The following is a 57,671-nucleotide window of genomic DNA, read 5'->3' as shown; positions in this document are numbered from 1 at the left end:
CGCGCAGCGACCGGCCACCGCCGCGGACGACCCCGGCCAGGCGCCGGCCCGCCCGATCGACTACCACTCCTGGACCACGTACCGCGAGTGGCGCCTCGGCGTCGCCCAGGGTGCCCGGGCCGTCGCCGGCGCCCGCCCCGGCGTCCTGATCGGCGCCCCGGCCGGTCGCACCGACTACACCGACCCGCACACCGGCACGACCGCCACCTGGGAGTACGCCACCTGGACCTCCCCGGTCCACCGGCTCACCGTCCCCGCCACCGAGGTCGTCTCCTCCTGGAACGCCCACACCCCCGAGGGCACCTGGCTCCAGGTGGAACTCCAGGGCACCTACTCCGACGGCACCGAGACCCCCTGGTATGTGATGGGCCGCTGGGCGGCCGGTGACCAGGACATCAAGCGGACCTCGGTGGACGGCCAGGCCGACGGCAAGAGCAGCATCTGGACCGACACCTTCGCCATCGACGACGCGAGCACCGGCCTGCGCCTGACGTCGTACCGGCTGCGCCTCACCCTGTACCGCAGGCCGGGGACGCAGCTGACGCCGACCGTGTGGCGGCTGGGCGCCATGGGGTCCGACGTCCCCGACCGCTTCACCGTCCCCGCCTCCACCCCCGGCCTCGCCCAGGAGCTGGACGTCCCGCGCTACTCGCAGGAGATCCACAAGGGTCAGTACCCGCAGTACGACGGCGGTGGCGAGGCCTGGTGCAGCCCCACCTCCTCGCAGATGATCGTCGAGTACTGGGGCGGCCGGCTCACCCCCGAGCAGCTGTCCTGGGTCGACCCGACGTACGCCGACCCGCAGGTGGACCACGCCGCCCGCTTCACCTACGACGCCCAGTACGAGGGCTGCGGCAACTGGCCGTTCAACGCCGCGTACGCGGCCACGTTCGAGGGACTGCAGGGTGTGGTCACGCGGCTCGCCTCGCTCACCGACCTGGAGACCCTGATCGCGGCCGGCATCCCGGCCATAACGTCCCAGTCGTTCCTGAAGACCGAGCTGACCGGCGCCGGCTACGGCACCTCGGGCCATCTGATGACCGTGATCGGCTTCACCGCGGACGGCGACGTGATCGCCAACGACCCGGCCTCGCCGAGCGACGACGCGGTACGGCGGGTCTATCTGCGCCGGGAGTTCGAGAACATCTGGCTCAGGACCAAGCGGTACAACGCCTCCGGCAAGGTCGTCTCCGGCACCGGGGGAGTCTGCTACCTCTACTTCCCGGCCCACCCGAGCCCGCGCCAGCGCATGGCGCTCGCGGCGGTGGGTGTGCACTGACCGTGTGAGCAAGCTCATCGCCGAGAACGCCGTCGCGGGTGGCAAGGTGGACAAATGGATATGACCACGCACCCGGCCACCGCCACCCGCGCCCGCACCGGCGGCCCCCGGGAGGAGGGCCCGAAGATCCTCGAGCACGTCATGGGCTGGGTCCTCGTGGTGGTCGTCGCGATGTTCGTGACCCAGCTCGGCCTGCTCTGACGCCCGGGCTCTGCCCGCTCTGAATCGACCCGCTCACGTGTGCGGCATGTTCTGACATACTGCGGAGGTCCCGCCGACCGCCTGGAACAGGGTCGAGATTGAATATGCCGCATCAGCGTGCCGCCGTCCGTCCCCGGATGCGCGGCACCGAGCGCTCGACGGCCCGTCGCGCCGAACTCATCGCCATCGGGCGGAAGTTGTTCGCCGACACGTCCTACGACGCGCTGTCCATGGACGACATCGCCCGCCAGGCGCATGTCGCCAAAGGGCTGATCTACTACTACTTCCAGTCCAAGCGCGGCTATTACCTGGCGATCATCCAGGACTCCGTCGCCGACCTGGTCACCTTCGCCGCGAACGGCCTCGAGTTGCCCGCCGTGGACCGGGTCCACCGCACCATCGACAGCTATCTGCGCTACGCCGAGCACCACCAGGCCGCCTACCGCACCATCGTCAGCGGCGGCGTCGGCTTCGACGCCGAGGTCCACGCCATCCGGGACGGCGTCCGCGAGGCGATCATCGCCACCATCGCCGAAGGGGCCTACGGCCGCAGCGACATCGCCCCGCTCGCCCGGATGGGCCTGCTCTCCTGGGTGTGCAGCGTCGAGGGCGCGACCCTGGACTGGATCGACCGCCCCGAGCTGTCCCGCGACACCATGCGCGAGCTGCTGGTGAAGACGCTGGGGGGAGCCCTGCGCGCCGTCGAGGAGCTGGACCCGGCCTACCCGGCGCCGCAGCCGGCCCGCCGCGACACCTGACACACCGGGAGCGGAGGCTCGTGGTCCTCCGCTCCCGAGTCCCCCTGGTGCGGGGCTAGTCGATGGCCTTGATCAGCTCACCGTTCGCGGTGTCGCCGCTCAGTTCCCAGAAGAAGGTGCCGCCGAGGCCCTGCTGGTTCTTGTACGTCATCTTCGTGGCGATGGTCGCCGGGGTGTCGTAACTCCACCAGTCACTGCCGCACTTGGCGTAGGCCGTGCCGCCCACGGTGCCGGTCGCCGGGCACTTGGTCTTGAGCACCTTGTAGTCGTCGATGCCCTGCTCGTACGTCCCCGCCGCCGGTCCGGTGGCCGTCCCGCCGGGCGCCGCCTGTGTGACCCCGGTCCAGCCGCGGCCGTAGAAGCCGATACCGAGCAGGAGCTTGGACGCCGGGATGCCGATGCCCTTGAGCTTGGCGATGGTCGCGGAGGTGTTGTAGCCCGCCTTCGGGATGCCCGAGTAGGAGGTCAGCGGGGAGTGCGGGGCGGTCGGGCCGCTCGCGTCCCAGGCGCCGAAGTAGTCGTATGTCATCGGGTTGTACCAGTTCACGTACTGCGCGGCGCCCGCGTAGTCCGCCGCGTCGATCTTGCCGCCGCCGGAGGCGTCCGCGGTGATCGCCGCCGTGACCAGCGCGCTGCTGCCGAACTTCGACCGCAGGGCCGCCATGACGTTCCTGAACGCCTCCCGGCCGCTGGTGTCGCAGGTGTTGCCGCAGGTGTTGGGGTACTCCCAGTCGATGTCGATGCCGTCGAACAGCCCGGCCCACTTGGAGTTCTTCACCAGGTCGTAGCAGGACTGGGCGAAGGTGGCGGGGTTCTTCGCGGCCTCGCCGAAGCCGCTCGACCAGGTCCAGCCGCCGAAGGACCACAGGATCTTCAGGTCAGGGTGCTTCTTCTTCAGCTTCAGCAGCTGGTTGAAGTTGCCGCGCAGCGGCTGGTCCCAGGTGTCGGCGACGCCGTCCACCGACTCGGCGGCGGTGTAGGCGCGGTCGGTGGCCGCGTAGGAGTCGCCCATGGCGCACTTGCCGCCGGTGACGTTGCCGAAGGCGTAGTTGATGTGGGTCAGTCTGGCCGCCGACCCCGAGGTCTCGACGTTCCTGACGTAGTACTTGCGGTCGTAGGTGCCCCATTCCGTGAAGTAGCCGACGACCTTCGAGCCGGCCTTGACCTGCGGTGCGGCCGGGGCCGCCGCGGTGGCGGTGCCCGCGCCGGCGAGCAGTCCGGCGCCGAGGACGGCGGTACACGCGGTCGCGACGAACGCCCGCGGCCGCGAGCGGTGGGGAATGTGCATCGGGTGTCTCCTCGTGGGGGGAGGGGAACGCGCGCCGATTGGCATGAACGCGGTAAAGCGTTGGTCATGCACATTAGAAGGACTAGACCACTGAGTCAATGGTTCGGACCAATTTCGAGGCGCTGGGGCGGCCCGACTGGATTCTTGAAGTAAGCGGTCGTTAACTGGTGACTGGAGGTCGCTGATCGGGCATACTCACAGCGCACAGCCGCTGGTCAGCCGCTTCCGAGACCCGGGAGAGGGCGCCTTCGGCCATCCGGAAAGACCAGGCGGAGCCGCCCCCACCCCCAGGGCCAGACCGCCGGTGCCCGACCAGGGAGGAGACCGACGCCATGTCCGACCGCGACCCGCAGCCGGTGGAGCGTCAGCTGCCGACGGAGGAGGCGCGGGATCTGCTCGCTCTCGTCCGTGACATCGCCCAGCGTGAGATCGCGCCGAAGGCGGCCGAGGAGGAGGACGCGGGGCGCTTCCCGCGCGAGGTCTTCACCCTGCTGTCCGAATCGGGCCTGCTCGGCCTGCCGTACGACTCCGAGTACGGCGGCGGCGACCAGCCCTACGAGGTCTACCTCCAAGTCCTGGAGGAGCTGGCCGCGGCCCGGCTCACCGTGGGCCTCGGTGTCAGCGTGCACACGCTCGCCTCCTACGCGCTCGCCACCTACGGCACCAAGCAGCAGCAGGTCGAGCATCTGCCCGCCATGCTCGGCGGCGGCCTGCTCGGCGCGTACTGCCTCTCCGAGCCGTCCTCCGGCTCCGACGCCGCCTCGCTTCGTACGAAGGCCGTCCGTGACGGCGGCCAGTGGGTGATCAACGGGACCAAGGCCTGGATCACGCACGGCGGCATCGCCGACTTCTACACCGTGATGGCCCGCACCGGCGAGGAGGGGCCGCGCGGGATCACCGCCTTCCTGGTCCCCGGGGACGCGCCGGGCCTGAGCGGGGCGGTGCCCGAGAAGAAGATGGGCATGAAGGGCTCGCCCACCGCGCAGGTCCACCTCGACGGCGTCCGCGTCGGCGACGACCGGCGGGTCGGTGAGGAGGGCCAGGGCTTCTTCATCGCCCTGTCCGCCCTGGACTCCGGGCGGCTCGGCATCGCCGCGTGCGCGATCGGCCTCGCCCAGGCCGCCCTGGACGAGGCGGTCGCCTATGCCACGCAGCGCCGGCAGTTCGCCCGCCCCATCGCCGACTTCCAGGGCCTGCGCTTCATGCTCGCCGACATGGCCACCCAGATCGAGGCCGGCCGCGCGCTCTACCTCGCGGCGGCCCGGCTGCGCGACGCCGGCAAGCCGTTCGCCAAGCAGGCCGCCATGGCGAAGCTGCACTGCACCGACACGGCCATGAAGGTGACCACGGACGCCGTGCAGATACTCGGCGGGTACGGCTACACCGCCGACTTCCCGGCCGAGCGCTACATGCGCGAGGCCAAGGTCCTGCAGATCGTCGAGGGCACCAACCAGATCCAGCGGATGGTCATCGCCCGTCACGTGGCGGGACCCGAAGCTCGCTGAACTGCCCCGTGCGGACCGTCGGGGCCGCCAGCCTGATCCACTCCGGATCGTGGCGGCCCGGCAGGGTCCGGCCCCCGTCGGCCCAGGTCCGCATGAGGTCGCGGTAGATGGGTGGGTCCTGCGGGGCAGGCGGCGGCGGAACCGATTCTGCGGGGCGGGGGACGAGAATGCGGCGCTGACGCCCGGTGACCGAGTGCATGGGGGTCATGCCCGAACAACGCGGCAGTGCCCGGACAGGTCACCGCCCGGCGGAATCGAGCGTCAGTTCAGACCCGTCCCGTCCCCGCTCTGGCCTCCTCCGGAAATCTGACGTACCGTCAGCCGACCGACGCTCAGGGGGTGCCCGTGGCCGACGACCGTCCCGTACCGCTCGACGAGTACCCGGTGCACCAGGTACCGCTGTCCATGAAGCACGTGGCGACCGGCGACCGGAACGCCTACGACCGCTGCATCTTCCACGTCTTCGACCACGCCGGCCGCGCCCTGCTCATCCTCGGCCTCGGCGTCTACCCCAACCTCGGCGTGATCGACGCCTACGCCACCCTGCGCACCGGGGACACCCTGCACGCCGTCCGGGCCTCGGACGCCCTGGGCGAGGACCGGATGCGGCTCGCCGTCGGCCCGCTGCGCGTCGAGGTGCCGCGGCCGCTGGAGGAACTGCGCCTGATCTGCGCGGACGAGCAGCTGTCGTACGACCTCACCTGGACGGCCGCCTTCCCCGCCCTCTGGGAGCCGCACCACCTCCAGCGCCGGGGCGACCGGCTCACCCTGGAGGGCCGCCGCTTCGTCCAGGCGGGCACGGCGGAGGGCGTGATCCGGGCCGGGGGAGAGGAGTTCCGGGTCGCCGCGGACGGCTGGACCGGCACCCGGGACCGCAGCTGGGGCGTGCGGCCCGTCCCGGGCGAGGACGGCGGGCGGCTCGCCGCGGACCACCCCACCGAGGGCTTCCACTGGATCTGGTGCCCGGTCCGCTTCGACGACCGCTTCCTGATGGTCATCACCGAGGAGGACGCCGACGGCCACCGCTCCCTGAACGACGCGACCCTGGTCCGCCCCGGCCGGCGCGACCGCCAGCTGGGCTGGCCGCAGGCGGAGATCGGCTACCGCTCCGGCACCCGCCATCCGGAACGGGCGGTCATCCATCTGGGGGACGTACGGGAGTCGCGGAAGCTGGACGTCGAGATCCTGGCCTCCTCGCCGCTCGCCCTCGGCGCGGGCTATCCGCCGGCGGACGACTGGCAGCACGGCGCCTGGCGGGGGCCGGGCTGGACCGACCGGCGCACCTACGACATGACCCTGCCCCACCCGCTGGCCGGTTACGGCGTCACCGACCACTCCGCCCGCTTCCGGCTCGACGGGCAGACCGGTCACGGCATCTTCGAGCACAGCTCGTTCGGCCGGCACGACCCGAGCGGCTTCACCGGCTTCGACTCGGTTGCGCCCTGAGACATCGGTCGTGCCCTGAGACATCGGTCGTGCCCTGAGAAGTCGGTCGCGCCCGAGACATCGATCGCGCCCTGAGACGTCAGTCGCACCTGAGGGAGGAGCCCCCATGGCCACGGCACCGCGTCCCCGTACCAGCACCCGCGACCCCGAGGAGCTCGCCCGGCGCCTCACTGTCTGGCTCGGCACCCGGCTGCCCGGCGCCAAGGCGACCGGCGTCACCGTCCCCGCCTCCAACGGCATGTCCAGCGAGACCCTGCTGTTCGACCTCGAGCACCCCGAAGCGCCTTTCGCGGCCTGCGCGTTGCGGCTGGCGGCGGATCCGGCGGCGTACACCGTCTTCCCCGAGTACGACATGGCCCGCCAGTACCGCACCCTGCGCCTGGTGGCCGAGCGCACCGACGTGCCCGTGCCCCGGGTGCTGTGGCTGGAGGAGGACCCCGGCCCGCTCGAGGCGCCGTTCTTCGTCATGGAGAGGGTCGCCGGCCGGGTGCCGCCGGACGTCATGCCGTACACCTACGAGGGCAGTTGGCTGCACGCGGCGAGCGACGCCGAACGCGAGCACCTGGAGGCGGAGACCGTCGGACTGCTGGCCCGCCTGCACGACCAAGTACCCGTAGCCGAGGCCCTGTTCCTCAGCTCACCCGGCCCGGAAGACGCGTTGCGCCGCCATGTGACGGACCAACGGGCCTACTACGCCTGGGTGATCGACGGCCTGCCCCGCTCACCCCTCATCGAGGCGGCCTTCGACCGGCTGGCGGAGCTGTGGCCGCGCGAGGTGGGCGAATCCGTCCTCAGCTGGGGCGACGCACGCGTCGGAAACATCGTCTACGACGGTTTCGACCCCGTGGCCGTCCTGGACTGGGAGATGGCGGCACTCGCCCCGCGCGAGGTCGACCTCGGCTGGCTCATCTATCTGCACCGCTTCTTCCACGACCTCACGGTCACCTCCGGGCAGCGCGGACTGCCGGACTTCCTGCGCCGGGACCGCGTGGAGGCCCGCTACGCCCGCCTGACCGGCCACACCCCGCGGGACATGGACTTCCACACCCTCTACGCCGCCCTGCGGCACGCGATCGTCATGCTGCGCATCGCCTACCGGCAGGCGTACTTCGGGGAGGTCGCCGTCCCGGCGGACCCGGACACACTGATCCTGCACCACGACAGCCTGCGCGCCATGGTGCAGGGCACGTACTGGATGCGGTGAGGCGGCTCAGGCGGCCTGGCCGCGCATCGCCGGCACACGCATCGGGCGCGAACCCGGGCCGCCGACGTGCGAGAAGGGCTGCGTGCGCCAGTCCAGACCCTGGGGGAGCGTCAGCAGCAGGGCGGTGTCCTGCTCCTGCGGCTCGAAGGACTCGTCCGCGGGGCGGGCGTCGGCGGCCGAACGGCCCGTGCCCGCACAGACCGTGAGACCGAACGGGTTCCACGGCGAGGCGCACAGCGCGTGTTCGGGCAGCACCTGCTCGTCCGCCAGCAGCGCGATCGGCTGGGCGCAGTCCGGGCAGATCACCCGGTACATCTCGAAGGTGTCGTAGGCGTCCAGTTCGTCGTCGAAGGCGTCGGGTTCGACGCCCTCCGGCTCGGACTCGACGACCGGCTGCTGCCGCTTGGACGCGGATCGACCAGGGCGATGGACACTCTGCATGGGATTCTCCCCCTAAGGCTGGGCCGTTACGGCGCTGCGGCCTCGACCACAGCAAGCACTTCCCGTCCGCCCTCGGCGGTAATCACGAGAACATCACGGAGCCTGTTCGGGACGTGTGGTGTTCGTCACATGCCGTGTGCAGGTGCGCCCTGCGGCCCTTATGCGTCGCTTTTTGTATCGAACCGGCTATGACCTGCGCTCTCGGCTATCCCAGGAGATCAAGCGCACTGTAGGTTTTGGCGCCATGGAGGAGCTGGACCGACAGATCGTGCAGCTGCTCGTCAAGGACGGGCGGATGAGCTACACCGACTTGGGCAAGGCCACGGGCCTGTCCACGTCCGCCGTGCACCAGCGGGTGCGGCGGCTGGAACAGCGTGGCGTCATCCGCGGCTACGCCGCGGTGGTCGACCCCGAGGCCGTCGGGCTGCCGCTCACCGCGTTCATCTCGGTGAAACCGTTCGACCCCAGCGCCCCCGACGACATCTCGGACCGCCTCGCCGGCGTCCCCGAGATCGAGGCCTGCCACAGCGTCGCGGGCGACGAGAACTACATCCTCAAGGTGCGGGTGGCGACACCGCACGAGCTGGAGGAGCTGCTGGCGAGGCTGCGGAGCCTGGCGGGCGTCTCGACGCGGACGACGGTGGTCCTGTCCACGCCGTACGAGGCACGGCCGCCCCGGATCTGATCACTGCCTCTCGGCCCGCCCCAGGTGCGGCGCCTTCCCGGCGGCAGGAGAAACTGTCCGCTATGAGCGACCGCACCGGCGACCCCCAGCCCCCCAAGACCGTCCTGCTGCGCCGAGGAGAGGTGCACAGCCCCGCGGATCCCTTCGCCACGGCGATGGTGGTGGAGCGCGGCCAAGTCGCCTGGGTCGGTTCGGAGGGCGCCGCCGACGCCTTCGCCGGCGGCGTGGACGAGGTGATCGACCTCGACGGCGCCCTGGTGACCCCGGCCTTCACCGACGCCCATGTGCACACCACCGCCACCGGCCTCGCCCTGACCGGCCTGGACCTGTCCGGCACGCCCACCCTGGAGGCGGCCCTCGCCCTGGTGCGCGACTTCGCCGCCGCCCGCCCGGACGACCGCGTCCTGCTGGGCCACGGCTGGGACGCCGCCCGCTGGCCCGGCGGCCGCCCGCCGACCCGCGCCGAACTCGACGAGGCCACCGGCGGCCGCCCGCTGTACCTCTCCCGCATCGACGTTCACTCGGCGGTCGTGACCACCGCCCTGCTGGACCTGATCCGCGGCGACATCACCCGCGAGGACGCCCCGTTCACCGCCGACGCCCACCACACCGTCCGCGAGGCCGCCCTCGCCGCCGTCACCCCGGCCCAGCGCGCCGAGGCCCAGCGCACCGCGCTCGCCCACGCGGCCTCCCTCGGCATCGGCTCGGTGCACGAGTGCGGCGGGCCGCGGATCTCCTCCGAGGACGACTTCACCGGCCTGCTGAAGCTGGCCGCCGAGGTGCCCGGCCCCCGGGTCGTCGGCTACTGGGCCGAGCGGACCGGTGAAGGCGTGGCGAGGGCCCGGGACCTGGGTGCCGTGGGGGCGGCCGGCGACCTCTTCGCCGACGGCTCGATCGGCTCGCACACCGCCTGTCTGCACGAGCCGTACGCCGACGCCGGCCACCACGGCACCGCCTACCTGGACGCCGAGGCCGTCGCCGCCCATGTCGTCTCCTGCACCGAGGCGGGCCTGCAGGCCGGCTTCCACGCCATCGGCGACGCCGCCGTGACCGCCGTCGTGGAGGGCGTGCGCGCCGCGGCGGAGAAGCTCGGCCTCGCCCGGATCCGCGCCGCCCGGCATCGCGTCGAGCACGCCGAGATGTTCACCCCCGAGACCGTCGCCGGCTTCGCCGAGCTGGGCCTGATCGCCTCCGTGCAGCCCGCCTTCGACGCGTTGTGGGGCGGCGAGGACGGCATGTACGCCCGGCGGCTGGGCGCCGAACGGGCCCGCACCCTCAACCCCTTCGCGGCCCTGTTGCGCGCCGGTGTGCCCCTCGCCTTCGGCTCCGACAGCCCGGTCACCCCGCTCGACCCGTGGGGCACCGTCCGCGCCGCAGCGTTCCACCACACGCCCGAGCACCGGGTCTCCGTCCGGGCCGCCTTCACCGCGCACACGCGCGGCGGCTGGCGGGCCGTGGGCCGGGACGACGCCGGCGTCCTGGTGCCCGGCGCGCCCGCCGACTACGCGGTCTGGCGCACCGACGAGCTGGTCGTCCAGGCCCCCGACGACCGGGTGGCCCGCTGGTCGACGGATCCGCGCTCCGGCACGCCCGGCCTTCCGGACCTCACCCCGGGCCGTGACCTGCCGGTCTGCCTGCGCACCGTGGTGGGCGGACGGACCGTGTTCGTACGGCCGGGCGAGTGATCTACGGGGGTGGCGCGGCGGCGATCGCTCGCCGCCGCCCCGCCGCCCGACCTGCGCATCCTCCCCCGAGACCGCCCGATTCGGGCCGTCGTCGCAGGCCAGAGGGCTGTTGACAGTCGACGGCCGAGGGCCGGTAGGTTCGTCCGAGTCCACCACCGGACGCCCGACCGGGGAATGTTCGCGAACTCGTCGCAGCGCTGCTGGGTCAGGGACGGTGTGCCGCACTCGGGCACCGTCGCTTGGGAGCCAGGCTCAGCGCCCGCGCCGCCGAGGGAACGTTCCGGCCGGTCGGCAAGGTGTGACCCGGGTGGGGCCCGTGCGCTCAGTAGACAACGGCTTTCGGTCGATCCGCAGCCAGCGGGTCCCAGGTCGGCCCGAAGGGCGCCGGGCCCCCATCCGCCGTGGCGGGGAAGCGGTCCCGGTGCGCCGTGAAAGGTGCCGAAAAACGCATTCTTACCCCACTCTTGTGGAATCGACACCACCAAAGGCACGAGTCGACACGTCATACCAGGCGGCGGCCACTATGGTGGACCCCTGCGTACGACCAGAAGGGGCAGCAGTGAACGACGGCGACGGGACCCTCGCGGCCACGGCCCAGGGGAGGCAGTTCGGCCCGCTCGGCACGGCCTTGGTGATCATTCCGACCTACAACGAGGCGGAGAACATCAAGACCATCGTCGGTCGGGTACGCAAGGCCGTTCCCGAGGCGCACGTGCTGATCGCGGACGACAACAGCCCGGACGGCACCGGCAAGCTCGCCGACGAGCTGGCCGCCGAGGACGAGAACGTCCAGGTGATGCACCGCAAGGGCAAGGAGGGCCTGGGCGCCGCCTACCTCGCGGGCTTCCGCTGGGGCCTGGAGCGCGGCTACGGCGTGCTGATCGAGATGGACGCCGACGGATCCCATCAGCCCGAGGAGCTGCCCCGGCTGCTCACCGCGCTCAAGGGCGCCGACCTGGTGCTCGGCTCCCGCTGGGTGCCCGGCGGCCGCGTGGTGAACTGGCCCAAGTCCCGTGAGTTCATCTCCCGTGGCGGCAGCCTCTACTCCCGGCTCGCCCTCGACCTGCCCCTGCGCGACATCACCGGCGGCTACCGCGCGTTCCGCCGCGAGACCCTGCAGGGCCTGGGCCTGGAGGAGGTCGCCTCGCAGGGCTACTGCTTCCAGGTCGACCTTGCCCGCCGCGCGGTCAAGGCCGGCTACCACGTGGTCGAGGTGCCGATCACCTTCGTCGAGCGCGAACTCGGCGACTCCAAGATGAGCAAGGACATCCTCGTCGAGGCGCTGTGGCGGGTCACCGCCTGGGGCGCGAGCGACCGGGTCGCCAGGCTCACCGGCAAGAACAAGCGGGCCAGGTAGTCCCGCGTCGGCCCTGGGCGAACAGCCCCTTATCCCGCGCTGAGCCGCCGCCAGGCACACTGGGGGTATGACGACTGGCGCTCCGACCTCTCCGTACACCGCCCGGCCCCGGCGTTCCCGGCTGCGCAGGTATCTGCCGCTGGGCATCGCCGCCTGGCTGGTGCTGGAGATCTGGCTGCTGACCCTGGTCGCGGGGGCGGCCGGGGGGTTCGCCGTGTTCCTGCTGCTCGTGGCCGGTTTCGTGGCCGGCTCCTTGGTCATCAAGCGGGCCGGCCGCCGTGCCTTCCAGAGCCTGAACGAGGCGCTGCAGCGGGGCGGCTCGCCGGAGCGCGGTGGCGGCAACGGCCTGATGATGCTGGGCGGCCTGCTGCTGATGATCCCGGGCCTGGTCTCCGACGCGGCCGGCCTGCTCCTGCTGCTGCCGCCGGTGCAGCAGGCCGTGAGCCGGTATGCGGAGAACGCCCTGGACAAGAGGCTGCGCACGGCGGCCCCGGGCGGCTTCGGCGACGCCTTCCAGCAGGCCCGCATCCATCGTCCCGACGGCAAGGTGGTGCAGGGCGAGGTCATCCGGGAGGACCGGCCCGAGCCGGGGGAGCAGGAGCGTCCGCCGCTGACCCGCTGAGCACGCTCCTGGACATGCGAAACCGCGGGCGCCGTACGTGCATCACGTACGGCGCCCGCGGTCTTGTGCAGCTGTGTCTTCGCCCAGCCCGCAGGGACTAGGCCGACTTACGGCTGTCCCGAGGGTGAACCGCGATGTTCATCGCCCCCGAGCGCAGAACCGCCAGGCGCTCCTCGAGGACCTCTTCGAGCTCCTCACGGGTGCGCCGCTCCATCAGCATGTCCCAGTGGGTACGCGCGGGCTTGGCCTTCTTCTCCTCAGGGCCGTCACCGTCGACGAGGAGTGCCTGGGCCCCGCAGACCTTGCACTCCCACTCCGGCGGGATCTCCGCCTCGACCGAGAAGGGCATCTCGAAGCGGTGCCCCTTCTCGCATGCGTACTCCACGGCCTGGCGCGGAGCCAGGTCGATACCGCGGTCCGTCTCGTAGCTGGTCACCACGAGGCGCGTACCGCGAAGAGCTCGCTCACTCATGAATCGTGCCTCCCGGGCTTGTCGCCCACAGGACAGGTGTCGCTGTCGTCGTCATCCGGTCAACGTCCGGTCGGCGGTAAAGATTCCCGTTCCGTGTCCCGTTCCGGGTCGTGCGTCGCCCGTCGTAGCCGCCCCTTGTTCTACCCACCGGCGCCCGGTTTGTCACATCTGCTAGCAGATGTCACCCAGCGTTTCGGCATCTTTGACGCGCAGTAACGGTACGCCTGGCAGGCCAAAGGCGTACACTACCGCCCTTTCGCCTTGAGCGCTAAATCAGTCCTAAATCTTCTTCGGAAGGGGATTGCCCGCCTCGCCGATCGCCCGCCGCACCGGGACGCGCGCCAGCAGTACGAAGCCGATCACGAAGAAGGCCACCAGCGAGATGATCGCGGACCGATAGCTTCCGGTCAGCTGGTAGGTCACGCCGAACAGCAGCGGCCCGAGCCAGCTCATCCCGCGGTCGCTCAGCTCGTACGCCGAGAAGTACTCGGCCTCCTTGCCGGGCGGCACCAGATGGGAGAACAGCGACCGGGACAGCGCCTGGCTGCCACCGAGGACCAGGCCGATACCGGCGGCCAGCACGAAGAAGAACACCGGTGCCTTCGCGGGCAGGAAATAACCGGCCGCCAGGGTCACCGTCCACGCCACCAGCGAACCGAGGATCGTCCGCTGGGCGCCGTACGTCCGGGCCAGCCGCCCCATCGCCAGCGCCCCGGCAACGGCCAGCACCTGCACCAGCAGCACCGCCATGATGAGCGTCGACTGGCCGAGCCCCAGTTCCTGCGAGCCGTAGACGGAGGCCTGGGTGATCACCGTCTGGATGCCGTCGTTGTAGATGAGGTACGCCAGCAGGAAGGCGAGCGTCAGCGGGTGCCGGCGCATGTCCCGGACCGTCGCCGCCAGCTGCCTGAGCCCGGCTGCCGAGGCACGCTCCACGCGCGCGTGCCGGTCGCGCAGCCTGCGCAGCGGTACGAGCGTGAAGGCACCCCACCACAGGCCCGCCGAGGCCAGGCAGACGCGCACGGCGGCCGTCTCGGTCAGGCCGAAGGAGTCGTGCGCCGAGTACAGGACCAGGTTGGCGACCAGGACCGTGGAACCCGCGGCGTAGCCGAGGGCCCAGCCGCGTGAGGAGACGGCGTCGCGTTCCTCGGGCGGGGCGATCTGCGGCAGATAGGAGTTGTAGAGCATCATCCCGACCGACTGCGCCGCGTTGGCCACCACCAGCAGCGCCCCGCCGAGCAGATACCGGTCGCCGTCCAGGAAGAACATGCCCGTGGTCGCGGCGGCCCCGGTGTACGCCGCCGCCGCGAGCAGCGGCTTCTTGCGGCCGGTGCGGTCGGCCACGCCGCCCACGATCGGCATCACCACGACCGCCAGAATCACCGACAGGGACACCGAGTAGGCGAAGAAGGAGCCCGCCCGGACCGGGACGCCCAGCGGATGCACATAGCCGTCGGCGTCCGCGGCCCGCTCGGCGACGGCGGTGAGGTAGGGCCCGAGGAAGACCGTCACCACGGTCGTCGAATAGACCGAGCAGGCCCAGTCGTAGAAGTACCAGCCGCGCTGCTCGCGCCGGAGGCCGGCTGTGTCGTCCGCCGCGTCCGTCCGCAGGGTGTCCGTGCCCACCCGTGCCCTCGCTTCCCCGCTCAAGTGCTCAAGCGCGAAGGCTCGGGCCGGGCGACCGGGCGGTCAGACCCAGACGCCGCGGTCCTCCATGACCTTGCGCAACGTGTCGATGTGATCGGTCATGATGCCATCGACTCCCAGGTCCAGGAGCCGGTGCATGCGCTCGGGTTCGTTGATCGTCCACACGTGCACCTGCAGCCCGTAGGCGTGGGCGACGCGGACGAAGCGCTGGTCGACCACCGGGACGCCCGACTGGGCCTCCGGTACCTGCGCGGCGACGGCGGACCGGCGGACGGCGGCCGGCAGGCCCCAGGAGCGCAACCGCAGGTTCAGCACCCCGCGGGTGCCGAACGAGGTGGCCAGCTTCGGCCCGGCCAGCCGCTGGGCGCGCAGCACGCGCGCCTCGGAGAACGAACCGACGCAGACCCGGTCCCAGGCGTTTGTGCGCTCGATCAGGTCGAGGAAGGGGCGCAGGGCGGGCTCCGCCTTGATGTCGACGTTCCAGCGGACCTGGGGGAAGGTCTCCAGCAGCTCCTCGAACAGCGGCACCGGCTCACGGCCGGCCACGCGCGCCTGCCGTACGTCCTCCCACGGCAGGTCCGCGATGCGGCCCGCGCCGTCGGTGACCCGGTCCAGCGTCGAGTCGTGGAAGGCGACGAGCCGGCCGTCGGCCGTGGCGTGCACGTCGGTCTCGATGTAGCGGTAGCCCAGCTCGACCGCGCGCCGGAACTGCGCCACGGTGTTCTCCAGCCCGTCGGCGGCCCCGCCGCGGTGGGCGAAGGCGATCGGGCCGGGATGGTCGAGGTAGGGGTGGCGTATGGGCGGTGTCGCGAGGGTCACGGACGCAGTATCGCTCGCTCCGGTGTCACGGCGGCAACGAGGGTGCTGCGACTCGATGCCGACGGAACGGCGAACACTCGCAGGAACAGCTGCGCCAGCGGTCCGATGGACACCGCGTACAGCACGGTGCCGATGCCGATCGTGCCGCCCAGCAGGAACCCGGTGACCACCACCGCCACCTCGATCCCCGTCCGCATCAGCCGGATCGAGCGGCCGGTGCGCCGGTGCAGCCCGGTCATCAGGCCGTCGCGGGGACCCGGACCGAAGCGTGCCGCTATGTAGAGGCCGGTCGCCGCGCCGTTCAGCACGATCCCCGCGAGCAACAACGGAACGCGTACGGCGAAGGTGTGCGCGTCCGGGACGAGCGCGAGCGTGCCGTCCATGGCGAGGCCGACGACGAAGACGTTGGAGACGGTGCCGAGCCCGGGGCGCTGGCGCAGCGGGATCCACAGCAGCAGCACCGCCACTCCCACGATGATCGACACCACCCCGATGGTCAGCCCGGTGAGCTCGGCGAGGCCCTGGTGCAGCACGTTCCAGGGCTCCAGGCCGAGGCCTGCCTCGACGAGCAGCGCGGAACTCGCGCCGTAGAGCGCGAGCCCGGCGTACAGCTGGGTCAATCGCCGTCCGAGACGGCGCCGAGTGGACACGAAGTACCCCCTGAGTGGTGGCGGTGGCCTGACGCATGACACTCTGTGGCTTGGGAAGAATAGCCATCCATGGCCAATTCGGGGAAGGTGGACTGATCGTCATGGCGCAGTGGACCTCTGCCATGGGGGCCGCGCAGCTCGCCCGGCTCCTCAAGTCCCAGCAGGACCGCCCGGCCGGCCCCGGCACACGCCGTCCGCCCGCCTACCGCGCCCTCGCCGACGGCATCCGGCTGCTGGTGCTCGAAGGGCGCGTCCCGGTGGCCGCCCGCCTGCCCGCCGAACGCGAACTCGCCCTCGCCCTGTCCGTGAGCCGTACGACCGTCGCGGCCGCGTACGAGGCGCTGCGCGGCGAGGGCTTCCTGGAGTCCCGGCGCGGAGCCGGCAGCTGGACCGCCGTACCGGCCGGCAACCCGCTGCCCGCCCGGGGCCTGGAGCCGCTGCCCCCCGAGGCCCTGGGCTCGATGATCGACCTCGGCTGTGCCTCGCTCCCGGCCCCCGAACCATGGCTGACCCGCGCCGTGCAGGGTGCCCTGGAGGAACTGCCGCCGTACGCGCACACGCACGGCGACTACCCGGCCGGCCTGCCCGCGCTGCGCTCGATGATCGCCGAGCGCTACACCGCGGGCGGGATCCCCACCATGCCCGAGCAGATCATGGTGACGACCGGTGCGATGGGCGCCATCGACGCGATCTGTCATCTCTTCGCCGGCCGTGGCGAGCGGATCGCGGTGGAGTCCCCGTCGTATGCCAACATCCTGCAGCTGATGCGCGAGGCGGGCGCCCGTCTGGTTCCCGTCGCGATGGCCGAGGGGCTGTCCGGCTGGGACGTGGACCGCTGGCGCCAGGTCCTGCGCGAGGCCGCGCCCCGTCTCGCGTACGTCGTCGCCGACTTCCACAACCCCACCGGAGCGCTCGCCGACGAGGACCAGCGGCGCCGGCTGGTGGACGCGGCACGTTCGGCCGGCACGGTGCTCGTCGCCGACGAGACGATGACCGAGCTGTGGCTGGACGAGGAGCTCGCGGACGGCAGGATGCCGCGCCGGGTCTGCGCCTTCGACCCGGCCGGCTCGACCGTCATCACGGTCGGCTCGGCGAGCAAGGCGTTCTGGGCGGGCATGCGGATCGGCTGGGTCCGGGCGGCTCCGGACGTCATCCGCAGCCTGGTCGCCGCGCGGGCGTACGCCGATCTCGGTACGCCGGTGCTGGAACAGCTCGCCGTCAACTGGCTGTTCAGCACCGGGGGTTGGGAGCAGGCGGTGGAGCTGCGCCGGGCGCAGGCCCGGGAGAACCGGGACGCGTTGGTGGCGGCGCTCCGGCGTGAGCTGCCCACGTGGGAGTTCGACCTCCCGAACGGCGGTCTGACCCTGTGGGTCCGCGCCGGCGGCCTGTCCGGCTCCCGGCTCGCCGAAGCGGGCGAGCGGACCGGCGTCCGCGTCCCCTCCGGTCCCCGCTTCGGCGTGGACGGCGCGTTCGAGGGCTACCTCCGGCTGCCGTTCACCGTCGGGGGAGCGGTGGCGGACGAGGCGGCGGTCCGCCTGGCCGCGGCGGCCCGACTGGTGGAGACGGGCGCCACGGGGGGTGTGGAGGCGCCGGGCACGTTTGTGGCTTAAGGCCGAGAGCCTGACAACTCGGGGCTCGCTGTGCATCGGCGGCTGCAGGGCCGTCGTGGCTCGTCGGCCACGACGGACCCGCACTCGGCAGACGGTGCGAACCCCAGCCGCTACCCGGCCGCCTCCGCAGCCACCGTCGGCTTCGTGAGATCCGCCGGCGTCGAAGCCTCCGTCGGCTCAGCCTCCACCGCGGTGGCCCGCTCAGTCCCCACCGCAGTGGCCCGCGCGGGCAGCAACTCCAAGACCGCCTGCCGGTCGGCGTCGCTGGTCGCGTCGTCGTACGGATCCGGCGTTCGCGGCACCTGAAGCCGGTGCACAGGACCCGATCCCAGCCGCGCATAGCCCCGCCCCGGAGGCACATGCCCGAGCGGTGTCGTGTGCGGTGGAGCGCCCAGCGCCGCCTCCACCTGCCGAGGCGTGGCGGATCCGAGGACGACACGCGCGCGTGTGTGCTGCCGTACCGCGTTGCTCAAGGCCTCCGCGCTGTCGAACTGCTCGGCCACGACGACGGTCACGTTCGCCGCACGGCCGTGCCGCAGCGGCACCTGGAGCAGCGCCTGCGGGTCCTTGCGACCGTCCGTCGCGGCGAGATGAGCGAAGACGGAGGGGCGGTCCAGCATGATCCACAGCGGCCTGCGGGCGTGGCCCGGCGGCGGGTCGCCCGCCTGCCGGGCCAGGTTGATGGCGATGAGCCGCCGCTCGGTCTCCTGCGCCGCCCACTCCAGGCTCGCCAGCGCTCCGGGCAGCGCGCACTCCACGGAGAGGACGCCGTCCCGGCCGGTCAGGCACGCGTACTCGCCGGTGCCGCCGCCGTCGACGATGAGGACGTCGCCGTACTGGAGGGCCTGCAGGGCGATGGAGCGCAGCAGGGTCGAGGTCCCGCTGCCGGGGTGGCCCATGGCCAGCAGGTGCGGCTCGGTGGAGCGGATGCCGGTGCGCCAGACGACCGGCGGCACGTCGATCTGTTCCTCTCCGTAGGAGAGGGGAAGCGTGCGCTGGACCTCGCTTGGGTCGGTGAAGCCGAGGACGGTCTCGCCGGGCGCGGTGACGAAGTGCTGGGCCGGGATGTCGGCGGGCAGCGGAGGCAGGACGGTGACGGTGAGCTGGTTGCCCTCCTCGTCCCAGAGGAAGCGGTACTCGCGGCCCCGGCCGGCCTTCGCGGTGAGCAGCTGCTCGATCCGCATGCGGGCCTCGGACTCGCCGTCCGGGAAGTACGCGGGGTAACGGATCACGAGCTGGCCGACGCGCCCGTCGCCGTCGAACTCGTGGGCGGTGAAGGCCTTCTCCCACTCCCCGCCGTGTGCGTACAGCGGCGCCGGGTCCTCGGGGGTGGAGAAGTAGGGCACCAGAGCCTCGTACAGGGACTGGAGCCGTTCGGTCTGGGACTCGTCGGGGCCCTCGGGGGCCGGCGGGATGCGGTCGCGGCCCTGCCAGGCTGCCGCCGCCATCACGGTGATGACGGCGAGCAGCGGCCCGTACGGCATCAGTGCCACGGCCAGGATCACGGAGGCCGTCAGGAACAGCAGCGGCCCACGCTTGTCCTGGGGTGTGGCGGCCCATCGGCGCCGCCCGGCCGAGGCCAGCCGGCGCAGCCCGCGCGTGACGGTGATCAGCGGGTGGAGGACGTCGGTGGCGTTGTCGGCCGCCGTCCGGGCCAGCTCCCGGCTCCGGGCGAGCTGCGTCCGGGCGATCTGGGCGCTGTCCTTGCTCAGGATGCGGGGGAGAGGGCGGCGGGCCACTGCTGTCTCCTGAGGGTGCGTGCGTGCATGCGGGCGGGACGGGCGGGGTCAGAACTTGATGCCGCCGAGGAGGCTCGCCAGGCTCTCTCCGCCGGCCCTGATGCTCGGGGCGATGCCCGTGTTGGCCAGGTAGAACCCGAACAGGGCCGAGGTGCAGGCATGTGAGCCCTTGAGGCCGTCCTTGCGGAAGAAGAGGAAGACGACGGTGCCGAGCAGCATGACGCCCGAGATGGAGAGGATCATTTGAGACCTCCTGGTGTCGAGGTGGGGACAGTCACCATGAGTTCTTCCAGGATCACAGGATGTATCCATATGATTAAAGGTGCAACTGGGTGAAATTCACCAGATTTCACCTAGTCGGCGGCGCGATTGGAGCCCGGTCGAGCTGAGCGGTTGCCTCCGACGGGGCCTGTCGGTGATCTTTACCTCGGGCACATCGGGTCATGTGCCGCGCGAGCCAGTACGCTGGCGATTCACTCGTACGGTCGTGTTCCGCTCTCGCTGCCGTACGCTCCCTGAAGTCCCCGAGTTCGCAGGAGAGGCGGTCCGGCCGATGAGTGAAGCCCCCGACCCCGAGGTCGTGGAGCTGGCGACCAAGATCTTCGATCTGGCCCGGCAGGGGCAGACCGAGGCGCTGGTGGCGTACGTCGACGCCGGCGTTCCGGCCGACCTCACCAACGACCGCGGCGACTCCCTGGTGATGCTCGCCGCCTACCACGGCCACGCCGACGCGGTCCGCGCCCTGCTCGCCCGGGGTGCCGCGGCGGACCAGGTCAACGACCGAGGCCAGACGCCGCTCGCGGGCGCCGTCTTCAAAGGCGAGACGGAAGTGATCAAGGCGCTCCTGGAGGGCGGAGCCGACCCCGCCGCGGGGACGCCGTCGGCCGTCGACACCGCCCGCATGTTCGGCAAGACGGAGTTGCTGGAGCTGTTCGGCGCGCACTGACGCGCACGTCCTGACCAGCCACGACACGGAAAACGGGGGAGGCGGTAAAGGGCCGCCGGAAATACGGTCGCGGCAGCACAAACCGCCGGGTCATCATGACGACGTGATTCACGGACGCGATGGCTGGGCAGGTGTTGCCGCACCGCGCGGACCGTGATGCGGTCCGCATGGGCCACCGACGAGAGGCAGAGAGAGATGGTCTTCGGCAAGCAAGAGACGGCGGGCACTCCGACGTTGTGTCACGCGGCCAGGTAGTGCGTGTTCTCCGGTTGCGTCGACGCTTGATGTGAGGCTGTTTCCCATGTTCGATCCGGTCATAGCGCCCAGCGGTACGCTGCTCGGCCTGCTCCAGCGGGGCCGCGGCGACGGCACCCTGCACGCCCTCACCGCCCCGCGCGCCGAAGCCCTCGCGGCCCTGGACCACTGTGTACTGCGCGATCCCCGCCACGACTGGCAGGTGGAGAACCGCTCCCTCTACTACGCCCGGCTCTACCTCGACCTGAACGGCGAGCTGGACGCGATCGAGGCGCACCTCTTCGGCCCTGAGGACGTCCTCGACACCGACGAGTCCCGTACCGGCCTCGCCCTGGCCGTCCTCGGGCACCTCGCCTCCTACGGCAGGCGGGACGCGCTCGAACTACTGCGCAGGTACGCCGCCCACGGGTCCAGCTGGGCCTGGGCCCTGGACGAGCTGGCTCTCAGGGACGACGACGCGGGCCTGCGCGCCCTCGCCGCGCCCGTTCTGGCCCGCTTCGGCACCGACCCCGAGGGTGAGGCCGAACTGGCCGCCGCCGTACGCGACGCCTTCGAGCCGCGGCCCTGGCGGCTGTGGGCCGAGGATCCGCGCGAATCGATCGCCACACGCGTGCGTGCCGCGCAGGAGACCGGCTGTTTCGACCGTTGGCAGCGGCAGATGCGGCCCACCGGTCCCCGGCCCGGATGGAGCGTGCGCGCCGTCTTCGAATGGGCCCAGCAGGGCATGGACCGCGGCGCGGCCCTCCATGTGCCGGCCGCCCGCTGTCTGGTCGCCGTGGCCGGCCCCGACGACCGGCCGGAGATCGTCCAGGCCGCCCGGTCCGGCATCGACGGGGCTCGCTGCACCGCGCTGCGCTATCTCGCCGACAGCAACGACCCCGACGCCCTCGACCTGATCGAGGCCGCCGTCGCCGACGGGACGTCCGTCGTCGTGGAGGCCGCCGTCGACGCCTTCGAACGGATGCGCAGCGTCGCCGCCGTCGACCGCGCGCGCCGCTGGGCCCAGCGCCCCGACGCGCTCGGCGCCTCCGCCGGACGCATGCTCGCCTGCCGCGGTGGCGTCCAGGACCGCGACCTCGTCCTCGGCGCCCTCCGCGAGGCCGTGCGGGGCGAGGGCCCCGACGCGCCCACCCTGTGGACCCTCGTCGACGGCACCGGACGCCTCGGCATCGCCTGCGCCGCCCCCGTACTGCGCCACATCTACCGCGAGACGGCCTCCTCCCATCTCCGCGGCCGTGCCGCCCGTGCCCTGGCCGCCACCGACCCCTCCTTCGCCAGCGGCTTCGCCGTCGAATGCCTGTGGGACTGCGAGGAGACCACCCGCGAACTCGCCGCCCGGCACGCCGAGACCGGTGACGCCCGGGTCGTCGAGCGCCTGCGCCGCCTGGCCGCCGATCCGGCCGAGGAGGCGGAAGTGCAGACGGCGGTCCGCAGCCGCTTCGGACCCGACGCCGCCCTCGGCTGACCCCACGCACGCACACGGCCCGGGCGGGCGCCCGCCCCCCGTGTGAACACCGGGTGTCCGGCAGGTCAGGCGGTCATGACGGCCGTCTGACCTGCTCGGGTGCGCAGCCCAACGCTCATGGGACGTTCCCCGGGCGGAAAGATCGAAGTTGACGCGGCCACGTTCGGCGCGGCGACAACACCCGTATGCGTGTCGTCATCGTGACCGAATCCTTTCCCCCCGATGTGAACGGCGTGGCCCACTGCGCGCTCCAGACCGCCCGGCACCTCGTAGATCGCGGTCACCATCCGCTCGTCGTCGCCCCCGCCCCCGCTCCGGGCAGCGGACCGGACACGGACGCCCCGTGCCCGGTCGTCCGGATACCCTCCCTCCCGCTCCCCGGCTACCCCCAGGTCCGTGTCGCCCTGCCCAGCCGGCGGCTCGCCGCTGCGCTCGTCGAACACCGGCCTGACGTCGTACATCTCGCCAGCCCCTTCGTCCTCGGCGTGCGCGGCATGGCCGCCGCCGCCAAGCTCGGCATCCCCGCCGTCGCCGTCTACCAGACCGACCTCGCCGGATACGCCCGCACCTACATGGGTGCCGGCGAGGCGGCCGCATGGCGGCGGATCCGCTCCGTGCACGCCGCAGCCGACCGCACCCTCGCCCCCTCCAGCGCCGCCCTCGGCGACCTGGAGGCACACGGGATACCCCGGGTCCGGCTGTGGCCGCGTGGCGTGGACACCGTACGTTTCCGGCCAGATCTGCGGGACGAGGCGCTGCATCGCGAACTCGCCCCGAACGGCGAGCTGATCGTCGGCTACGTCGGCCGGCTCGCCCCCGAGAAGCACGTCGAACTCCTTGCCGGCGCCTGCGGCCTGGACGGCGTCAAGGTCGTGGTCGTGGGCGACGGGCCCAGCCAGGCGCACCTCACCGAGGCCCTGCCCGGCGCCGTCTTCCTCGGCCGCCGCACCGGCGGCGACCTCGCGCGGATCTTCGCCTCACTGGACCTGTTCGTGCACACCGGCCCCTTCGAGACGTTCTGCCAGACCGTCCAGGAGGCCATGGCCAGCGGAGTGCCGGTCGTCGCACCCGCCGCCGGCGGCCCCCTCGACCTGGTCGCGCAGGGCCGCACCGGACTCCTCGTCCCGCCGCGCGACGCCACCGCCGTGACGGAGGCCGTCCGCGAACTGGCCGCCGACCCGGCGCGGCGGACCGCGTTCGGCGCCGCCGCGCGCGCGATGGTCGAGGGCCGCACCTGGGCCGCCGTCGGCGACCAGCTGATCGCCCACTACGACGACGTCCTCTCGGCACGCAGGACGGCGGTGGCGGCATGACCGGTCAGTCCCTGCGCATCGTCCGGCTCGCCAACTTCGTCGCCCCGTCCTCCGGCGGCCTGCGCACCGCTCTGCGCGAGCTGGGCAAGGGCTTCAAGGCGGCGGGCCACGAACCCGTGCTGATCGTGCCCGGCGAACGGCACACCGACCGCGACACCGAGCAGGGCCGGGTCATCACCCTGCCCGGCCCGCTGCTGCCGGGCACCGGCGGCTACCGCGTGCTCACCGACAAGCGGCGCGTGGCCGCCCTCCTGGAGGAGCTGGCCCCGGACCGCCTGGAGGTCTCCGACCGCACGACCCTGCGCTGGACCGGCCGCTGGGCCCGCCGCGCGCGCGTGCCCGCCGTGATGGTCTCCCACGAGACCGCCGACGGCGTGCTGCGCACCTGGGGCCTGCCCGAGCACCTCTCCCGGCGCGCCGCCGACGCCCTGAACACCCGTACCGCGCACGTGTACTCGAGAGTGGTGTGCACCACCGAGTTCGCCGAGCGCGAGTTCGTGCGCATCGGCGCGCGCAATGTCGTACGCGCCCCCCTGGGCGTCGACCTGACGGAACGCCACCCCACGCTGCGCGACCCGGGCCTGCGCACCCTGCACGCGCGCGGGGACGAGGTGCTGCTCGTGATGTGCTCCCGGCTGTCCGTCGAGAAGCGGCCCGGCACCGCCCTGGACGCCCTGGAGGCGCTGATACGGCGCGGGCGCCGGGCGGTGCTCGTGGTGGCCGGGGACGGGCCGCTCAAGGCCCGGCTGGAGCAGCGCGCGCGGGAGCACGGCCTGCCCGTGACCTTCCTCGGGCACGTCTCCGACCGGGCCGCGCTCGGCGCCCTCCAGGCCAGCGCGGACATCGCCCTCGCGCCCGGGCCCGCCGAGACCTTCGGCCTCGCCGCGCTGGAGGCCATGGCGTGCGGCACGCCCGTCGTGGCGAGCAGGTCGTCCGCGCTGCCCGAGGTCATCGGCTCCGCCGGGGCGACCGCGGCCGACCGCGGTGAGGCGTTCGCGGACGCCGTGGAAGTGCTCCTGGACCGCGGTGAGCGCGCGCGGCGCGAGGCGGCACGCGCGCGTGCGGAGTGCTTCGGCTGGGGTACGGCCGTGGAGGCGTTCCTGGCGGCGCACGACGCGGAGGTGCTCCGCCCGACCGGCGTCCGTCGCACCGTGCCGGAGGGCGTGGCATGAGCCTCGTCCGCTTCGTCTCCCTTGGGGACTCGCTCACCGAGGGCGTGGGCGACCCCGCCGGGGACGGCTGGCGGGGCTGGGCCGCGCTGCTGGCGCCCTCGCTCGCCGAGACCCCCGAAGCCGTGGAGTTCACCAACCTCGCGGTCAGCGGCGCCCAGACCCGCGATGTGCTGGAGCGGCAGACTCCGGCCGCCCTGGAACTCCGTCCCGACCTGGTGTCGGTGGTGATCGGCGTCAACGACACGCTGCGCCGCACCTTCGACATCCAGGCGGTGGCCGCCCACCTCGACGGGGTCTACGCGGCCTTCACCCGCGAGGGCGCCACCCTGCTCACCGCCTGCCTGCCCGACCCCGGCGCGATGCTGGGCCTGCCCAGCGCCCTGGCCCGGCCGCTGGCCCGCCGGCAGCGCGCCGTCAACACGATCGTCCACGCGCTGTCCGAGCGCTACGGGGCCGTCCACCTGCACGCCGCGGACGGCGCCTGGATCACCGACCGGGCCCTGTGGAGCGCCGACCGGCTGCACCCGGGCGAGCGCGGGCACCGGCAGCTCGCCATCCGCTTCCACGCCTTGCTCACCGAGGCGGGCCGTATGACGGGACAACCGCCGTCCCCCGAACCGGAGTTCCCCGTGCCCACCCGGGCGGCCAGCCTGCTGTGGCTGGCCACGGCCGGCACCGCCTGGGTGGCCCGGCGCTGCAAGGACCTGCTGCCCCAGCTGCTGCGCCTGGCCGCGCACGAACTGCACCACCGGGCCCGGGGCACCAGCGCCCGCCTCGACCTGAGTGCCTCGGCAGCGGTGTCCGCGGCCCTGGCCGCCCTCGCGGAGGACCCCGACCAGGACGCCGAGGCTCAGCGGCGCCTTGCGGGCACGCATCCGGCGGGGACACCCGGTCCCACGCGGGCGGGCACGAGGGCGGGTACGGCTGATGAGACCGGGACGGCGGGCACGGTCCGCGCGGCCATGGTGGAAGAGCCGGTCGGCGAGGTCATCACGGCGGACAAGGTCCGCGTGGCCACGGTGGCGGATCCGGTCGGCGGGGCCATGACGGCGGGCACGGTCCGTGCGGCCACGGTGGCGGATCCGGTCGGCGAGGCCGTGGTGCCGGGTTCGGCCGGCGAGGCCGTGGGGGCGCAGGCGGGGTGGACCACCGTGGCCGCCGGGTAGTGCCCGACGGGTCGATGGACAGGCCGGGAAGGTGACCGGACGCCTGTCCGAGGGGGCCTGGTCCGAGTCGAGGTCCGGGCCCCGCCGGGGGGCTCACATATGCGGCTGCGCAGCCCGCACGCACGCGTGCTCCCACAGGACCGCATCCGCCGTGAGGCGGCCTCAGACGATGCCGACCAGCCGGTACTGCTCGTCGCGGGCGTCGGTCAGGAACATCTGCCCCGGGGCGTGGGTGATGGCGAACGGCGGCCGGGAGGCCATCACCGCCGCCTGCGGGGTCACTCCGCAGGCCCAGAACACCGGGATGTCACCGGGCGCCACGGTCACCGGGTCGCCGAAGTCGGGGCGGGCTAGGTCCGCAATACCGAGGGCCGCGGGGTCTCCGCAGTGCACCGGACCGCCGTGCACGGCCGGCAACAGGCTGCTCTCCCGGATCGCGGCGCGGATGTGCTCGGGCGGCACCGGCCGCATGGACGCCACCATCGGCCCGCGCAGCCGGCCCGCCGCCCGGCACGCGCGCGTGGTGACGTACATCGGCACGTTGCGGCCCTGCTCGACATGCCGGATCGGCACCCCCGCCCGGGCGAGCGCCCACTCGAAGGTGAAGCTGCAGCCGAGCAGGAACGACACCAGGTCGTCCCGCCAGTACGCACGCACATCGGTGGGCTCCTCGACCAGTTCGCCGTCCTGCCACACCCGATAGCGCGGCAGATCCGTGCGCAGGTCGGCGCCCTCGGCCAGGACGGTCGACGGGCTGCCGGCGTCCGTGACGTCCAGCACTGGGCACGGCTTGGGATTGCGCTGGCAGAACAGCAGCATGTCGTACGCCCAGTCCGCCGGCACCGAGATCAGATTGGCCTGTGTGTGGCCCGCCGCGACCCCGGCCGTCGGACCCGCGAGGCCGTCCCGGAAGCGGGCCCGGGCGGTTCGCGGACTCCACGCGTGCGCGCGCTGGTCGACCGCTGTGACGGGGAGGTCCTTGGTACACGGTGTCTGCGTCATGCCGGCTCCTCGGGAACGTGAGCAGTGCCGTCTCGAGCACCGTAGAGGATCGTTCAACGATCCTTCAATACCCATGTTGTTTCGTTCCGGTCTGTGCGATTGAATTCCGGCATGGCAGAGCAGCTGACGGCACTGGCCGACGACCGTGCGCTCCTGGGGCGTACCAGCACGGCGGAGCGGGTCTCGGACATCCTCCGGACTCGTATCGCCGACGGGTACTTCCCGCCCGGCACCCGGCTGTCGGAGGACGGCATCGGCGGGGCGCTCGGGGTCTCCCGCAACACCCTGCGCGAGGCGTTCCGGCTGCTCACGCACGAACGCCTGCTGGTCCACGAGCTCAACCGCGGGGTGTTCGTGCGGGTCCTCACCGTCGAGGACGTCGAGGACATCTACCGCACGCGCTCCCTGGTCGAGTGTGCCGTCGTGCGCGGGCTCGGCGAGCCGCCGTACGGGCTGGAGGGAGTCGCCGCGGCGGTCGGGGAGGGAGAGCGGGCGACCGCCGAGAACGACTGGAAGGCGCTGGGCACCGCCAACATCCACTTCCATCGGGAACTGGTCGCCCTCGCGGGCAGCGAGCGCACCGACGAACTGATGCGCAGCGTCTTCGCCGAGCTGCGGCTCGCCTTCCACGTGGTCGACGACCCGCGCCGGCTGCACGAGCCCTACCTCGCCCGCAACCGCCGGATCCTGCAGGCGCTGCAGGCCGGCGACAAGCGCGAGGCCGGGCGACTGCTGGAGACCTACCTCGCGGACTCGCTGGAGCGGGTCGTGGAGGTGTACCGGCGCAGGGTGGGCGAGGAAAGCGCCCCGTAGGCCCGTAGAGGCGCCGGGTTGTGCCGATCTGCGGCTCAGCCGCGGGGACGCGACCAGCCACAGCCGGCCCGCACCCGGACAACCACACACAGCCCGGTCGGTGAAACCGGCAGAGCCTCTCGTTTGGGTCGATGTCAGACCCAGGACCTAGTCTGTGCACCGTGACTTCGCCTGCATCGACGGACAGCGTTCCGCCCCAGCTCAGCGCGGGGCCGCGCCCTGCTCCGGGCCCGGCCGCCGACGAGGGGCTGGCGCGGCGGCTGCGCGCGCTCGCCTGCACCGCGCCGCTGCACGACCTCGACGCGCGCAAGGCCAACCTGGCCGGTGAGTACTCGGTGTACGGCATGGCCGAGGTGGCCCTCGCCGCCATCGACTTGGTCACGCTCAACATGGACTTCGACACCGGCGCCGACCACGAGCAGATCGTGGCCCGGCTCGTCCCGCGCATCGCCGCCCAGGCCCCGCACCGCCCGACCGCCGAGCACGAGCGCGTGGCCCGCTGGGTCCTGGAGAACCTGATCAACGTCGGCAGCGTCGACCGCGGCTTCCGCGCCGTCTACGGCACCTTCGCACCGGACGGTACCTACGTCCGCCGGGACTACGACTTCAAGCTGATCGAGGAGGTCCCCGGCCCCGGCGGCACGGTGTACCTGCGCACGACGGACGAGGCGGTCAACGTCCTGGTCGGCGCCCTCGACACCGACGTCACCAGCGCCCAGATCGCCGCCGAGGTCAAGCTGGAGGTGCTGATCAACCGCGGCCGGCTCGCCGACGCCCAGCTCGCCGCCGAACAGGCCCGCTACCGCACGGTGCAGTACTCGGAGACCCTGCGCCGCGCCCTGGAGGCCACCCGGCGCAACGTCCGCGCGGTCGACTGGCTGGGCGCCGTGCCCGACATGATCGCCGAGGCCCTGGACCACGTGGCCGACCGCTACCGCCACGAGAACGCGATCCTCACCAACATCCGCAGGGCCCGGGACGAGACCGAGGAGCCGGAACACAAGCGCCGCGCCGCCGAGCTGGTCGACATCGTCAAGGACTGCATCCGGCGGCACACCCAGCTCCAGTCACGGCTGCTGGAGGCCGGCCCGCTGTTCCGCGCCGAGCAGGACCGGCAGGCCTTCGCCACACCGCCGACGACGTCCGGGACAGACCTGTACGGCCATCTCGTCGCCCCCGTTCTGCCGCTGCCCCTGGAGCGGGCGATCCGGGTCACCGACGCGTTCTTCGCCAACGGCACGGGCCTGCGCACGCCGGTGTCCGTCCGGGTGGCGGACCTCGTCGACATACTGCTGACGCCACCGGTCGAGCGGGAGCACCTGGGCGCGGAGATGCCCGAGCCCGACCTGATCGCCACGCCCGACGACAGCCGGTTCAGCGAGGAGCAGCTGGCCGCGGCGACGGAGCTGCTGGACCTGCCGGCCGACGCGCCGCGCAGGCTGTCCGGGCTGCTGGCCGAGGCCCGGCGCACCGGTGACCCCGATCTGGCCTATCTGGTGGCCCTGTTGGCGGTTCACGCGGCCAGTCCGGCCGTGGGCACCGCCTACCGGCAGGGCGAGGAGAAGCTGCTGTTCGCCGTGGACGACGGGACCGAGCTGGACGATCCCGAGTTCGGCGGGGCGGACCTGATCGTGGGGACCGCCCTGCTGGACGCGGCCGGGATGGCGGCGGACCGGACGGAAGCAGCATGAGTCAACAACAGCGCGACAAGGAGCCCCAACCGTGAGCGAGCACGTCGAGTGGAGTGAGGCGGAGTCGTCGGCACCGTCGGCGTCCGCCGCCGTCACCCCCGCCGACGCCGCCGACGCGGCGCGGCTCGTCGCCTTCGGGCTGCAGCCCAAGCTGCAGCCCGCGCGGGACCAGGAGTACACGGAGCTGCTGCGCCGGTACCGCGAGGACCCGGCGTTCGCGCGGCTCGCCGACGCCGTCGCCGCCGGCCTGGGTCTCGTCGTACTGGAGGTGTCCCCGCGCGCGGGGATGGCCGTGACGGCCGCCGAGGACTCGGTGTTCGCCGTCCGCATGGGCGACTACGCGCGTCGCACCGCCGCCGACTCCGGCGACCGCTTCCTGCACGGGCTCGCCCATCTCGCCGTCGCCGCACTGGCCTTCCCGCGCCCGGAGGACCTGGCCGACGACTCCTACATCGGCCGCGTCACCGTCAACGGCGTCGACGCCTTCGTACGGCAGGCCTGCCGGCGCCTGGAGGAGCGGGCCGAGGAACAGGGCGAGAACACCGACCCGGCGAGCGACGCGCCCGGCTTGGAGGCCGCCTGGCGGATCTGGGCCAGACGCAGCGCCACCGGAGCCACCAAGGACGCCCGCCGCCCGGCCGCCTCCACCACCGGCATCGTGGCCAAGGCCCTGACCTTCCTCACCGACTCGGGCTTCCTGCAGCGCACCGGCGACGACGGCGGCGGTACGTACCGCACCGCGGCCCGCTACCAGCTCCAGGTCCGCGACATGGCCGGCAGCGCCGCCATGGCCGAACTGCTGGAGCTGGGCGTCGTACCGGTGACCGACGGCAGGGCCAGCCTGCTGCCCGCCGAGGACACCGAGGACCTGGAGCTGGTCGCCGACGCCGGGCTGCCGTTCCACTCCTGAGGGCCACCGAACTCCCGCTGAATCCTGAACCACCGCACCTTCACCAGACTTACGAGAGTCCGCCATGTACGAGCTGTCCCGGGTCCGCCTCTACTCCATCGGTCCCGCCGGTGCGCGCTACGCCGACACCGTGCTTGACCTGCGGAGTGTCGGCGAGCCCGTGCCCGACCCGGCGCCCACACAGGCGGAGTTCTTCGAGGAGGAGCCGTCCGGCCCGCCGCGCCGCCCCGCGCCCGCGGGCGTGCTCTTCCTGGAGAACGGCGGGGGCAAGTCCGTCCTGCTCAAGCTGATCTTCTCGGTGATGCTGCCGGGCCACCGCAACACCCTCGGCGGCGCCAGCTCCGGTGTGCTGCGCAAGTTCCTGCTCGCCGACGATTGCGGGCACGTGGCGCTGGAGTGGCAGCATGTGCAGACCGGCGAGTGCGTCGTCGTCGGCAAGGTGAGCGAGTGGCGCGGACGTCAGGTGTCCAACGACCCGCGCAAGTTCGCCGAGGCCTGGTACTCGTTCCGGCCCGGCCCCGGACTGAGCCTGGACAACCTGCCCGTCGCCGAGTCCACCGCCGTACGGCCGCCCGTGGAGGGCACCTCGGGCGCCCAGGGCCGGCGCCGCACCATGAAGGGCTTCCGCGACGCCCTCATGGAGGCCGGTAAGGCCTACCCGCACCTGGAGGTGCACTGGGAGGAGATCCACGACCGCTGGATCGAGCACCTCGGCGACCTCGGTCTCGACCCCGAACTCTTCCGTTACCAGCGGGAGATGAACGCCGACGAGGGCGAGGCGGCCGGTCTTTTCGCGGTGAAGAAGGACTCCGACTTCACCGACCTGCTGCTGCGCGCCGTCACCGACACCCGCGACACCGACGGCCTCGCCGACCTGGTCAGCGGCTTCGGCAACAAGCTGGGCCGACGCGCCGAGCTGATCGCCGAACGGGACTTCACCGCCGGGTCGGTCGACCTGCTCGGGCGGATCGTCGAGGCCGCCGAGGCACGCTCACGCGCGCGTGACATCCACGCAGGCGCCGAGCGCCGTACCCGCACTCTCGCCCGGCGGCTGTCCGCGCGGGCGGTGCGGGAGCGGGTGCGCGCCGCCGACCTCGCCCAGCGGGTCACGGCCGCCGCCTACGCCGTCACGCACTCCGAGGGCGCCCGCGAGCGCAGCGCGCTGATCGCGGCCGAACTCGCCTACCGGCACGCCTCCCTGGCGCTCGCCGCCGCCGAGAAGTCCGCCGCCGCGCAGAAGCGCGAGCTGGCCGACGCCCGCACCCTGCACTCCGCCTGGCAGGCCGCCGAGGCCGTGCTGCGCCACCGCGCCGCCGCCGACCGCGTCGCGCGCGTGTCCGCCGCCATCCAGGAGGCCGAGCGGGACGCCGCGCCCGCGCTCGCCGCCCGCGCCAAGGCCGCCGTGGACCTCGTACGGGCCCTGCACGCGGCCGCCGAGAGCGCCGAGACCCTCGCCAACGAGGGGGAGGAGCGCTCCGCCGCGCTGCAGGAGGTCGGCGAGTCCGCCTACCGCGACTCGACGACCGCCGCGACCGAGGCACAGCGCGCCCGCAGCGAGGCCGGGCATCTGCGTCAGCGCCTCACCGAGGTCGAGCAGGAGACCGCCGAGGCCGTCCGGGCGGGCTGGCTGGACGACAGTGCCCCGGACGCCGACCCGGCGCGGGCCGCGCTCGCCGCCAGCGACGCCGAGAAGAGTGCCGTCGCCGCCTGGGACACGGCCCGTGACGCCGCCCGCAAGGCCGGCGAGCACGCGCGCGAGGCGGCCTCCGCCGAGTCCCGCGCGGAACTGACCGCCGCCCGCGCGGCGGACGCCGCGACGGCGGCCGAGCGGTCCTACGAGGCCGAGCGGCGCCTCGCCGAGTCCCTGGCCGCCGAGGAGCGGCTGGCGGAACTGCTCAGCCTGCCGGGTGCGTCCGGGACGGGCCGGGCCGACGTGCCCGGACCCCGGAGCGGGGCCGACGACAACCCCGTCGGCCGGGCCGGTACGGCAACGTCCGGTGAGGGCGCCTCCGGTGTCCGTTCCGGGGCGGGGACGGCCCCGCACGGCCGTACGGGCGCGTCCCGGGACGCGGCGGCCGACGCGGCCGGCGCTGCCCGGCCCCCGGCCGAAGGTCCCCTCACCCCCGAGGAACTCGACCGCTTCGCCGACGAGTTGCGTGAACTCCTCGACGACGCCGTCTCGACCGCCGAACGGCACCTCTTCGAGCTGCGCACCGCCGCCGCCGACGACTCCCGGATCCTCGGCGCGCTCGGTGACGGCGGACTGCTGCCGCCGGGCCCGGACGTCCTGGCCACGGTGGAGTTCCTCGGCGAGCACGGCATCCCGGCGCTGCCCGGCTGGCGCTATCTCGCCCAGGCCGTCGACCCCGCCGACCACGCGCGCGTGCTCGCAGCCCGTCCGGAACTGGTCGACGGCGTGATCATCACCGACCCGGCCACGCACGCGCGTGCCCGCGAGGCGCTCGGCGACGCCGCCCTGCTGCCCCGCTCCGCCGTCGCCGTCGGCACGGCCGCCGCCCTGCTCGCCCCGCCACCCGTCGACAGCGCCGCCTCCAGGGACGTCTTCCTCGTGCCGCCGAACCCGGCCATGCACGACGAGCACGCGGCCGACGAGGAACGGCAGGCGCTGCGCGCGCGGGCCACCGAGCGGGACGAGGAGATCCGCGCGCTCGCCGCGCGGCTGGGCAAGGACCGTGAACTGGCCGCCCGGCTCGCCTCCTGGCGCACCGGCTGCCCCGCCGGACGCCTCACCGAGCTGGCCCGGACCGGTGAGGAGACCCGGGCGTTCGCCGAGGAGGCCGAGGCCGAGCTGACCGGGGCCCGCACGGTGCGCGCCGAGGCCGACGAGGCAGCCGCCGAGGCCGCACAGGTCCGCGACGAGCGGCAGGAGGCCGCGCAGAAGGCCCGCCGCGCCGCCGACGCCCTCGCCGGGCTCGCCTACCGGCTCCGCGAGCGCGCCGGCTGGCAGGTGCGACTGCGTGAACTCGCCGACGAGGCCGCCGAGTCCGAGGCCCGGGCCCAGGCCTGCCTGGAGCGCGCCCGCGCCGCCGACGAGGACCGCCGCGCCGCCCAGCGCGCCGCCGACGACGCCCGCCGGACCGCACGAGCCCTGCGCGCCGAGCGCTCCGAGATCGCCGGCGCCCCCGACGACGTACCGGTCGAGGACGCGGACGCCCCCAAGGCATCCCTGCCCGCCCTCCGCGAGGCCTATCGCGCCGCCTCCCAGGTGTACGAGAAGGTCGGCGTCGGCGCCGACCTGCGCGCCGAGCAGGCCCGCGCGGAGAGCGACGAGAGCGCCGCCCGCGCCGAGCTCGACCGGCTCAGCAACAAGGTCCGCACCCGCGCCGAGCAGCTGCTTCTCTCGCCCGACGGCTCCGACGGGCCCTCCCGGCAGGCCGCCGCCGCCCGCGCGGAGGAGCTGGTGCAGCTCCTGGAGACCCGCATGTCCAGCGCGAGCGAGCAGCTCGGCCGGCTGCGCGGCGAGGCCGAACGGCACGCCCCCGAGGAGGGCGAGGCGCACACCGAGCTGCCCGAGGAGCTCGTCCCGCGCGACGCCGAGCACGCCCAGGCGCTGCTGCGCACCGCCACGGGCGAGCTCGCCGCCCGAACCGAGGCGCTGGCCGAGGCCCGCGAGGCACACGCGGAGCTGCTGGAGGCCCACCGTGCCGCCGAGGACGCGGCCGGCGGCTTCGACGAGATCGCCGCGATGCTCCGCGACCTGCTGCGCGAGCACGCCCCCGAGGAGGAGCAGGAGGAGCCGGAGCCGTACCCCGGCAGCCTGGAGGAGGCCCGGCACTCCGCGGCCGAGGCCCGCCGCTCGCTGCGGGGCTGCGCCGCCGACCTCTCCGCCGCTGAGGCGGCCGTGCGCGAGGCGAGCGACGTCCTGGTCCGGCACGCCAACTCCACTCGCTACGAGCAGGTCCGCACCCCCGCCCGGCAGCAGATCCGCGAACTGCCCGCGTCCGCACTGCCGGAGCATGCGCAGAAGTGGGCCGACGCGTTCGCGCCCCGGCTGCGCGTCCTGACCGACGAGCTGGCCCAGCTCGAGCGCAACCGCGACTCGATCGTGGACCGCCTCAGAGGCCTGGTGGAGTCGGCCCTCGCCACCCTGCGGTCCGCCCAGCGGCTGTCCCGGCTGCCCGAGGGCCTCGGCGAGTGGTCCGGCCAGGAGTTCCTGCGCATCCGCTTCGAGGAGCCCGACCAGGCCACGCTCACCGAACGGCTCGGCGAGGTCATCGACGACGCCACCCGCGCGGCCGTGAAGAAGAACTCCGACCTGCGCCGCGACGGCATGTCGCTGTTGCTGCGCGGAGTCGCGGCCGCGCTGCAGCCGAAGGGCGTGGCCGTCGAGATCCTCAAGCCCGACGCCGTACTGCGCGCCGAGCGCGTACCCGTGGGCCAGATGGGCGACGTCTTCTCCGGCGGCCAGCTGCTCACCGCCGCGATCGCCCTGTACTGCACGATGGCCGCCCTCCGCTCGAACGACCGGGGCCGGGACAAGCACCGGCACGCCGGCACGCTCTTCCTGGACAACCCGATCGGCCGTGCCAACGCCACCTACCTGCTGGAGCTGCAGCGGGCCGTTTCGGACGCGCTCGGTGTGCAGCTGCTGTACACCACCGGTCTGTTCGACACGACCGCCCTGGCCGAGTTCCCGCTGGTCATCCGCCTGCGCAACGACGCCGACCTCAGGGCGGGCCTGAAGTACATCAGCGTGGAGGAACACCTTCGGCCCGGGCTGCCCCAGCAGCCCCAGGCCGGAGAGGCGGTGCACAGCGAGATCACGGCGACGCGGATGTTCAAACGCCCAGCCTCGGCAACCCCCTGACCGGGGGGCGCGGGAGTCGAGCTTGGCGGGCACGGAGAAATCCAGCGATGAACTCCCTTTTCGCTGAGGTAAGTTCAGGCCCGACCAGTTGTCCAAGAGAGGAACGCTGTCTTGCGTATGCCTTACCGTCGTCTGACGACCGTTCTCGGGATAGCCGCGGCCTCCGCGTCGGTGTTCGTCCTCGGCATTGCCCCGGCACAGGCCGACGGCAACGTCTTCAGGGCCTACAACGCACTCACCTCGCCCACCGCGGAGACCGAGTTCGCCCAGGACGGCGAGATCCTCACCGCCCTGGACATGAAGAAGGACGGCCACGGCACCGCCGCGCAGTGGCGCTACAACTCGAGCTCGGCCACCCACTCGTACTACAACGGCAACGGCTACGCCGTCCCCAAGAACTGGGACCTCTCCTTCGCGGAGGGCGCCACCCTGCAGATCCGCGTCTGCCTGCAGGACACGTCCAACGGCACGCCGTACAGCTGCGGCGGCTGGGAGTACGCAAAGGCCTGACCGCCGGAAGACGGCGAAGGGGCGGGGCCTCGGGCTCGCCCCTTCGCGTTCGCACGGCAGCCCGGACGATGTCACCGGAGCATCCGTCGGCTCCGTGCGCAGGTGGCGGAGGCGTCGTCGAACTCGGCTACCTCAGGAGTGCGACAACTGCCCGGTGCCGCCTCGCCGGCGTATACGTTCCTGCTCGCGCAGGGCCGCGCGCTCCGCACGCCGGCGGGCGCGCCGCTCGCGGCGCAGTGCCCGGGCCGTGCTGCTCGGCTCGGAGACCACGCCGTACCGCTGGTTCCACACCTGGCGGGTCACCCACACGTCGACCACGGCCCAGGTGGCCACCACCGTGCTCGCCACACTGCTGATCACCATGGGGAAGGCCAGCCAGGACTCGGCCAGCGTGCACAGGAACGCCACCATCGCCTGGATCAGCGTCACCGCCATGATCAGAAGGGCCCGCACCGCCGCCGTACGCACCGGATCCGGCAGCGGGTGTCGCCGGGCCGGCTCCTCGACCCACAACGGCCGGTAGTACTCCTGCTGTTCGCCGGCGGACTCCCGGGCGCGTCCACGCGCCCGAATGTCGCGATCCGGTGCCTCCGGGCCCCGCCATGCCGCCGAGCGCTCCGCCACGCTCTCCTCGGGCGCTTCGCGCCACTCCGCCGTGCCCATCACCGCGTCCCTCCCCACCGCCGGCACGCCGCTCGCCCCGGTGTCACAAGACTCCGACTCCCCAGTGGCTGCCCGGCTTGCGCTGTTTTACGCCGCCCGGGTGCGGGATGCGGCTCCTGTAGCCCATTCCGCCCCCATTTCCCGTAGAGAAGGACGAACGACCTCGCCCGATGATTCCCGACCGGGGAAAAATTCCAGCCAACCGCCCGGTCAACTCATCACCGTCCGGCCGGGTGCGGGTGCCGGATCGCGGTGGCAATCTCCCGCAATGCCCGGACAACTCGCCATCTCTCGCCGCCGGAACGGAAGTTCACCCTCCGGACGTGTCTTCGAGTTAACTGTGAGGCGGTAGTAGGCTCGCGCCGTTTGTTGACGGACATGTGCCCCCGGCCGGCGGGGGTCGAGCTGGGGGAGGCCATGCGCTTTCGCGGGAAGTCGATCCGCCGGAAGATCGTGGCGCTGCTTCTCGTGCCGCTGGTGTCCCTGACCGTCATCTGGGGCTTCGCCACGGTACTCACAGGGCGAGAGGCCGCCCGGCTGTTCCAGGTGTCGGACGTGAAGCAGGACATCGGCTACCCCGCCGAGGACACGGTCCGCGTCCTCCAGCAGGAGAGGCGCCAGGCCCTCGTCTACCTCGCCGACCCGCGGGCCGCCGACGCCCTCTCCGCGCTTCAGCGCACGCGCGCCGCCACCGACCGGGCGATCGCCGAGATACGCAGGAACGCCGACGGCCATCACGTCTTCGACGGCCTGGACGTGGCGGACGACGAGCGTCTCACCGCCGTCCTCGACGTCTTCCAGGGCCTTGGCTCCCTGCGCCGCAGCGTCGAGCAGCGCACGGTCACCCGTGCCCAGGCCCTCGACCGCTACAACCACCTCGTCGATCCCTGCTACACGCTGCTCGCCTCCCTCGAAGGCATCGACGACGTCCAGCTGGACGCGCAGGCCCGCGCGCTGGTCGACATCAGCCGCGCCCGCGAGCTGCTGTCCCGCGAGGACGCCCTGCTCGGCTCCTCCCTCGTCGTCGGCCGGCTCACCCGCGACGAGACGCGGCACATCTCCGACCTCGTCGCCCAGCGCACCGTCCTCTATGACGTCAGCCTGCCGCTGCTGCCCGCCGCCGAGCGTGACCGCTACGCAGGCTTCTGGCAGAACGCCACCACCGACCCGCTGCGCACCGCCGAACAGACCGTTGTCCGCTCCGGCTCCGGCACTCCTCGCGGTGTCACCGCCCAGAGCTGGGACTCCGCGGCGGCCGGCGTCCTCGACCAACTCGGCACCCTTGACGACCAGGTGGGCGACCGTTTCCAGGACCGTACGCGCCCCGTGGCGACCGGCGTCATCCTGCAGGCGGTCTTCGCGGGCCTGCTCGGCCTGGTCGCGCTCGTGCTCTCCCTCTTCCTGTCGGTCCGGATCGGCCGCGCCCTCATCCGCGACCTGCGCCAGCTGCGCCTGGAGGCGCACGAGGCCTCCGGCGTCCGGCTGCCCAGCGTGATGCGCCGGCTGTCCGCGGGCGAGCAGGTCGACGTCGAGACCGAGGTGCCGCGCCTCGAGTACGACAAGAACGAGATGGGCGAGGTCGGCCAGGCCCTCAACACACTCCAGCGGGCCGCCGTCGAGGCCGCCGTCAAACAGGCCGAACTTCGCTCCGGTGTCTCCGAGGTCTTCGTCAACCTCGCCCGCCGCAGCCAGGTGCTGCTGCACAAGCAGCTCACGCTGCTCGACACCATGGAACGCCGCACGGAGGACACCGACGAACTCGCCGACCTCTTCCGCCTGGACCACCTCACCACCCGTATGCGCCGGCACGCGGAGGGCCTGGTGATCCTCTCCGGCGCCGCACCCTCCCGGCAGTGGCGCCGCCCGGTGCAGCTGATGGACGTCGTACGCGCCGCCGTCGCCGAGGTCGAGGACTACGAACGCGTCGAGGTACGGCGACTGCCCCGCGTCGCCGTCACCGGCCCGGCCGTCGCCGACCTGACCCACCTCGCGGCCGAACTCCTGGAGAACGCCACGGTCTTCTCGCCCCCGCACACCGCCGTCCAGGTCCTCGGCGAGCGGGTGGCCAACGGCTTCACGCTGGAGATCCACGACCGGGGTCTCGGCATGACCGCCGAGGCGCTGCTGGACGCCAACCTGCGCCTCGCCGAGACCCCCGAGTTCGAACTGTCCGACACCGACCGGCTCGGCCTGTTCGTGGTCAGCCGCCTCGCCCAGCGCCAGAACATCCGGGTCTCGCTCCAGCCCTCGCCCTACGGCGGCACCACAGCGGTCGTCTTCATCCCCGACGCGCTGCTGAGCGACGACGTACCGGACACCAACGGCCTCGGCTTCCGCCTCGACCGGGACCGCCCGGCGAAGGGGATCGGGCAGGCGGGGCGTGCCGCCGGACGGTCCGCGCCGGCGCAACTGCCCGGCGTGCCGACCCCACTGCTGGACGGCCCGATCGAGCTGGAGGTACCGGTGGACCTCGACGCCATCGACGACTACCCGGGCGTCCTGGGGGACGAGGACAGCGAGCGCGGCGGACTCTTCCGGCCCCGCCGCTCCCGCACCCGCGCCGACGACCAGGCGCCGTCCCCGTCCGCCGACCGCGTGCCGCTCGAAGAGGCCGGCGCCAGCGGACCCATACCGCTGCCGCGCAGGCAGACCCCCAAACTGGTCAGCTCGCACGGCAGGCCCGTCACCGACCAGCGCCCCCGCCGCGACGAACCGGACCAGCAGCCCTCCGCCGCCACCGGCCGCCCCGAGACGGGCGGACCGGCCCCACTGCCCGCCCACCGGCGCACCTCCGCCTCCCGCCGCCCCGCCCAACTCACCGACCGGGTCCAGCAAGGCGACGCGGCCCCCGCCGGCGACACCGGTGCGGCGCCTGACGTTCCTGCCCTGCCCCGGCGTACCCGGCCGCCCGAGCCCTCCGCCGGCGACACCGGTGCGGCGCCTGACGTTCCTGCCCTGCCCCGGCGTACCCGGCCGCCCGAGCCCTCCGCCGACGACGGCCCGGGTGCCACGGGCCGGTTCGGCACCGGCCCGGTCGAGCGCACCGGCGAGTTGTCCGGTCCAGGCGACGCCAGCGGCCACCCGGCCACCCATCCGGCCGGCGCATCGGGCAGCGAGCCGGCCGGACCCCTGCCCCGGCGCATACGTCAGGCCAGCCTCGCCCCGCAGCTCAAGCAGGACACCGCACGGCGCGCCGAGCGCGCGGCGCAGCCCGCCGACCGCGACGCCGAGGAGGTCCGCGGCCGGATGGCCTCGCTGCAGCGCGGCTGGCAGCGCGGCCGGGAGGAGAACGCCGGCGGCGACGCGGACCACAACGGCACAGCACAAGGAACGACTAAGGGGGACGGTCGATGACCGCACCGAAGGCGACCGGCCACACGACGACCGATGACGGGGGGCTCAACTGGCTCCTGGACGACCTGGTCGACCGGGTCGCCAGCATCCGCAAGGCCGTCGTCCTGTCCGGCGACGGGCTCCCGACGGGGGTGTCCAAGGACCTGACCCGCGAGGACGGCGAGCATCTCGCCGCCGTCGCATCCGGCTTCCACAGCCTCGCCAAGGGCGTGGGCCGCCACTTCGACGCGGGCGGCGTCCGGCAGACGGTGGTCGAGCTGGACGACGCCTTCCTGTTCGTCACCGCCGCCGGGGACGGCAGCTGCCTCGCCGTCCTGTCCGACGCCGACTCCGACGTCGGACAGGTTGCCTACGAGATGACGCTCCTGGTCAAGCGGGTCGGCGTACATCTGGGCACAACCCCGCGCACCGATCTGCCCGCAGGCGGGTAGTGGGATGTCATGAGCGCAGACGGTCAGGAAAGAAACCACTGGTTCGACGACGAGGCCGGACCGGTCGTCCGTCCGTACGCCATGACACGTGGCCGTACCACAAGTGCGGCCCAGCACCGGCTCGATCTGATCGCGGTGGTCGTCACGGAACCCCACGCGGGCGACCCGGAATCGGATCCGGCGCTGTCGCCCGAGCACGTGGAGATCGTCGGGCTCTGCCGCGGCGAACCGCAGTCGGTCGCCGAACTCTCCGCCGGCCTCGACCTGCCGATCGGCGTGGTGCGGGTGCTCATCGGCGACCTGGTGCACGCGGAACTCGTCCATGTCACGCGCCCGGTGCCACCGGCCGAGCTGCCGGACGAGAGCATTCTGCGCGACGTGATCAACGGCCTCAGGGCGCTGTGAGCCCGGTTCGGCAAGACCTCTCGAGCAGGAGAAGAAACCGATGATCCTCGGGCGTTCCGAGCGTGGCGAGCCCCCGGTCGAGCCCGTCACTCTCAAGATCCTGGTGGCCGGTGGCTTCGGTGTGGGCAAGACGACCCTCGTCGGCGCGGTCAGCGAGATCAGGCCGCTGCGTACCGAGGAATTGCTCAGCGAGGCCGGCCGCCCGGTCGACGACACCAGCGGTGTGGAGGCCAAGCACACCACCACCGTGGCCATGGACTTCGGCCGTATCACCCTGCGCGAGGACCTGGTGCTGTACCTCTTCGGCACGCCTGGGCAGGAACGGTTCTGGTTCATGTGGGACGAACTGTCCGAGGGTGCGCTCGGCGCCGTCGTCCTCGCCGACACACGGCGTCTCGAGGACTGCTTCGCCGCCGTCGACTACTTCGAGCGGCGTAACATCCCCTTCCTCGTCGGCGTCAACTGCTTCGAGGGAGCGGCCCGTCATCCGGCCGAGGCGGTCCGGCAGGCCCTCGACCTGGACGAGGGCGTACCCGTCCTGCTGTGCGACGCGCGTGACCGGGAGTCCGTCAAGGACGTGCTCATCGGAGTCGTCCAGCACGCGATGGACCACGCGGCCGACCGCCGCCAGGCCGCCCTCGGCTGACCCACGGGCACGGCCCGTACCCCCGCCGACCGGGGTACGGGCCGTGGTCCGGTGAGGAGCTCTCACGCGCGCGTGCCGCGGGAGGAGCCGGCCCTCACGCGCGCGTGCCGCGCACCGTCACGCGCCGTCCTCCTACAGCCAGCCGAAGCTCTTCTCCACGGCCTTGCGCCAGTTGCGGTACTCGCGGTCGCGTACCGACGGCTCCATCGCCGGTGTCCACTCCGCGTCCCGCTGCCAGTGCGTCTTCAGCTCGTCCAGGTCGTTCCACACGCCCGTCGCCAGCCCGGCCGCGTAGGCGGCGCCCAGGCAGGTCGTCTCCGACACCCGGGGCCGGATGACCGGGACGCCGAGCACATCCGCCTGGTGCTGCATGAGCAGGTTGTTCTTCGTCATGCCGCCGTCTACCTTCAGGGTGGTGATCCGCACCCCGGAGTCCTGGTACATGGCGTCCACGACCTCCCGGGTCTGCCAGCTCGTCGCCTCCAGCACCGCGCGCGCGAGATGGGCCTTCGTGACGTACCGGGTGAGGCCGGTGACGACACCGCGCGCGTCGGAGCGCCAGTACGGCGCGAACAGGCCGGAAAAAGCGGGCACGATATAGGCGCCGCCGTTGTCCTCGACGCTCCCCGCCAGCGTCTCGATCTCGTCGGCGCCGCTGATGATCCCGAGCTGGTCGCGGAACCACTGGACCAGCGCGCCCGTTATCGCTATGGACCCCTCCAGGCAGTACACCGGCGCCTCCCCGCCGATCTTGTAACCCATCGTCGTCAGCAGCCCGCTCTTGGACGGCACCGGCCGGGTGCCGGTGTTCAGCAGCAGGAAGCTGCCGGTGCCGTAGGTGTTCTTGGCGGTGCCCACGTCGTAGCAGGCCTGCCCGAAGACGGCGGCCTGCTGATCGCCCAGCGCGGAGGCCACGGGCACCCCGGCGAGCTGCCCGACCGCCGTGCCGTACACCTCCGCGGAGGACCTGATCTCGGGCAGCACCGCTTCGGGCACGTTCATGGCGGACAGGATGGCGGGATCCCACTGGAGGGTCGCCAGGTTCATCAGCATGGTGCGGCCGGCGTTCGTGACGTCGGTGACGTGCCGGCCGCCCTCGGTACCGCCGGTGAGGTTCCAGATCAGCCAGGAGTCGATCGTGCCGAAGGCGATCTCGCCGCCTTCGGCCCGCTCCCTCAGGCCGGGCACGTGGTCCAGCAGCCAGGCCGCCTTGGGCCCGGAGAAGTAGCTGGCCAGCGGCAGCCCGGTCTGCTCACGGAAGCGGTCCTGGCCGTCCGCGCCACCGAGTTCGCTGCACAGGGCGGCGGTGCGCGTGTCCTGCCAGACGATCGCGTTGTGCACCGGCTTGCCCGTGGCGCGGTCCCACAGGACGGTCGTCTCCCGCTGGTTGGTGATGCCGAGCGCGCTCAGCTGGTCGGCGCGCAGTCCGGCCTTGGCGAGCGCCCCGGCCACCACGGCCTGCACCTTGGACCAGATCTCGGTCGCGTCGTGTTCCACCCAGCCCGGCTTCGGGAAGATCTGGCGGTGCTCGCGCTGGTCGACGGCGACGATGGCGCCGCTGTGGTCGAAGACGATGCAGCGGCTTGACGTGGTGCCCTGGTCGATGGCGGCGACGTAGCTGTCGGCGGTGTCCGTCATGGCAGTCCCCTGGGTCGCTGGGTCGGGTCGCTGGTCAGAGGGGCGCGTGGGGGAGAGGAGGGCGGCGTACGGGGCCGGGGAGCACGCGTACGGGCCGGGAGTAGGTGTATGGGGCCGGACGTGACGTACGCGGGATCAGAAGGCCGCGTTGTAGACGGCGCCGGCGAGTGCCCCGCCGATCAGGGGCCCGATGACCGGTATCCAGGCGTAACCCCAGTCGGACGTGCCCTTGTTGGGGATCGGCAGGAAGGTGTGCACGATCCGCGGTCCCAGGTCGCGGGCCGGGTTGATGGCATAGCCGGTGGGCCCGCCGAGGGAGAGCCCGATGCCGACGACGAGCAGGGAGACGATCAGTACGGTGGTGCCGGACTCGCCGAGCCCCTTGGTCAGTCCGAACGCGAGGATCGGCAGCACGAGCGCGATGGTCGCGATGATCTCGGTGATGAGGTTGGCGACCGGGTTCTGGATCTCCGGGACGGTCGAGAAGATGCCGAGCGTCGGCACCGGTTCGTCCGCGGTGCCCTCCGTCGTGCCCTCCTTGCGGACGTTGGCCTGGAACTGGGCGAGGTAGACCAGATAGGCCAGTACGGCCCCGAGCATCGCGCCGACGAACTGGCCCAGCAGATACACCCAGACCTTGCCCCACTTGCCGGTGTCGATGGCGATGCCGATGGTGACCGCGGGGTTGAGCTGGCCGCCGGAGAGGGGAGCGGCGGTGTACGCGCCCGCGAGCACGCCGAAGCCCCAGCCGAACGCGATGACGACCCAGCCCGAGGCCCGCGCCTTGGAGTATCTGAGGGTGACGGCGGCGCAGACCCCGGCACCGAAGAGGATCAGGATCGCGGTGCCTATGACCTCGCCGACGAAGATGTCTCCGTTGCTCATGGCGGCTCCCTTGGCGCCGGTGGGGGCGTCAGCCCCGGCCCTCCGTGCAGGAACGTTCCGTTGGCGTCTTCAGCCGTAGGCAGGGAGCCCCGCGCCCCGCCCGGCGTCCGTGCCGAGCGTGCCGTCGCAGCCGTATCGCCAGGGAGGGACGGGCCGTGGAGCAGAACGGACCCGTGGCGCAGTGCGCCTGATAACGCCGAGAATGTACGGCGATGTCGGCTGACACCGGGAAGTGTTCACCGGTGTTCCGGGGGCGTCAAGGTTGCCGACGGCGACGGTGACGGCGACTCGCCCTGATCCCCGGCCGTGATCGTGCCGGCAACTCACTCGCCGCCCAGGTCACCGCTGCCGGGCCTCAACGGGGGTGTCCGGGCAGGTCGTTCACCACCCTGGCTCGATGGTCGCGTATCCCGTCTGCGCCGGCGCCGCCCCCGAGCCGCGCCGGACCTCGTGACCGGGCAGCCCGGCCCGGCCGAGCACCCAGCTCGCGCCCCGCAGCGCCTTGGCCGCCTGCTTCAGCGGAGCCAGCTGGGCGGCGGCCTGGCGGTGGTCGCCCACGCTTCCCGGCACGCACACCACGGTCGCGAGGGAGAGCGTGACCGACCGGTCGCCCGCCGACCAGGGCGCGTCGAGCAAGGCCGTGACCAGCGGGTCGAGCGCCTCCTCCTCGGCCAGCACCAGGAAGTCGTCCCCGCCGATGTGCCCCACGCGCGCGTGCCCCGAGGCCGCCTGCTGCAGCGCTCGCCCGACCGACCGGATCAGCTCGTCGCCCATGGCGAACCCTGCACCGTCGTTGACCTGCTTGAAGTGGTCGATGTCCAGCCAGCTGAGCGCGAATGTCCGGCCGTCCGCGATCCACCGGTCCACCTCGCTGGTGATCGCGTCCGAACCGGGCAGCCGGGTCAGCGGATTGAGCCCTGCGGCCTCCTCGACCCGGCTCTCGGCCAGGGCCCGCACCAGATCCGCGAGCCGTACGACGCCCACCCACCGGCCGTGCCGGTCGACCACCGCGACATCGTCGGAGGTCCGGTCCCGGCCACCGACCGCGACGACGTCCAGCACCTCCCAGGCGGTGGCGTCGACGCCGACCGTGCGGGGCGCGTCCCCCAGCTTGAAGGCCGGCCGGTCGGCGTACAGGGCATGCCCGTAGCGGCCGGACATCGACAGCAGGAAGCGGGAGCGGTGCACCGAGCGCACGGGCCGGCCGGCCTGGTCCACCAGCAGCACACCGGACACGTCCGGCGATCCGGTCAGCAGCGCCCGCACCTGCCCCGCCGAGGCGGTCACCGGCAGTACGGCGGCCGGGCGCACGAACTCCCGCACCGACGGCCCGGACCGGGGCACACCGACGGTGCCGGGGGAGCGGGGCGGAACGTATACGTCCGCGGCGGGGATCCGGGCAGGCGGCGCGAACAGCTCGCCCTGGCCCAGCTGCGCCCCGGCCGACAGCGCCGCCGCGTACTGCAGCTCGGTCTCCACGCCCTCCACAGCGACCAGGGCACCCAGTTCCTCGCACAGCGTCCGCATCGCCCGCACCGCGGCGGGCCGGGTCAGCAGCGAGGCGTCGAGTTTGACCAGGTCGGGGGAGAGGTCGGTGAGCAGCCGGAGCGGTACGTCGCCGTCCCCGATGCCGTCCGCGCTGATCCGGAAGCCCTGCTCGCGCAGCGCGGCCACGGCCTCCAGCAGGGCCCGCTGCGGCACGTGCGTGTAGGGCGGGACCACGTCCAGCGTCACCTCCCAGGGCAGGCGCCCGGCCGCGCGCACGGCGTCGTGCAGCGGGGTGAGGCCGCCGAGGTCGGCGAGGGTGGCCGCGAACACGTTGAGGTGCAGTGGCAGCAGGGTTTCCTTGTGCGTCGCGGCGCGGAGGGCCAACACCGTGAGTTTGGCGTCGAGTTCGGGGTCTCGGCGGGCCTCGGCCAGGATGTCACCGGTCTCCGGGCGGGCGAGCGTCTCCAGTGCGGTGACCGCGCCCGTCCTCAGGTTGACCACCGGCTGGAAGGCGAAGCGGAGAGTATCCGTCCAGGAGTGCACGGGAGCATGATGGCGCTGCCCGCGTGCGCCCAGGCGCAGTTCATGAGACGTTCACGCAGGATTCCGGGCTGATCACACAGCGTGGAAAACATCTGTGGCCTCTGGTGTCGTATGCCACCTTTTCATGCCGCCACCTCACCCTGAGCGCCGGTGCCGTCACCTCACCGCGATCACCGACGATCCGTGCCCGAAGAGCCCCTGGTTGGCGGAGATCCCCATGCGCGCGCCGGCGATCTGCCGGTCGCCCGCCGTGCCTCTCAACTGCCAGGTCAGCTCGCAGACCTGGGCGATGGCCTGGGCCGGCACCGCCTCCCCGAAGGAGGCGAGGCCGCCACTGGCGTTGACGGGTATACGGCCGCCCGGGGCTGTCGCGCCCTCCCGGAGGAGCTTCGCGCCCTCTCCCTCCCCGCACAGTCCCAGGTCCTCGTACCACTGCAGTTCCAGTGCGGTGGACAGGTCGTAGACCTCGGCCAGGGAAAGGTCGCCGGGACCGACGCCGGCCTCCTCGTAGGCGGCCCTTGCGATGGAGGCCCGGAAGGTCTCGTCATGCGCGCCCACCGCCCCGGCGGAGTCCGTGGCGATGTCCGGCAGGTCCAGCACCGTGTTCGGGAAGCGCGGGGTCACCGTCGACACCGCCCGGATCCGCACCGGCCGGGTCACCCCGTGCCGGTGTGCGAACTCCATGCTGGAGAGCACCAGGGCCGCCCCGCCGTCGGAGGTGGCGCAGATGTCGAGCAGCCGCAGCGGATCGGCGACCACCGCGGAAGCGGCGACCTCCTCGGCGGTGACCCGCTTGCGGTAGCGGGCGTACGGGTTGAGCGCGCCCATAGTGGCGTTCTTCACCTTGACCAGGGCGAAGTCCTCCGGTGTGTCCCCGTGCACCGCCATCCGCCGCCGCGCGTACAGCCCGAAGTACGCCGGATTGGTCGCTCCCAGGACCCGGAAGCGCAGCCAGTCCGGATCGTCCGGCCGGTCGCCGCCCGCCGGCCGGAAGAACCCCTTGGGCGCCGCGTCCGCCCCCACCACGAGCACGACGTCCGCGAGCCCGGCGAGTATCTGTGCCCGGGCCGTGGCGATCGCCTGCGCCCCGGAGGCGCACGCCGCGTACACACTGGCGACCCTGGCCCCCTGCCAGCCCAGGGCCTTGGCGAAGGTCGCTCCCGCCACATATCCGGGATACCCGCCACGCACCGTGTCGGCGCCCACGACCGAGCCGACATCGCGCCAGTCGACACCGGCGTCCGCGAGCGCCGCGCGGGCCGCCGCCGTCCCGTACTCCACGAAGGAGCGGCCCCACTTGCCCCATGGGTGCATGCCCGCACCGAGCACCGCCACGTCCCTCGTCACGCCCTCACCCCCGTCGGCCGCCAGTGCCAGGTCGTCCAGGTCGTCTCCGCGTCCTCGTGCAGCACTCCGGGGACGACCTCCACCTCCATGCCCACCGTCAGATCGGCGACGGTTACCCCGGGAGCCGCCTGTCCCAGCACCACGATCCGCTCGGCCTCCAGCTCCACAGCGATCAACGCGTACGGCTCCCACGGACGTTCCGGATCGCTCACATAGGGTGACGGCGGACGGTATCGGCTGTCCGTGTACGACCAGACGCGCCCGCTCCGTGACAGGGGCACCTCTTCCAGGGAGCCGCCGTCGCAACGCGGATTGCGGCAGTGGACGTCCTCGCGCGGGAAGAACACCGTGGCGCAGGACGAGCAGCGGGTTCCCAGGAGCCGGAAGCCGTCTCCCTCGCCGGCGAACCATCCGTCGATCACGGGTGTGGGTGTGTGCGGCAAAGGCCCTCCCCAGCAAGTTTCTGACGATGTGTCAGGAGTGTGTCACGGGCACCCGGAAATGGGCAGGGCGTCGGGGTGAATCGCATCCGATCGCTTCCCGGCCGCGACGCGGACCTGATAGATGCAGGAGACATGACACGACTCACCAGTGCAGTCCGCGGTCTCGTCACCACCTTCGCCGCCCTGCTGGCCGTGACCACCGCCCCCGCCACCGCCGGGGCGACGACGGAGCCCAAGGCGCCGAAGGACTTCGTGGCCCTGAGGACCGTGGATCCGACGATCGTCCAGGAGATGCGCTACTTCACCCCGCACAACTTCGTCGGAGAGCGCATCGACGGCTACGAGCAGCCGATGTGCATCCTCACCCGCCCCGCCGCCGAAGCCCTGCACAAGGCGCAGCTCACCCTGCTGCGCGAGGGCTACACCCTCAAGGTGTACGACTGCTACCGGCCGCAGCGGGCCGTGAACCACTTCGTGCGCTGGGCCAAGGACCTCGACGACCAGGCGATGAAGGGCGAGTTCTACCCGAACGTCGACAAGCCCCGGCTGTTCGCGGACGGTTACATCGCCGAGAAATCCGGCCACAGCCGCGGCTCGACCATGGACCTCACGATCGTGAAGCTCCCCGCGAGGCCGACCCGGCCCTACCACCCCGGGCAGCCGCTCGTGCCATGCTACGCGCCCAAGGATGAGCGTTTCCCCGACAACTCCGTCGACATGGGCACCGGATTCGACTGCTTCGACACCCTCGCGCACACGCTCGACCCGCGCGTCCAGGGTGAACAGCGCGCCAACCGCCTGCTGCTCAAGACCACCCTGGAGAGCCTCGGATTCGTGAACCTCGCCGAGGAGTGGTGGCACTACACGTACAAGCCCGAGCCCTACCCGGACACCTATTTCGACTTCCCCGTGTCCTCGAAGTCGCTCGTCGGCGGCCAGTGAGCAACCTGCGGAAGATGTCCCTCCTCTGATCGGATACAGTCCGCGCGTGTCCGAAACTCAGCACTCAACTGACAACTCCGCACCGGACTCGCACTGTTCGAGTTGCGGAGCGCCCTATGGAGAGGGCGTTTCCGGCTGGCCGCGCACCTGCCCGTCCTGCGGGGCCGTCGCCTACCGCAATCCGCTGCCGGTGGCGATCGCGCTCCAGCCCGTGTACGACACCAAGGGCACGGCCCTGGTCGTCATCACCCGGACCGTCGCCCCCGCGCGCGGGGGCACGGCACTGCCCGGCGGCTACATCGACGACCGGGAGGACTGGAAGCAGGCCGTCGTACGCGAGCTCAAGGAGGAGACCGGCATCGACGCGGCCGCCCGGGACGTGCGGCTCATGGACGCCATGAGCTCGCCCGACGGTCACCTGCTGCTGTTCGGACTCCTCCCGGAGCGCCCGGTGGAAGGGCTCCCGCCCGCCGACCCGACGGACGAGACCGAGGGCTGGCAGCTGCTGCGCAGGCCCGAGGAACTCGCCTTCCCGCTGCACACCGTGGCGGTACGGGCCTGGTTCGAGGGCCGGTACGTCTGAACGGCGCGGCTCAGCCGAGCCCCCGCACCCGCACCGGGTAGGGGGGCTCGGCGGAACCGTCCTCCCGCCCCCGGGTGACGACCACCCGAGGGCCCTGCCGGCGGGCGACGTAGCGTTCGATCTCCGGCTCGTCCCACGCGCCGCCCGCGTCCGGCACGACCAGACCGCCGCCCGTCCGGCCACGCGCGGGCGCCCACACCTCCAGTTCGAGGCCGCCGTCGGCGCCGCGCGCCGGGACGACCGCACCCGCGCGCGCGAACACCGGTATCCGCGACAGCGGCGCGTCGACGAGCACCTGCGCCGGCCCCTCGTACGCCTCCTCCGTCACCGTGTCGTACCAGCGGCCCCGCGGCAGCTGCACCGCCCGCCGGTCGGCACCCGGATCCAGCACCGGAGCCACCAGCAGAGCATCCCCGAGCAGAAACGTGTCCTCGCAGTCGCGCAGCGCCCGGTCCTCCGGCGCCCCCCACCACAGCGGCCGCACATAGGGCGCGCCGGTGCGCCGCGCCAGATGCGCCAGCGTCATGAAGTACGGCAGCAGCCGCCGCCGTTCGAGCAGCGCCACGCGCGCGTGATCCAGCACCTCGGCGCCGAACTCCCAGGGCTCCCGGCGACCCGCCCGCAGACTCGCGTGGGTGCGGAACAGCGGCAGATACGCGCCGAGCTGGAACCACCTGAGATACAGCTCCGCCGACGGACTGCCGTCGAAACCGCCCACGTCCGGGCCCGAGTACGGCACCCCGCACAAGCCGAGCCCCAGCACCAGCGACAGCGAGGCCCGCAGCCCGGGCCAGCCGGTCGCCACGTCCCCCGACCAGGTGCCCCCGTACCGCTGCATCCCCGCCCAGCCCGATCGGGAGAACAGGAAGGGCCGCTCCCCGGGTGACAGCTCGCGCAGCCCCTCGTAGCCGGCCCGGGCCATGCAGAGCGCGTACACGTTGTGCGCCTCCCGATGGTCGCCCCCGCGCCCTTCCAGGGCGTGCCGGGCCGACCGCGGCAGGGTGAGCTCCCCGAAGGCGTTGAACGACGTCGGCTCGTTCATGTCGTGCCAGAACCCGGCGAAGCCCTGCCTGAGGCGCTCCTCGTACAGTCCGCCCCACCACTTGCGCACGCGCGCGTGAGTGAAGTCCGGATAGACCGACTCCCCGGCCCACACCACACCGCGCACCGTCCGCCCGGAGGCGTCCCGCACGAACGCGTCGACGGCCGAACCGCTGTCGTACACGGCGTTGCCCGGCGCCGCCTTCACGGCCGGGTCGACGATCGACACCAGTCGGACTCCGTCCCGGCGCAGCTCCTCGGCGAGCTGCGGCAGCTTCGGGAACCGCTCCCGGTCGACGGTGAACACCTGGTGGTCGTCGTAGTGGTCGATGTCCAGATGCACGGCGTCCAGCGGCAGCCCGCGCTCCTGGTATCCAGCGACGATCCGGCGGACCTCCTGTTCGCTGCCGAAGCCCCACCGCGCGTGCTGGTGGCCCAGCGCCCATGCCGGCGGCAGCGCGGGTGCCCCGGTCAGCGAGGCCCAGGTGTGCAGCACGCGCGCGGGGGTGCCCACTATCACCCAGCAGCGCAGCGGACCGCCGTCCATCCGCAGCTCGCAGCGTCCCGCCCGGTCGTGCCCGGAGCCGGCGCCCTCCTCGCCCTCGCGCAGCACGACCGTGCCGTCCCACGTGGTGTCGTGGAACACCAGATGCGTGCCGGCGTCGGCCACCACGAGCTGCACCGGCATGGTCACGTACAGCGGATCGTCGCCGGGGCCGAACGCCCGGCCGGGATCGGTGTTCCACAGCCGGTACGTGCCGTCCCGCAGCCGAGGCCCCGACGCCCGGCCGCCCAGCCCGAAGAAGCGCGCGTCCGCCGCCACCTCCGACCGCTGCATCCAGCGCGCCGTGCCCCCGCCGACCGGCTCCCACCAGCGCGGCGGCAGATCCCGTCGCAGGGTGACACCGCCGGGCGTGCACACCTCCACCGCGCCGTGCCGTGAGACGGTGACCGTCACCCGCTCGGCGACCACCCGCCAGCCACCGTCCTTGTCCGGCTCCAGCACCGCGCGCGGATCCGGCTCCGGACGGCTCGCCGCGAGCGCGTACGACGGCTGCGGACCCGCGCCGTCCCAGCCCCAGAACACCGCCCCGTTCAACGCGACGGTGATCCGCAGCTCGGACCGGCCGAACCGGATCAGCCCGCCGCCCGGCCCCGGCTCCACGTCCTCCACCTGCCCCGGGACCCGTGCCCGCTCGGCTCCCCGGCGCGGCAGCCCGGCGGCGTCGATCCGCCGCCTGCGCCACGCCGCCCGAACGGTACGCAACCCCCGACCCGCCCATCCCGCACCGACCACACTCACCGAACGCACCAGGTCACGACCGTCCATGCTGCTCACCCTGCCATTGAGCACCCCACGCGCGCGTGTCGTTCAACTGCCGTTCACCCGTGCCGGGACCACATCTTCACGACACCGACTATGTGGGGCGCACCCTGGTGTAGAAGTCGATCACATGGCATCGTCCCTGTCAGCCGCGTCACGCGCACACCCCAGCACGTGCGCGGACCGACGCACACGACGCGCACAGCCCGGGAGCCGCCCCATGTCGACCGCGAACCCCCAGCCGCTCTGGCAGCCCGATCCCGAGCGGATCGCCCAGGCACGCATCACCCAGTTCCAGGCATGGGCCGCCGAGCACCACGGCGCCCCGGCCGACGGCGGCTACCCCGCCCTGTACCAGTGGTCCGTCGACCACCTGGAGACGTTCTGGGAAGCCGTCACCGAGTGGTTCGACGTCCGCTTCTCGACGCCCTACGCGCGCGTGCTCGGTGACCGCGCGATGCCCGGCGCCCAGTGGTTCCCCGGAGCCACCCTCAACTACGCCGAGCACGCCCTGCGCGCCGCGGCCGACCGCGCGGACGAACCGGCCCTGCTGTACGTCGACGAGACCCATGAGCCGCGCCCGGTGACCTGGTCCGAGCTGCGTCGGCAGGTCGGCTCCCTCGCCGCCGAACTCCGCGCCCTGGGCGTCCGCCCCGGCGACCGCGTCAGCGGCTATCTGCCCAACATCCCGCAGGCCGTCGTCGCCCTGCTCGCCACGGCCGCCGTCGGGGCCGTCTGGACCTCCTGCGCCCCCGACTTCGGCGCCCGCAGCGTCCTGGACCGCTTCCAGCAGGTCGAACCCGTAGTCCTGTTCACCGTCGACGGCTACCGCTACGGCGGCAAGGAGCACGACCGCCGCGAGATCGTCGCCGAACTGCGCCGCGAGCTGCCCACCGTGCGCGCCGTCGTGCACATCCCGCTGCTCGGCACCGAGGCACCCGAGGGGGCCCTGGAGTGGTCGGCGCTGACGGTCGGGGACACCGAGCCCGTCTTCGAGCAGGTCCCCTTCGACCACCCGCTGTGGGTGCTCTACTCCTCCGGCACCACCGGCCTGCCCAAGGCCATCGTCCAGTCCCAGGGCGGCATCCTGGTCGAACACCTCAAGCAGCTGGGCCTGCACTGCGACCTCGGCCCCGAGGACCGGTTCTTCTGGTACACCTCGACCGGCTGGATGATGTGGAACTTCCTCGTATCCGGCCTGCTCACAGGCACGACGATCGTCCTGTACGACGGCAGCCCCGGCTACCCGGACACGGGCGCCCAATGGCGGGTCGCCGAACGCACGGGCGCCACCCTCTACGGCACCTCCGCCGCTTATGTCATGGCCTGCCGCAAGGCCGGCGTCCACCCCGCGCGCGACTACGACCTGTCCGCGGTGAAGTGCGTCGCCACCACCGGCTCGCCGCTGCCGCCCGACGGCTTCCGCTGGCTGCACGACGAGGTCCGCGAGGACCTGTGGATCGCCTCCGTCAGCGGCGGCACCGACGTCTGCTCCTGCTTCGCCGGCGGCGTACCGACCCTCCCGGTGTACACCGGCGAACTCCAGGCACCCGGTCTCGGCACCGACCTGCAGGCCTGGGACCCGAGCGGCAAGCCCGTCATCGGCGAGGTCGGCGAGCTGGTCGTCACCAACCCGATGCCCTCCATGCCGATCCACTTCTGGAACGACCCCGACGGCAGCCGCTACCACGACAGCTACTTCGACACCTATCCCGGCGTCTGGCGGCACGGCGACTGGATCACGGTCACCTCACGGGGCACCGTGATCATCCACGGCCGCTCCGACTCCACCCTCAACCGGCAGGGCGTGCGCATGGGCTCGGCCGACATCTACGAGGTCGTCGAGCGCCTGCCCGAGATCAGGGAGTCCCTCGTCATCGGCATCGAGCAGCCCGACGGCGGCTACTGGATGCCGTTGTTCGTGCACCTCGCGCCTGGCGCCGTCCTCGACGAGGCGCTCCTGAACCGGATCAAGCGGACCATCCGCGAACAGCTCTCGCCGCGCCACGTACCCGACGAGGTCATCGAGGTACCGGGCGTCCCGCACACCCTCACCGGCAAGCGCATCGAGGTGCCCGTCAAGCGCCTCCTGCAGGGCACGCCCCTGGAGAAGGCGGTCAATCCGGGCTCCATCGACGACCTCTCCTTGCTCGGCTTCTACGAGGAAATCGCCCGCAAGCGCGCCTGACCCCGGGTGGATCACCCCCCGTAGGTGACCTCGGACTCGCCCAGCACAGCGGCGAAGTCCGAGGCCAGCCGAACGGCGTCGGCGGGCTCCAGCCCGGCGGCCGTGAACCGCACCCCCGGCCCGGAGGCCAGGCGGAACCGTGCCCCCGCCGCCACCCACCAGCCGTACGACCGCAGCCCGTTCACCACCGCCGACTCGTCGCGCACGGGCACCCACAGGTTCATCCCGCTCGCACCGTGCGAGGCGACGCCGCGTGCGGCCAGCTCGTCGGCCAGCGCCGCGCGCCGCTGCGCGTACGTCTCACGCGCGCGTGCCACCAACGCGCGCGTGCCCTCGTCCGTCATCAGCCCGAGCACGGTCTCCTGCAGCAGGTGACTTCCTGGGAACTCTCCCTCGCCCTCGCGCCGGACACCGCGCAGGGCGCCTACCTCGGTGTGCACGGCCTCGCCCAGTCCGGCCAGCGCGGCCTCGGCCCACTCGCCGTCACCGCCGCCATCGCCACCGGCCCCCTCGGCTGGACCGTCTTCGGCGCCACCATCGCCCTGACCTGCGCACTCCAGCACCGACTGGTCCGCGACCGCCTCCAGCGAAGCCCGTTGTCAGTGTCGCCGGTTACGGTGAGTGAGCACTGATCGACCGCGCACTTTGGGGGAAACATGGCGCACACCGACCACCAGACCATGCGACGCGTCCTGCGCCGAGAGATCGCCGGCACCATCGGCCTGCTCACCGACGTACACGACTTCCGCGCCATGCGGCGCTACCGCAGCTTCACCTTCGACGACCACGCGACCTACCTGAAGCAGGTCGAGGCCGTCCTCAAGGCCCGCGCCGCCCAGGGCACCCACACCACACTCGCCCTGTTCGACCCCGAGGACTACGCCGCCTACTGCGCGGAAGCCGGCCTCGACCCGGAAGCCCCGACCAGCCGGACCCGCTTCACCGCGGAACTGGCGTCCACCGGCCCCACCATCCCCTACGACGGCCGACCCCTCGCCACACTCGTACCCGCCCTCGTCGACGAAGCCGTACGACAGGCGACCTGGGAGTACGCCACCATCCTGCTGTCCCGCCTCGGACCCTGTCCCACCTGCGGTGAGGACATCGGCAGGGCGGCCTTCACCCGCGCCTCCGACCTCCTGGTCCGCATCCTCGACACCGCCCCGCCGGGCGACCGGCACCTGGTGTGCAGCGTCTCCGGACCACCGGACACCCTCGTCTCCGTCCTGAACGGCGACCGGGACAGCGACGGCGGAATCCGCCTCGACGAGGCCGAGGCCCTCGAATTCACCAGCGTCCTCGCACTCGGCCTCGCGACCCGGAGCCCCGGCGGACTCGTCCTGCGCGCCAGCGCCCCGGACACCGCCGACCGCGTCTACGGCTGGCGACTGCGCTCCGGCGGCCTCGAACCCCTCACCGCCTCCGAGGTGTTCGACGCCTACTGCACCGACGTCGAATCCGGCGACATCATCTCCCCGGAACCCGGCGTCGACTACTGCTCACCCCCCGACCTCGGGGACGAGACCACGGCACCCGGCCACCGGCACTGACCGAACCGCCGCGCCGAAGGCGCTGACCGGACCGGAAGCGCGCCGAACGCACCAGGGGCGCCCCCCCGAAGGCGGGACGCCCCTGCACCCGGCACACGCGCCGCGCCGCCGGTACGGCTACTCGCCGGAGAGCACTGCCTGAGCCGCGCTGCGCGCCTCCTCGGCGCTGTCCGCGGCACGCGCGGCCGCCGCGGCACGCTCGCACTGCGCCAGCGTGTACTTCGCCAGCGTCGCCCGGACATAAGGAATCGACGCCGCGCCCATGGACAGGGAGGTGACGCCCAGACCGGTCAGCACACAGGCCAGCAGCGGGTCGGACGCGGCCTCACCACACACACCACAGCTCTTGCCCTCGGCCTTGGCCGCCTCGGCGGACAGCGTGACCAGGTCGAGCAGCGCCGGCTGCCACGGGTCCTGGAGCCGGGACACCGCACCCACCTGCCGGTCGGCCGCGAAGGTGTACTGCGCGAGGTCGTTGGTCCCGAGCGACAGGAACTCGACCTCCTGCAGAATCGACCGCGCCCGCAGCGCGGCCGACGGGATCTCCACCATCGCGCCGAACTTCGCCCGCAGCCCCGCCTCACGGCAGGCGTCGGCGAACGCCTTCGCGTCCGCACGGTCCGCCACCATGGGCGCCATGACCTCGAGATAGACCGGCAGCCCCTCGGCGGCCTTCGCCAGCGCGGTCAGCTGCGTGCGCAGGATCTCGGGGTGGTCCAGCAGCGTCCGCAGACCCCGCACGCCCAGCGCCGGGTTCGGCTCGTCGGACGGAGTCAGGAAGTCCAGCGGCTTGTCGGCGCCGGCGTCGAGCACGCGCACGACCACACGACCCTCGGGGAACGCCTCCAGCACCTGCCGGTAGGCCTCCACCTGCTTCTCCTCGGAAGGAGCGTTCTTGCTGTCGTCCAGGAACAGGAACTCGGTACGGAACAGACCGACACCCTCGGCCCCGGCCTCCACGGCGGCCGGCACGTCCGCCGGACCACCCACGTTGGCCAGGAGCGGTACCTTGTGCCCGTCCGCGGTCGCACCCGGCCCGGTCGAGGCGGCCAGCGCGGCCTTGCGCTCTGCGGCCGCGGCCTCCAGCTGCGCCTTCTTCTCCTCGCTCGGGTTCACGAAGATGTCGCCGGTGCTGCCGTCCACGGCGATCACCGTGCCCTCGGCCAGCTCACCGGCACCCGGCAGCGCCACGACCGCCGGCACACCCAGCGCCCGCGCCAGGATCGCGCTGTGACTGGTCGGTCCTCCCTCCTCGGTCACGAAACCGAGGACCAGCGAGGGATCCAGCAGCGCGGTGTCAGCGGGAGCCAGGTCCCGCGCCACCAGCACATAGGGCTGGTCGCTGTCCGGGACACCCGGCATCGGAACGCCCAGCAGTCGGGCGACGATACGATTCCGCACATCATCGAGGTCGGCCACGCGACCGGCGAGGTACTCACCCGCACCGGCCAGCAGCTCCCGGTACGCCGCGAACGCGTCGTACACCGCACGCTCGGCCGTACTGCCGACGGCGATCCGCCGGTCCACGTCCGCCATCAGCTCGGGGTCCTGGGCCATCATGGCCTGCGCCTCGAGCACGGCCTGGGCCTCGCCCCCCGCCAGATTGCCGCGCGCCATCAGATCGGCGGCCACGGCGTCCACGGCCTGGCGGGCGCGCCCCTGCTCACGCTCGGCTTCCTCCGCGGGGATCTGCTTGGCGGGCGGCTCCAGCACCGCCGTACCCATGTGCCGAACCTCGCCGATGGCCACGCCATGGCTCACGCCGACGCCTCGCAGCGTTGTCTCCATCTCACCCGTCTCCGATAGTGCGGCGGGTCCCGCCGCCGCGGTGGTTGTCCTGATCGCGGTCCGACGACGGCACTGTCGTCAGTTCCAGGCGAAGAGGCTGTCGCCGGCCTTCACGTCTCCGCTGTCACGGAGGTCGGAGAGGGACTCGGCCGTGGCTTCGAGGGCGACGACGGGGCAGACCGGGGACTTGCCGGCGGCCTCGACCGCGGAGGGGTTCCAGCGCACGATGGCCTGGCCGCGCGTCACGGTGTCGCCCTTGTTCACGAGCAGCTCGAAGCCCTCGCCGTTGAGCTGCACAGTGTCGATGCCGAGGTGGGTGAGCACGCCGTGCCCACTCTCGTCCACCACGACGAATGCGTGCGGGTGCAGGGAGACGATGACGCCGTCCACGGGCGCCACGGCCTCGGAGGGCTCACGCACGGGGTCGATCGCGGTGCCCGGGCCGACCATGGCCCCGGAGAAGACCGGATCCGGCACTTCGGCCAGTCCGATGGCCCGTCCAGCGAGCGGGGACGTCACGGTGGTCATGGGAGGCCTCCCAGGGAGTGGAGCTGCTTACGGGCCGTCACCGCCTGTCCCGGACGGCGCTGGGAGCAGCGTATGTCAGATGAAGTGGCGGTTCCGTATGGAAGCTATCAGCTAGTGGTCTAGACCACCAACCCCGTGGATTTGCACGGCCTTCGAGGCTCCGTGTACAGTCGTACTCCTGCTTGGGGCGGAGCGCCGCGAGAGCGGCCTTGCTCAGCAGAACCCAAACTCGTCAGATCCTATCCCTGGATCCGCTTCTGCATGTCCGCAGAGCGGTGGTCAGGGAGACGGAAAAACCCTGGTAGAGTTTGAAACACCGAAGGGAAGCGCCCGGAGGAAAGCCCGAGAGGGTGAGTACAAAGGAAGCGACCGTTCCTTGAGAACTCAACAGCGTGCCAAAAATCA

The 57,671-nt window shown here is 72.5% G+C and carries 48 protein-coding genes and 1 pseudogene (1 of these 49 running past the window's edge); 30 read left to right on the top strand and 19 right to left on the bottom strand.

The annotated features are described in order from the left end of the window. The 3 genes from AB0M27_RS29060 to AB0M27_RS29050 form a co-directional block, all read left to right on the top strand. A protein-coding gene (locus tag AB0M27_RS29060; RefSeq protein ID WP_365725739.1) for a peptidase C39 family protein crosses the window boundary here: on the top strand, positions 1-1,279 show its 3' portion. The gene continues 92 nt to the left of window position 1, outside the view; only the last 1,279 of its 1,371 coding nucleotides appear in the window; the start codon falls outside the window, past its left edge; it ends in the stop codon at positions 1,277-1,279. Between the two features lie 54 nt (positions 1,280-1,333). Next, a complete protein-coding gene (locus AB0M27_RS29055) occupies positions 1,334-1,480 on the top strand; it encodes an SCO1431 family membrane protein (protein ID WP_365725737.1) in 147 nt (48 codons plus the stop codon). Positions 1,481-1,584: 104 nt separating this feature from the next. Beyond that, complete coding sequence (locus tag AB0M27_RS29050; protein WP_365725735.1) at positions 1,585-2,238, top strand: TetR/AcrR family transcriptional regulator; 654 nt, start codon at positions 1,585-1,587, stop codon at positions 2,236-2,238. A gap of 55 nt (positions 2,239-2,293) precedes the next feature. Here the strand turns inward: AB0M27_RS29050 and AB0M27_RS29045 are convergent, their stop codons facing one another. Beyond that, positions 2,294-3,526 carry a glycoside hydrolase family 18 protein gene (locus AB0M27_RS29045; RefSeq protein ID WP_365725733.1) on the bottom strand — a complete coding sequence of 411 codons (1,233 nt, stop codon included), beginning with the start codon at positions 3,524-3,526 and terminating at the stop codon, positions 2,294-2,296. Between the two features lie 332 nt (positions 3,527-3,858). Between AB0M27_RS29045 and AB0M27_RS29040 the strand changes: the two genes are divergently transcribed. The 3 genes from AB0M27_RS29040 (at position 3,859) to AB0M27_RS29030 (ending at position 7,681) form a co-directional block, all read left to right on the top strand. Beyond that, positions 3,859-5,031 (top strand): acyl-CoA dehydrogenase family protein, encoded by a 1,173-nt coding sequence (locus tag AB0M27_RS29040; RefSeq protein WP_365725731.1) that lies wholly within the window; start codon positions 3,859-3,861, stop codon positions 5,029-5,031. A 345-nt stretch (positions 5,032-5,376) separates the two neighbouring features. After that, a complete protein-coding gene (locus tag AB0M27_RS29035) occupies positions 5,377-6,477 on the top strand; it encodes a hypothetical protein (RefSeq protein ID WP_365725729.1) in 1,101 nt (366 codons plus the stop codon). A gap of 106 nt (positions 6,478-6,583) precedes the next feature. After that, the gene (locus AB0M27_RS29030) at positions 6,584-7,681 is read left to right on the top strand and encodes a phosphotransferase family protein (protein ID WP_365725726.1); all 1,098 of its coding nucleotides are present in this window, start codon (positions 6,584-6,586) and stop codon (positions 7,679-7,681) included. A gap of 6 nt (positions 7,682-7,687) precedes the next feature. On the opposite strand, the gene AB0M27_RS29025 is transcribed toward AB0M27_RS29030, so the two are convergent. Then, entirely contained in the window at positions 7,688-8,122 is a 435-nt protein-coding gene (locus AB0M27_RS29025) for a hypothetical protein (RefSeq protein ID WP_365725725.1), read from the bottom strand. Positions 8,123-8,366: 244 nt separating this feature from the next. Between AB0M27_RS29025 and AB0M27_RS29020 the strand changes: the two genes are divergently transcribed. From AB0M27_RS29020 to fxsA, 4 genes are all read left to right on the top strand, one after another. Next, positions 8,367-8,807 (top strand): Lrp/AsnC family transcriptional regulator, encoded by a 441-nt coding sequence (locus AB0M27_RS29020; RefSeq protein ID WP_069782031.1) that lies wholly within the window; start codon positions 8,367-8,369, stop codon positions 8,805-8,807. Positions 8,808-8,869: 62 nt separating this feature from the next. After that, the gene (locus AB0M27_RS29015; RefSeq protein WP_365725724.1) at positions 8,870-10,492 is read left to right on the top strand and encodes an amidohydrolase; all 1,623 of its coding nucleotides are present in this window, start codon (positions 8,870-8,872) and stop codon (positions 10,490-10,492) included. 559 nt (positions 10,493-11,051) lie between these two features. Continuing rightward, positions 11,052-11,849 (top strand): polyprenol monophosphomannose synthase, encoded by a 798-nt coding sequence (locus AB0M27_RS29010; RefSeq protein ID WP_365725722.1) that lies wholly within the window; start codon positions 11,052-11,054, stop codon positions 11,847-11,849. Between the two features lie 67 nt (positions 11,850-11,916). Continuing rightward, positions 11,917-12,471, top strand: a complete 555-nt coding sequence (fxsA, locus tag AB0M27_RS29005) for an FxsA family membrane protein (protein ID WP_365725720.1) — start codon at positions 11,917-11,919, stop codon at positions 12,469-12,471. A gap of 97 nt (positions 12,472-12,568) precedes the next feature. On the opposite strand, the gene AB0M27_RS29000 is transcribed toward fxsA, so the two are convergent. The 4 genes from AB0M27_RS29000 to AB0M27_RS28985 form a co-directional block, all read right to left on the bottom strand. Further along, positions 12,569-12,943 carry an RNA polymerase-binding protein RbpA gene (locus tag AB0M27_RS29000; protein ID WP_003977404.1) on the bottom strand — a complete coding sequence of 125 codons (375 nt, stop codon included), beginning with the start codon at positions 12,941-12,943 and terminating at the stop codon, positions 12,569-12,571. A gap of 279 nt (positions 12,944-13,222) precedes the next feature. Continuing rightward, the gene (locus tag AB0M27_RS28995; protein ID WP_365725717.1) at positions 13,223-14,569 is read right to left on the bottom strand and encodes an MFS transporter; all 1,347 of its coding nucleotides are present in this window, start codon (positions 14,567-14,569) and stop codon (positions 13,223-13,225) included. A gap of 63 nt (positions 14,570-14,632) precedes the next feature. Further along, complete coding sequence (locus AB0M27_RS28990; protein WP_365725716.1) at positions 14,633-15,409, bottom strand: glycerophosphodiester phosphodiesterase; 777 nt, start codon at positions 15,407-15,409, stop codon at positions 14,633-14,635. Then, positions 15,406-16,059, bottom strand: a complete 654-nt coding sequence (locus AB0M27_RS28985; RefSeq protein WP_365725714.1) for a hypothetical protein — start codon at positions 16,057-16,059, stop codon at positions 15,406-15,408. The genes AB0M27_RS28990 and AB0M27_RS28985 overlap by 4 nt, the downstream gene beginning before the upstream one ends. Before the next feature lie 101 nt (positions 16,060-16,160). On the opposite strand from AB0M27_RS28985, the gene AB0M27_RS28980 reads away from it, so the two are divergent. Next, complete coding sequence (locus AB0M27_RS28980; RefSeq protein ID WP_365725712.1) at positions 16,161-17,669, top strand: PLP-dependent aminotransferase family protein; 1,509 nt, start codon at positions 16,161-16,163, stop codon at positions 17,667-17,669. Positions 17,670-17,779: 110 nt separating this feature from the next. Here AB0M27_RS28980 and AB0M27_RS28975 read toward each other — a convergent pair whose 3' ends face one another. Continuing rightward, on the bottom strand, positions 17,780-19,408 hold the full coding sequence (locus AB0M27_RS28975; protein WP_365725710.1) for a hypothetical protein: 1,629 nt from the start codon (positions 19,406-19,408) through the stop codon (positions 17,780-17,782). 48 nt (positions 19,409-19,456) lie between these two features. After that, on the bottom strand, positions 19,457-19,651 hold the full coding sequence (locus AB0M27_RS28970; RefSeq protein WP_365725708.1) for a hypothetical protein: 195 nt from the start codon (positions 19,649-19,651) through the stop codon (positions 19,457-19,459). Positions 19,652-19,961: 310 nt separating this feature from the next. Here AB0M27_RS28970 and AB0M27_RS28965 point away from each other — a divergent pair, with 310 nt between their 5' ends. From AB0M27_RS28965 to AB0M27_RS28945, 5 genes and pseudogenes are all read left to right on the top strand, one after another. Then, positions 19,962-20,354: an ankyrin repeat domain-containing protein gene (locus tag AB0M27_RS28965; RefSeq protein ID WP_365725707.1), complete on the top strand. Its 393-nt coding sequence runs from the start codon at positions 19,962-19,964 to the stop codon at positions 20,352-20,354. Positions 20,355-20,655: 301 nt separating this feature from the next. Beyond that, complete coding sequence (locus AB0M27_RS28960; protein WP_365725706.1) at positions 20,656-22,074, top strand: HEAT repeat domain-containing protein; 1,419 nt, start codon at positions 20,656-20,658, stop codon at positions 22,072-22,074. Positions 22,075-22,259: 185 nt separating this feature from the next. Next, on the top strand, positions 22,260-23,387 hold the full coding sequence (locus AB0M27_RS28955) for a glycosyltransferase family 1 protein (protein ID WP_365725703.1): 1,128 nt from the start codon (positions 22,260-22,262) through the stop codon (positions 23,385-23,387). After that, positions 23,384-24,559 carry a glycosyltransferase gene (locus AB0M27_RS28950; protein WP_365725697.1) on the top strand — a complete coding sequence of 392 codons (1,176 nt, stop codon included), beginning with the start codon at positions 23,384-23,386 and terminating at the stop codon, positions 24,557-24,559. Before AB0M27_RS28955 ends, AB0M27_RS28950 begins: the two co-directional genes overlap by 4 nt. Next, a pseudogene (locus AB0M27_RS28945) lies at positions 24,556-25,383 on the top strand (SGNH/GDSL hydrolase family protein); the annotation flags it as partial. The gene AB0M27_RS28950 and the pseudogene AB0M27_RS28945, both read left to right, overlap by 4 nt. Positions 25,384-25,887: 504 nt before the next feature. On the opposite strand, the gene AB0M27_RS28940 reads toward AB0M27_RS28945, so the two are convergent. Beyond that, the gene (locus tag AB0M27_RS28940; protein ID WP_365725695.1) at positions 25,888-26,727 is read right to left on the bottom strand and encodes a putative hydro-lyase; all 840 of its coding nucleotides are present in this window, start codon (positions 26,725-26,727) and stop codon (positions 25,888-25,890) included. A gap of 111 nt (positions 26,728-26,838) precedes the next feature. Between AB0M27_RS28940 and AB0M27_RS28935 the strand changes: the two genes are divergently transcribed. From AB0M27_RS28935 to AB0M27_RS28915, 5 genes are all read left to right on the top strand, one after another. Next, complete coding sequence (locus AB0M27_RS28935; protein WP_365725691.1) at positions 26,839-27,540, top strand: GntR family transcriptional regulator; 702 nt, start codon at positions 26,839-26,841, stop codon at positions 27,538-27,540. Between the two features lie 161 nt (positions 27,541-27,701). Further along, positions 27,702-29,231 (top strand): hypothetical protein, encoded by a 1,530-nt coding sequence (locus tag AB0M27_RS28930; RefSeq protein WP_365725690.1) that lies wholly within the window; start codon positions 27,702-27,704, stop codon positions 29,229-29,231. A 31-nt stretch (positions 29,232-29,262) separates the two neighbouring features. Continuing rightward, positions 29,263-30,141, top strand: a complete 879-nt coding sequence (locus tag AB0M27_RS28925; protein ID WP_365725688.1) for a hypothetical protein — start codon at positions 29,263-29,265, stop codon at positions 30,139-30,141. 64 nt (positions 30,142-30,205) lie between these two features. Then, on the top strand, positions 30,206-34,969 hold the full coding sequence (locus tag AB0M27_RS28920; protein ID WP_365725686.1) for a hypothetical protein: 4,764 nt from the start codon (positions 30,206-30,208) through the stop codon (positions 34,967-34,969). A 117-nt stretch (positions 34,970-35,086) separates the two neighbouring features. Beyond that, entirely contained in the window at positions 35,087-35,479 is a 393-nt protein-coding gene (locus AB0M27_RS28915; protein WP_365725684.1) for a hypothetical protein, read from the top strand. Between the two features lie 132 nt (positions 35,480-35,611). Here AB0M27_RS28915 and AB0M27_RS28910 read toward each other — a convergent pair whose 3' ends face one another. Further along, the gene (locus AB0M27_RS28910; protein ID WP_365725682.1) at positions 35,612-36,142 is read right to left on the bottom strand and encodes a hypothetical protein; all 531 of its coding nucleotides are present in this window, start codon (positions 36,140-36,142) and stop codon (positions 35,612-35,614) included. Positions 36,143-36,559: 417 nt separating this feature from the next. Between AB0M27_RS28910 and AB0M27_RS28905 the strand changes: the two genes are divergently transcribed. Genes AB0M27_RS28905 through AB0M27_RS28890 form a run of 4 tightly spaced genes read left to right on the top strand, consistent with a single transcriptional unit; the run spans position 36,560 to position 40,978 of the window. Further along, a complete protein-coding gene (locus AB0M27_RS28905; RefSeq protein ID WP_365725678.1) occupies positions 36,560-39,496 on the top strand; it encodes a nitrate- and nitrite sensing domain-containing protein in 2,937 nt (978 codons plus the stop codon). Continuing rightward, positions 39,493-39,927 (top strand): roadblock/LC7 domain-containing protein, encoded by a 435-nt coding sequence (locus tag AB0M27_RS28900; RefSeq protein ID WP_365725676.1) that lies wholly within the window; start codon positions 39,493-39,495, stop codon positions 39,925-39,927. Before AB0M27_RS28905 ends, AB0M27_RS28900 begins: the two co-directional genes overlap by 4 nt. Positions 39,928-39,936: 9 nt before the next feature. Further along, a complete protein-coding gene (locus tag AB0M27_RS28895; RefSeq protein ID WP_365725674.1) occupies positions 39,937-40,332 on the top strand; it encodes a DUF742 domain-containing protein in 396 nt (131 codons plus the stop codon). Between the two features lie 40 nt (positions 40,333-40,372). Continuing rightward, complete coding sequence (locus AB0M27_RS28890; protein WP_365725672.1) at positions 40,373-40,978, top strand: ATP/GTP-binding protein; 606 nt, start codon at positions 40,373-40,375, stop codon at positions 40,976-40,978. 132 nt (positions 40,979-41,110) lie between these two features. Here AB0M27_RS28890 and glpK read toward each other — a convergent pair whose 3' ends face one another. The 5 genes from glpK to AB0M27_RS28865 all read right to left on the bottom strand — a co-directional run bounded on the left by glpK (position 41,111) and on the right by AB0M27_RS28865 (position 47,301). Next, on the bottom strand, positions 41,111-42,616 hold the full coding sequence (gene glpK, locus AB0M27_RS28885; RefSeq protein WP_365725670.1) for a glycerol kinase GlpK: 1,506 nt from the start codon (positions 42,614-42,616) through the stop codon (positions 41,111-41,113). 135 nt (positions 42,617-42,751) lie between these two features. Further along, positions 42,752-43,501, bottom strand: a complete 750-nt coding sequence (locus tag AB0M27_RS28880) for an MIP/aquaporin family protein (RefSeq protein WP_365725669.1) — start codon at positions 43,499-43,501, stop codon at positions 42,752-42,754. A 381-nt stretch (positions 43,502-43,882) separates the two neighbouring features. Continuing rightward, positions 43,883-45,532 carry a GGDEF domain-containing protein gene (locus AB0M27_RS28875; RefSeq protein WP_365725667.1) on the bottom strand — a complete coding sequence of 550 codons (1,650 nt, stop codon included), beginning with the start codon at positions 45,530-45,532 and terminating at the stop codon, positions 43,883-43,885. Between the two features lie 156 nt (positions 45,533-45,688). Then, complete coding sequence (locus tag AB0M27_RS28870) at positions 45,689-46,879, bottom strand: lipid-transfer protein (protein WP_365725665.1); 1,191 nt, start codon at positions 46,877-46,879, stop codon at positions 45,689-45,691. Further along, positions 46,876-47,301, bottom strand: coding sequence for a zinc ribbon domain-containing protein (locus tag AB0M27_RS28865; RefSeq protein WP_365725664.1), 426 nt, complete (start codon positions 47,299-47,301; stop codon positions 46,876-46,878). Before AB0M27_RS28865 ends, AB0M27_RS28870 begins: the two co-directional genes overlap by 4 nt. Before the next feature lie 153 nt (positions 47,302-47,454). On the opposite strand from AB0M27_RS28865, the gene AB0M27_RS28860 reads away from it, so the two are divergent. Next, positions 47,455-48,264 (top strand): M15 family metallopeptidase, encoded by an 810-nt coding sequence (locus AB0M27_RS28860; protein ID WP_365725662.1) that lies wholly within the window; start codon positions 47,455-47,457, stop codon positions 48,262-48,264. Positions 48,265-48,310: 46 nt separating this feature from the next. Continuing rightward, positions 48,311-48,847, top strand: a complete 537-nt coding sequence (locus AB0M27_RS28855) for an NUDIX domain-containing protein (RefSeq protein WP_365725660.1) — start codon at positions 48,311-48,313, stop codon at positions 48,845-48,847. A gap of 10 nt (positions 48,848-48,857) precedes the next feature. On the opposite strand, the gene AB0M27_RS28850 is transcribed toward AB0M27_RS28855, so the two are convergent. After that, positions 48,858-51,218, bottom strand: coding sequence for a glycoside hydrolase family 31 protein (locus AB0M27_RS28850; protein ID WP_365725658.1), 2,361 nt, complete (start codon positions 51,216-51,218; stop codon positions 48,858-48,860). Positions 51,219-51,432: 214 nt separating this feature from the next. Between AB0M27_RS28850 and AB0M27_RS28845 the strand changes: the two genes are divergently transcribed. Further along, complete coding sequence (locus tag AB0M27_RS28845; RefSeq protein ID WP_365725656.1) at positions 51,433-53,400, top strand: acetoacetate--CoA ligase; 1,968 nt, start codon at positions 51,433-51,435, stop codon at positions 53,398-53,400. Between the two features lie 11 nt (positions 53,401-53,411). Here the strand turns inward: AB0M27_RS28845 and AB0M27_RS28840 are convergent, their stop codons facing one another. After that, positions 53,412-53,756 (bottom strand): hypothetical protein, encoded by a 345-nt coding sequence (locus tag AB0M27_RS28840; protein ID WP_365725654.1) that lies wholly within the window; start codon positions 53,754-53,756, stop codon positions 53,412-53,414. A 15-nt stretch (positions 53,757-53,771) separates the two neighbouring features. On the opposite strand from AB0M27_RS28840, the gene AB0M27_RS28835 reads away from it, so the two are divergent. Together AB0M27_RS28835 and AB0M27_RS28830 are read left to right on the top strand one after the other, a co-directional pair. Continuing rightward, positions 53,772-54,032, top strand: coding sequence for a hypothetical protein (locus AB0M27_RS28835; RefSeq protein ID WP_365725652.1), 261 nt, complete (start codon positions 53,772-53,774; stop codon positions 54,030-54,032). A gap of 24 nt (positions 54,033-54,056) precedes the next feature. After that, positions 54,057-54,950, top strand: a complete 894-nt coding sequence (locus AB0M27_RS28830; protein WP_365725650.1) for a hypothetical protein — start codon at positions 54,057-54,059, stop codon at positions 54,948-54,950. A gap of 117 nt (positions 54,951-55,067) precedes the next feature. On the opposite strand, the gene ptsP is transcribed toward AB0M27_RS28830, so the two are convergent. Both ptsP and AB0M27_RS28820 read right to left on the bottom strand, forming a co-directional pair. Continuing rightward, entirely contained in the window at positions 55,068-56,738 is a 1,671-nt protein-coding gene (gene ptsP, locus AB0M27_RS28825; RefSeq protein WP_365725648.1) for a phosphoenolpyruvate--protein phosphotransferase, read from the bottom strand. Between the two features lie 78 nt (positions 56,739-56,816). Next, positions 56,817-57,266, bottom strand: a complete 450-nt coding sequence (locus AB0M27_RS28820) for a PTS glucose transporter subunit IIA (protein WP_055705222.1) — start codon at positions 57,264-57,266, stop codon at positions 56,817-56,819. Between the last annotated feature and the right edge of the window lie 405 nt (positions 57,267-57,671).

Source organism: Streptomyces sp. NPDC052107 (assembly GCF_040680215.1).
In the GTDB taxonomy this organism is placed as follows: Bacteria; Actinomycetota; Actinomycetes; order Streptomycetales; family Streptomycetaceae; genus Streptomyces.
This window is presented reverse-complemented; position numbering and strand designations above follow the sequence as displayed.

Bases quoted from the DNA above. Each gene is read 5' to 3' on its own strand.
- AB0M27_RS29055 (WP_365725737.1), top strand. From the start codon at position 1,334: ATGGATATGACCACGCACCCGGCCACCGCCACCCGCGCCCGCACCGGC.
- AB0M27_RS29050 (WP_365725735.1), top strand. From the start codon at position 1,585: ATGCCGCATCAGCGTGCCGCCGTCCGTCCCCGGATGCGCGGCACCGAG.
- AB0M27_RS29045 (WP_365725733.1), bottom strand. From the start codon at position 3,526: ATGCACATTCCCCACCGCTCGCGGCCGCGGGCGTTCGTCGCGACCGCG.
- AB0M27_RS29040 (WP_365725731.1), top strand. From the start codon at position 3,859: ATGTCCGACCGCGACCCGCAGCCGGTGGAGCGTCAGCTGCCGACGGAG.
- AB0M27_RS29030 (WP_365725726.1), top strand. From the start codon at position 6,584: ATGGCCACGGCACCGCGTCCCCGTACCAGCACCCGCGACCCCGAGGAG.
- AB0M27_RS29025 (WP_365725725.1), bottom strand. From the start codon at position 8,122: ATGCAGAGTGTCCATCGCCCTGGTCGATCCGCGTCCAAGCGGCAGCAG.
- AB0M27_RS29020 (WP_069782031.1), top strand. From the start codon at position 8,367: ATGGAGGAGCTGGACCGACAGATCGTGCAGCTGCTCGTCAAGGACGGG.
- AB0M27_RS29015 (WP_365725724.1), top strand. From the start codon at position 8,870: ATGAGCGACCGCACCGGCGACCCCCAGCCCCCCAAGACCGTCCTGCTG.
- fxsA (WP_365725720.1), top strand. From the start codon at position 11,917: ATGACGACTGGCGCTCCGACCTCTCCGTACACCGCCCGGCCCCGGCGT.
- AB0M27_RS29000 (WP_003977404.1), bottom strand. From the start codon at position 12,943: ATGAGTGAGCGAGCTCTTCGCGGTACGCGCCTCGTGGTGACCAGCTAC.
- AB0M27_RS28980 (WP_365725712.1), top strand. From the start codon at position 16,161: ATGGCGCAGTGGACCTCTGCCATGGGGGCCGCGCAGCTCGCCCGGCTC.
- AB0M27_RS28970 (WP_365725708.1), bottom strand. From the start codon at position 19,651: ATGATCCTCTCCATCTCGGGCGTCATGCTGCTCGGCACCGTCGTCTTC.
- AB0M27_RS28965 (WP_365725707.1), top strand. From the start codon at position 19,962: ATGAGTGAAGCCCCCGACCCCGAGGTCGTGGAGCTGGCGACCAAGATC.
- AB0M27_RS28960 (WP_365725706.1), top strand. From the start codon at position 20,656: ATGTTCGATCCGGTCATAGCGCCCAGCGGTACGCTGCTCGGCCTGCTC.
- AB0M27_RS28955 (WP_365725703.1), top strand. From the start codon at position 22,260: ATGCGTGTCGTCATCGTGACCGAATCCTTTCCCCCCGATGTGAACGGC.
- AB0M27_RS28950 (WP_365725697.1), top strand. From the start codon at position 23,384: ATGACCGGTCAGTCCCTGCGCATCGTCCGGCTCGCCAACTTCGTCGCC.
- AB0M27_RS28940 (WP_365725695.1), bottom strand. From the start codon at position 26,727: ATGACGCAGACACCGTGTACCAAGGACCTCCCCGTCACAGCGGTCGAC.
- AB0M27_RS28935 (WP_365725691.1), top strand. From the start codon at position 26,839: ATGGCAGAGCAGCTGACGGCACTGGCCGACGACCGTGCGCTCCTGGGG.
- AB0M27_RS28920 (WP_365725686.1), top strand. From the start codon at position 30,206: ATGTACGAGCTGTCCCGGGTCCGCCTCTACTCCATCGGTCCCGCCGGT.
- AB0M27_RS28915 (WP_365725684.1), top strand. From the start codon at position 35,087: ATGCCTTACCGTCGTCTGACGACCGTTCTCGGGATAGCCGCGGCCTCC.
- AB0M27_RS28910 (WP_365725682.1), bottom strand. From the start codon at position 36,142: ATGGGCACGGCGGAGTGGCGCGAAGCGCCCGAGGAGAGCGTGGCGGAG.
- AB0M27_RS28905 (WP_365725678.1), top strand. From the start codon at position 36,560: ATGCGCTTTCGCGGGAAGTCGATCCGCCGGAAGATCGTGGCGCTGCTT.
- AB0M27_RS28900 (WP_365725676.1), top strand. From the start codon at position 39,493: ATGACCGCACCGAAGGCGACCGGCCACACGACGACCGATGACGGGGGG.
- AB0M27_RS28895 (WP_365725674.1), top strand. From the start codon at position 39,937: ATGAGCGCAGACGGTCAGGAAAGAAACCACTGGTTCGACGACGAGGCC.
- AB0M27_RS28890 (WP_365725672.1), top strand. From the start codon at position 40,373: ATGATCCTCGGGCGTTCCGAGCGTGGCGAGCCCCCGGTCGAGCCCGTC.
- glpK (WP_365725670.1), bottom strand. From the start codon at position 42,616: ATGACGGACACCGCCGACAGCTACGTCGCCGCCATCGACCAGGGCACC.
- AB0M27_RS28880 (WP_365725669.1), bottom strand. From the start codon at position 43,501: ATGAGCAACGGAGACATCTTCGTCGGCGAGGTCATAGGCACCGCGATC.
- AB0M27_RS28860 (WP_365725662.1), top strand. From the start codon at position 47,455: ATGACACGACTCACCAGTGCAGTCCGCGGTCTCGTCACCACCTTCGCC.
- AB0M27_RS28850 (WP_365725658.1), bottom strand. From the start codon at position 51,218: ATGGACGGTCGTGACCTGGTGCGTTCGGTGAGTGTGGTCGGTGCGGGA.
- AB0M27_RS28845 (WP_365725656.1), top strand. From the start codon at position 51,433: ATGTCGACCGCGAACCCCCAGCCGCTCTGGCAGCCCGATCCCGAGCGG.
- AB0M27_RS28830 (WP_365725650.1), top strand. From the start codon at position 54,057: ATGGCGCACACCGACCACCAGACCATGCGACGCGTCCTGCGCCGAGAG.
- ptsP (WP_365725648.1), bottom strand. From the start codon at position 56,738: ATGGAGACAACGCTGCGAGGCGTCGGCGTGAGCCATGGCGTGGCCATC.
- AB0M27_RS28820 (WP_055705222.1), bottom strand. From the start codon at position 57,266: ATGACCACCGTGACGTCCCCGCTCGCTGGACGGGCCATCGGACTGGCC.